Origin of the sequence: Achromobacter sp. HZ01, from assembly GCF_003267925.1 — a bacterium.
GTDB classification, from domain to species: domain Bacteria; phylum Pseudomonadota; class Gammaproteobacteria; order Burkholderiales; family Burkholderiaceae_B; genus Achromobacter; species Achromobacter pulmonis_A.
In genome coordinates this window covers 56,208-111,837 of the sequence record NZ_LWKV01000005.1, presented here as the reverse complement: position 1 = coordinate 111,837, position 55,630 = coordinate 56,208, and the positions used below count along the sequence as shown (strand labels likewise).

At 67.0% G+C, this 55,630-nt stretch carries 56 protein-coding genes and 1 tRNA gene (2 of these 57 only partly in view); 19 read left to right on the top strand and 38 right to left on the bottom strand.

Features of this window, described 5'->3' with window-relative positions:
• The 4 genes from A6B37_RS23225 to tldD all read right to left on the bottom strand — a co-directional run.
• Positions 1–388: the 5' end (the start) of an FAD-linked oxidase C-terminal domain-containing protein gene (locus A6B37_RS23225; protein ID WP_102774730.1), read on the bottom strand. The gene continues 1,112 nt to the left of window position 1, outside the view; 388 of the gene's 1,500 nt are visible here — the first part of the coding sequence; the start codon lies at positions 386–388; its stop codon lies beyond the left edge, outside the window.
• Between the two features lie 120 nt (positions 389–508).
• Positions 509–1,924 (bottom strand): FAD-linked oxidase C-terminal domain-containing protein, encoded by a 1,416-nt coding sequence (locus A6B37_RS23220; RefSeq protein WP_102774731.1) that lies wholly within the window; start codon positions 1,922–1,924, stop codon positions 509–511.
• Between the two features lie 103 nt (positions 1,925–2,027).
• A complete protein-coding gene (gene aroG, locus A6B37_RS23215; protein ID WP_102774732.1) occupies positions 2,028–3,101 on the bottom strand; it encodes a 3-deoxy-7-phosphoheptulonate synthase AroG in 1,074 nt (357 codons plus the stop codon).
• 294 nt (positions 3,102–3,395) lie between these two features.
• The gene (gene tldD, locus A6B37_RS23210) at positions 3,396–4,856 is read right to left on the bottom strand and encodes a metalloprotease TldD (RefSeq protein WP_102774733.1); all 1,461 of its coding nucleotides are present in this window, start codon (positions 4,854–4,856) and stop codon (positions 3,396–3,398) included.
• Between the two features lie 577 nt (positions 4,857–5,433).
• Here tldD and A6B37_RS23205 point away from each other — a divergent pair.
• Complete coding sequence (locus A6B37_RS23205) at positions 5,434–5,814, top strand: H-NS histone family protein (RefSeq protein ID WP_102774734.1); 381 nt, start codon at positions 5,434–5,436, stop codon at positions 5,812–5,814.
• A 75-nt stretch (positions 5,815–5,889) separates the two neighbouring features.
• Here the strand turns inward: A6B37_RS23205 and A6B37_RS23200 are convergent, their stop codons facing one another.
• On the bottom strand, positions 5,890–6,531 hold the full coding sequence (locus A6B37_RS23200; RefSeq protein WP_111827027.1) for a DUF4136 domain-containing protein: 642 nt from the start codon (positions 6,529–6,531) through the stop codon (positions 5,890–5,892).
• Positions 6,532–6,678: 147 nt separating this feature from the next.
• Here A6B37_RS23200 and pepN point away from each other — a divergent pair, with 147 nt between their 5' ends.
• Together pepN and A6B37_RS23190 are read left to right on the top strand one after the other, a co-directional pair.
• Positions 6,679–9,384 (top strand): aminopeptidase N, encoded by a 2,706-nt coding sequence (gene pepN, locus A6B37_RS23195; RefSeq protein ID WP_111827026.1) that lies wholly within the window; start codon positions 6,679–6,681, stop codon positions 9,382–9,384.
• Positions 9,385–9,394: 10 nt separating this feature from the next.
• Positions 9,395–10,414 carry a class 1 fructose-bisphosphatase gene (locus A6B37_RS23190; protein WP_102774737.1) on the top strand — a complete coding sequence of 340 codons (1,020 nt, stop codon included), beginning with the start codon at positions 9,395–9,397 and terminating at the stop codon, positions 10,412–10,414.
• A 74-nt stretch (positions 10,415–10,488) separates the two neighbouring features.
• On the opposite strand, the gene A6B37_RS23185 is transcribed toward A6B37_RS23190, so the two are convergent.
• From A6B37_RS23185 to alaC, 4 genes are all read right to left on the bottom strand, one after another.
• Positions 10,489–10,710, bottom strand: coding sequence for a YgdI/YgdR family lipoprotein (locus A6B37_RS23185; protein ID WP_102774738.1), 222 nt, complete (start codon positions 10,708–10,710; stop codon positions 10,489–10,491).
• A gap of 214 nt (positions 10,711–10,924) precedes the next feature.
• Complete coding sequence (thrC, locus tag A6B37_RS23180; RefSeq protein WP_102774739.1) at positions 10,925–12,334, bottom strand: threonine synthase; 1,410 nt, start codon at positions 12,332–12,334, stop codon at positions 10,925–10,927.
• Positions 12,331–13,635 (bottom strand): homoserine dehydrogenase, encoded by a 1,305-nt coding sequence (locus A6B37_RS23175; protein ID WP_102774740.1) that lies wholly within the window; start codon positions 13,633–13,635, stop codon positions 12,331–12,333. Before A6B37_RS23175 ends, thrC begins: the two co-directional genes overlap by 4 nt.
• A 162-nt stretch (positions 13,636–13,797) precedes the next feature.
• Positions 13,798–14,982: an alanine transaminase gene (gene alaC, locus A6B37_RS23170; protein ID WP_102774946.1), complete on the bottom strand. Its 1,185-nt coding sequence runs from the start codon at positions 14,980–14,982 to the stop codon at positions 13,798–13,800.
• A gap of 283 nt (positions 14,983–15,265) precedes the next feature.
• Here alaC and A6B37_RS23165 point away from each other — a divergent pair, with 283 nt between their 5' ends.
• The 3 genes from A6B37_RS23165 to A6B37_RS23155 are packed head-to-tail and all read left to right on the top strand — an operon-like array spanning position 15,266 to position 17,952.
• The gene (locus A6B37_RS23165) at positions 15,266–15,730 is read left to right on the top strand and encodes an Mth938-like domain-containing protein (protein WP_102774741.1); all 465 of its coding nucleotides are present in this window, start codon (positions 15,266–15,268) and stop codon (positions 15,728–15,730) included.
• Positions 15,730–16,194, top strand: a complete 465-nt coding sequence (locus A6B37_RS23160; protein WP_102774742.1) for a peroxiredoxin — start codon at positions 15,730–15,732, stop codon at positions 16,192–16,194. The genes A6B37_RS23165 and A6B37_RS23160 overlap by 1 nt, the downstream gene beginning before the upstream one ends.
• A gap of 60 nt (positions 16,195–16,254) precedes the next feature.
• Positions 16,255–17,952, top strand: a complete 1,698-nt coding sequence (locus A6B37_RS23155) for a PhoH family protein (protein ID WP_111827025.1) — start codon at positions 16,255–16,257, stop codon at positions 17,950–17,952.
• An 80-nt stretch (positions 17,953–18,032) separates the two neighbouring features.
• On the opposite strand, the gene A6B37_RS23150 is transcribed toward A6B37_RS23155, so the two are convergent.
• From A6B37_RS23150 to metE, 14 genes are all read right to left on the bottom strand, one after another.
• The gene (locus tag A6B37_RS23150) at positions 18,033–18,164 is read right to left on the bottom strand and encodes an entericidin A/B family lipoprotein (RefSeq protein ID WP_006388428.1); all 132 of its coding nucleotides are present in this window, start codon (positions 18,162–18,164) and stop codon (positions 18,033–18,035) included.
• A 41-nt stretch (positions 18,165–18,205) separates the two neighbouring features.
• Positions 18,206–18,901, bottom strand: coding sequence for a fumarylacetoacetate hydrolase family protein (locus tag A6B37_RS23145; RefSeq protein WP_102774744.1), 696 nt, complete (start codon positions 18,899–18,901; stop codon positions 18,206–18,208).
• 78 nt (positions 18,902–18,979) lie between these two features.
• Entirely contained in the window at positions 18,980–19,510 is a 531-nt protein-coding gene (gene ppa, locus A6B37_RS23140) for an inorganic diphosphatase (RefSeq protein WP_102774745.1), read from the bottom strand.
• A gap of 32 nt (positions 19,511–19,542) precedes the next feature.
• Complete coding sequence (locus A6B37_RS23135) at positions 19,543–21,165, bottom strand: heme biosynthesis HemY N-terminal domain-containing protein (protein WP_111827024.1); 1,623 nt, start codon at positions 21,163–21,165, stop codon at positions 19,543–19,545.
• Between the two features lie 8 nt (positions 21,166–21,173).
• Positions 21,174–22,364, bottom strand: coding sequence for a uroporphyrinogen-III C-methyltransferase (locus tag A6B37_RS23130; protein WP_102774947.1), 1,191 nt, complete (start codon positions 22,362–22,364; stop codon positions 21,174–21,176).
• A gap of 37 nt (positions 22,365–22,401) precedes the next feature.
• Positions 22,402–23,202, bottom strand: coding sequence for a uroporphyrinogen-III synthase (locus tag A6B37_RS23125; RefSeq protein WP_111827081.1), 801 nt, complete (start codon positions 23,200–23,202; stop codon positions 22,402–22,404).
• Positions 23,203–23,207: 5 nt separating this feature from the next.
• Entirely contained in the window at positions 23,208–24,155 is a 948-nt protein-coding gene (gene hemC / locus A6B37_RS23120; protein WP_102774747.1) for a hydroxymethylbilane synthase, read from the bottom strand.
• Positions 24,156–24,164: 9 nt separating this feature from the next.
• Positions 24,165–24,287 (bottom strand): hypothetical protein, encoded by a 123-nt coding sequence (locus A6B37_RS26315; RefSeq protein ID WP_258231509.1) that lies wholly within the window; start codon positions 24,285–24,287, stop codon positions 24,165–24,167.
• Positions 24,274–24,993, bottom strand: coding sequence for a TerC family protein (locus A6B37_RS23115; RefSeq protein WP_102774748.1), 720 nt, complete (start codon positions 24,991–24,993; stop codon positions 24,274–24,276). Before A6B37_RS23115 ends, A6B37_RS26315 begins: the two co-directional genes overlap by 14 nt.
• A gap of 111 nt (positions 24,994–25,104) precedes the next feature.
• On the bottom strand, positions 25,105–25,803 hold the full coding sequence (locus A6B37_RS23110; RefSeq protein ID WP_102774749.1) for a TerC family protein: 699 nt from the start codon (positions 25,801–25,803) through the stop codon (positions 25,105–25,107).
• A 250-nt stretch (positions 25,804–26,053) separates the two neighbouring features.
• On the bottom strand, positions 26,054–26,935 hold the full coding sequence (sucD, locus tag A6B37_RS23105; protein WP_111827023.1) for a succinate--CoA ligase subunit alpha: 882 nt from the start codon (positions 26,933–26,935) through the stop codon (positions 26,054–26,056).
• A gap of 100 nt (positions 26,936–27,035) precedes the next feature.
• A complete protein-coding gene (gene sucC, locus A6B37_RS23100) occupies positions 27,036–28,196 on the bottom strand; it encodes an ADP-forming succinate--CoA ligase subunit beta (RefSeq protein ID WP_102774751.1) in 1,161 nt (386 codons plus the stop codon).
• A 10-nt stretch (positions 28,197–28,206) separates the two neighbouring features.
• A complete protein-coding gene (locus A6B37_RS23095) occupies positions 28,207–28,809 on the bottom strand; it encodes a DUF2889 domain-containing protein (protein ID WP_102774752.1) in 603 nt (200 codons plus the stop codon).
• A gap of 161 nt (positions 28,810–28,970) precedes the next feature.
• Positions 28,971–31,268 carry a 5-methyltetrahydropteroyltriglutamate--homocysteine S-methyltransferase gene (gene metE / locus A6B37_RS23090; RefSeq protein ID WP_111827022.1) on the bottom strand — a complete coding sequence of 766 codons (2,298 nt, stop codon included), beginning with the start codon at positions 31,266–31,268 and terminating at the stop codon, positions 28,971–28,973.
• Positions 31,269–31,408: 140 nt separating this feature from the next.
• Here metE and A6B37_RS23085 point away from each other — a divergent pair, with 140 nt between their 5' ends.
• A complete protein-coding gene (locus A6B37_RS23085; RefSeq protein WP_111827021.1) occupies positions 31,409–32,326 on the top strand; it encodes a LysR family transcriptional regulator in 918 nt (305 codons plus the stop codon).
• A 9-nt stretch (positions 32,327–32,335) separates the two neighbouring features.
• Here A6B37_RS23085 and recX read toward each other — a convergent pair whose 3' ends face one another.
• Both recX and recA read right to left on the bottom strand, forming a co-directional pair.
• Entirely contained in the window at positions 32,336–32,953 is a 618-nt protein-coding gene (gene recX / locus A6B37_RS23080; protein WP_168202304.1) for a recombination regulator RecX, read from the bottom strand.
• 81 nt (positions 32,954–33,034) lie between these two features.
• On the bottom strand, positions 33,035–34,096 hold the full coding sequence (gene recA / locus A6B37_RS23075; protein ID WP_102774756.1) for a recombinase RecA: 1,062 nt from the start codon (positions 34,094–34,096) through the stop codon (positions 33,035–33,037).
• Between the two features lie 256 nt (positions 34,097–34,352).
• Here recA and A6B37_RS23070 point away from each other — a divergent pair, with 256 nt between their 5' ends.
• The 3 genes from A6B37_RS23070 (at position 34,353) to A6B37_RS23060 (ending at position 38,393) form a co-directional block, all read left to right on the top strand.
• Positions 34,353–35,042, top strand: coding sequence for a response regulator transcription factor (locus A6B37_RS23070; protein WP_006393745.1), 690 nt, complete (start codon positions 34,353–34,355; stop codon positions 35,040–35,042).
• Positions 35,043–35,157: 115 nt separating this feature from the next.
• On the top strand, positions 35,158–36,534 hold the full coding sequence (locus A6B37_RS23065) for a sensor histidine kinase (protein WP_111827080.1): 1,377 nt from the start codon (positions 35,158–35,160) through the stop codon (positions 36,532–36,534).
• 182 nt (positions 36,535–36,716) lie between these two features.
• On the top strand, positions 36,717–38,393 hold the full coding sequence (locus tag A6B37_RS23060; RefSeq protein WP_102774757.1) for an MFS transporter: 1,677 nt from the start codon (positions 36,717–36,719) through the stop codon (positions 38,391–38,393).
• A 381-nt stretch (positions 38,394–38,774) separates the two neighbouring features.
• Here the strand turns inward: A6B37_RS23060 and A6B37_RS23055 are convergent, their stop codons facing one another.
• The gene (locus A6B37_RS23055; protein WP_102774758.1) at positions 38,775–38,984 is read right to left on the bottom strand and encodes a hypothetical protein; all 210 of its coding nucleotides are present in this window, start codon (positions 38,982–38,984) and stop codon (positions 38,775–38,777) included.
• Positions 38,985–39,134: 150 nt separating this feature from the next.
• On the opposite strand from A6B37_RS23055, the gene A6B37_RS23050 reads away from it, so the two are divergent.
• Entirely contained in the window at positions 39,135–40,034 is a 900-nt protein-coding gene (locus A6B37_RS23050; RefSeq protein WP_102774759.1) for a recombination-associated protein RdgC, read from the top strand.
• An 82-nt stretch (positions 40,035–40,116) separates the two neighbouring features.
• Here A6B37_RS23050 and A6B37_RS23045 read toward each other — a convergent pair whose 3' ends face one another.
• The 5 genes from A6B37_RS23045 to A6B37_RS23025 form a co-directional block, all read right to left on the bottom strand.
• Positions 40,117–41,541: a diguanylate cyclase gene (locus A6B37_RS23045; protein ID WP_102774760.1), complete on the bottom strand. Its 1,425-nt coding sequence runs from the start codon at positions 41,539–41,541 to the stop codon at positions 40,117–40,119.
• Positions 41,542–41,685: 144 nt separating this feature from the next.
• On the bottom strand, positions 41,686–42,978 hold the full coding sequence (locus A6B37_RS23040; protein WP_111827019.1) for an aspartate carbamoyltransferase: 1,293 nt from the start codon (positions 42,976–42,978) through the stop codon (positions 41,686–41,688).
• Positions 42,979–43,085: 107 nt separating this feature from the next.
• Positions 43,086–43,499, bottom strand: a complete 414-nt coding sequence (locus tag A6B37_RS23035; protein WP_102774762.1) for a hypothetical protein — start codon at positions 43,497–43,499, stop codon at positions 43,086–43,088.
• 6 nt (positions 43,500–43,505) lie between these two features.
• Positions 43,506–43,928, bottom strand: a complete 423-nt coding sequence (locus tag A6B37_RS23030; RefSeq protein WP_102774763.1) for a hypothetical protein — start codon at positions 43,926–43,928, stop codon at positions 43,506–43,508.
• A gap of 154 nt (positions 43,929–44,082) precedes the next feature.
• The gene (locus A6B37_RS23025) at positions 44,083–44,214 is read right to left on the bottom strand and encodes an entericidin A/B family lipoprotein (protein WP_042792633.1); all 132 of its coding nucleotides are present in this window, start codon (positions 44,212–44,214) and stop codon (positions 44,083–44,085) included.
• 143 nt (positions 44,215–44,357) lie between these two features.
• Here A6B37_RS23025 and A6B37_RS23020 point away from each other — a divergent pair, with 143 nt between their 5' ends.
• Both A6B37_RS23020 and A6B37_RS23015 read left to right on the top strand, forming a co-directional pair.
• Positions 44,358–44,714 (top strand): hypothetical protein, encoded by a 357-nt coding sequence (locus tag A6B37_RS23020; protein ID WP_102774764.1) that lies wholly within the window; start codon positions 44,358–44,360, stop codon positions 44,712–44,714.
• Between the two features lie 64 nt (positions 44,715–44,778).
• On the top strand, positions 44,779–45,183 hold the full coding sequence (locus tag A6B37_RS23015) for a hypothetical protein (RefSeq protein WP_102774765.1): 405 nt from the start codon (positions 44,779–44,781) through the stop codon (positions 45,181–45,183).
• Between the two features lie 3 nt (positions 45,184–45,186).
• Here A6B37_RS23015 and A6B37_RS23010 read toward each other — a convergent pair whose 3' ends face one another.
• The 3 genes from A6B37_RS23010 to A6B37_RS23000 all read right to left on the bottom strand — a co-directional run bounded on the left by A6B37_RS23010 (position 45,187) and on the right by A6B37_RS23000 (position 48,093).
• A complete protein-coding gene (locus A6B37_RS23010; RefSeq protein WP_111827018.1) occupies positions 45,187–46,479 on the bottom strand; it encodes a TIGR03862 family flavoprotein in 1,293 nt (430 codons plus the stop codon).
• Between the two features lie 260 nt (positions 46,480–46,739).
• Positions 46,740–47,084 carry a hypothetical protein gene (locus A6B37_RS23005; protein WP_102774767.1) on the bottom strand — a complete coding sequence of 115 codons (345 nt, stop codon included), beginning with the start codon at positions 47,082–47,084 and terminating at the stop codon, positions 46,740–46,742.
• 136 nt (positions 47,085–47,220) lie between these two features.
• Complete coding sequence (locus A6B37_RS23000) at positions 47,221–48,093, bottom strand: SMP-30/gluconolactonase/LRE family protein (protein WP_111827017.1); 873 nt, start codon at positions 48,091–48,093, stop codon at positions 47,221–47,223.
• 182 nt (positions 48,094–48,275) lie between these two features.
• Here A6B37_RS23000 and A6B37_RS22995 point away from each other — a divergent pair, with 182 nt between their 5' ends.
• From A6B37_RS22995 to araH, 3 genes are read left to right on the top strand one after another with little or no spacing between them, the layout of a single operon-like run.
• On the top strand, positions 48,276–49,259 hold the full coding sequence (locus A6B37_RS22995) for an arabinose ABC transporter substrate-binding protein (protein ID WP_246842554.1): 984 nt from the start codon (positions 48,276–48,278) through the stop codon (positions 49,257–49,259).
• Positions 49,260–49,309: 50 nt separating this feature from the next.
• A complete protein-coding gene (araG, locus tag A6B37_RS22990) occupies positions 49,310–50,836 on the top strand; it encodes an L-arabinose ABC transporter ATP-binding protein AraG (protein ID WP_111827015.1) in 1,527 nt (508 codons plus the stop codon).
• Positions 50,833–51,771 (top strand): L-arabinose ABC transporter permease AraH, encoded by a 939-nt coding sequence (gene araH, locus A6B37_RS22985; protein WP_111827014.1) that lies wholly within the window; start codon positions 50,833–50,835, stop codon positions 51,769–51,771. The genes araG and araH overlap by 4 nt, the downstream gene beginning before the upstream one ends.
• A gap of 58 nt (positions 51,772–51,829) precedes the next feature.
• Here the strand turns inward: araH and A6B37_RS22980 are convergent.
• Positions 51,830–51,906, bottom strand: a tRNA-Met gene (locus A6B37_RS22980).
• A gap of 20 nt (positions 51,907–51,926) precedes the next feature.
• Positions 51,927–52,307: a hypothetical protein gene (locus A6B37_RS22975; RefSeq protein ID WP_111827013.1), complete on the bottom strand. Its 381-nt coding sequence runs from the start codon at positions 52,305–52,307 to the stop codon at positions 51,927–51,929.
• Between the two features lie 169 nt (positions 52,308–52,476).
• Between A6B37_RS22975 and A6B37_RS22970 the strand changes: the two genes are divergently transcribed.
• Together A6B37_RS22970 and A6B37_RS22965 are read left to right on the top strand one after the other, a co-directional pair.
• Complete coding sequence (locus A6B37_RS22970) at positions 52,477–53,919, top strand: PLP-dependent aminotransferase family protein (RefSeq protein WP_102774773.1); 1,443 nt, start codon at positions 52,477–52,479, stop codon at positions 53,917–53,919.
• A complete protein-coding gene (locus A6B37_RS22965) occupies positions 53,916–54,482 on the top strand; it encodes a DedA family protein (RefSeq protein ID WP_102774774.1) in 567 nt (188 codons plus the stop codon). Before A6B37_RS22970 ends, A6B37_RS22965 begins: the two co-directional genes overlap by 4 nt.
• A 13-nt stretch (positions 54,483–54,495) precedes the next feature.
• Here A6B37_RS22965 and A6B37_RS22960 read toward each other — a convergent pair whose 3' ends face one another.
• Positions 54,496–54,768 carry a hypothetical protein gene (locus A6B37_RS22960; RefSeq protein WP_246842550.1) on the bottom strand — a complete coding sequence of 91 codons (273 nt, stop codon included), beginning with the start codon at positions 54,766–54,768 and terminating at the stop codon, positions 54,496–54,498.
• A 177-nt stretch (positions 54,769–54,945) separates the two neighbouring features.
• Positions 54,946–55,191: a hypothetical protein gene (locus A6B37_RS22955; protein ID WP_102774775.1), complete on the bottom strand. Its 246-nt coding sequence runs from the start codon at positions 55,189–55,191 to the stop codon at positions 54,946–54,948.
• Positions 55,192–55,348: 157 nt separating this feature from the next.
• Here A6B37_RS22955 and A6B37_RS22950 point away from each other — a divergent pair, with 157 nt between their 5' ends.
• Positions 55,349–55,630 carry the 5' end (the start) of a hypothetical protein gene (locus A6B37_RS22950; RefSeq protein WP_102774776.1) on the top strand. It continues 321 nt past the right edge of the window, so the window shows 282 of its 603 coding nt (coding positions 1–282); the start codon lies at positions 55,349–55,351; the stop codon falls past the right edge of the window.

Below are 55,630 nucleotides of genomic sequence, written 5' to 3'. Positions count from 1 at the left end.
TGCGCACGCCGGGCTGGACCACGGCGGTCGCGCTGGCCAGGTCGATGTGCTTGATGCGGTTGAACTTGGACAGCCCCAGCAGCACGCCGCGGCTGTGCGGCATGGCGCCGCCGGACAGGCCGGTGCCGGCGCCGCGCGCCACCAGCGGCGCGTTCAGGCGCTTGCAGATGCGCATGACCGCCTGCACCTGCTCCTCGGTTTCGGGCAGGGCCACGACCGCCGGCAGCGCGCGATAAAGGGATAGGCCGTCGCACTCGTAAGGGCGGGTGTCCTCTTCGCGGAACAACACGCAGTGCGCGGGCAACGCCGCCGACAGGGCCTCGATGAGCTGCTGCAAAGAGTAAGGCGCCTGCACTTGTGCCAGGCCGGTTTCGACCAATGAATTCATGAGCGCAACAATAGCGCGAGCGCCGGCCATAAGCAGGCCGGGATTTACCCGCATCCGGCGGTCTTCCGCGGGCTCAGAAGTAACCAGCCGTAAAGGCGCGACCGCCGGAACTGCGTTTCCTCAGCCCTGCCAGGAAACGATTTTGCCCGGGTTCAGGATGTTGTTCGGGTCGAACGCATGCTTGAGGCTGCGCATCAGCGCCAGCGCGTCTTCGCCATGCTCCTCGGCCATGAACTGCATCTTGTGCAGGCCCACGCCATGCTCGCCGGTGCAGGTGCCGTCGGCGGCGATCGCGCGGCGCACCAGGTTGTGGTTGATGGCCTCGGACTCCTGCCATTCTTCGGCGCTGTCGGCGTCCAGCAGCATCAGCACGTGGAAGTTGCCGTCGCCGACGTGGCCCACGATGGTGTACGGGAAGCTGGCGCGGTCCAGTTCCTCGACGGTGTCGCGCACGCAATCGGCCAGGCGCGAAATCGGCACGCAGACGTCGGTGGTGCTGGCGCGGCAGCCGGGACGCAGCTGCAGGCCGGCGAAATAGGCGTTGTGGCGCGCGGTCCAGAGGCGGCTGCGGTCTTCGGGACGCTCGGCCCATTCGAAGTCCATGCCGCCGTGCTCGGCGGTGATGGCCTGCACGGTCTCGGCCTGCTCCTGCACGCCGGCCGGACTGCCGTGGAACTCGAACACCAGCAGCGGGGTTTCGCGCAGGCTCAGCTTGCTGTGCAGGTTGACGGCGCGCACGCTGGCCGCGTCCATGAATTCGACGCGGGCGACCGGCACGCCCATCTGGATGATCTCGATCACGCTCTGCACGGCGGCGTCCAGCGTGGGGAAGTTGCAGACCGCGGCGGACACCGCCTCGGGCTGCGGATACAGGCGCACCGTGACTTCGGTGATGATGCCCAGCGTGCCTTCGCTGCCGACGAAGATGCGCGTCAGGTCGTAGCCGGCCGAGGACTTGCGGGCGCGCCCGGCCGTGCGCACGATGCGCCCGTCGGCCGTCACCACGGTCAGCGACATGACGTTCTCGCGCATGGTGCCGTAGCGCACGGCGTTGGTGCCGGAGGCGCGCGTGGCGGCCATGCCGCCCAGGCTGGCGTCGGCGCCGGGGTCGATCGGGAAGAACAGGCCGGTGTCGCGGATCTCTTCGTTGAGCTGCTTGCGCAGCACGCCGGCCTGCACCGTGGCGGTCAGGTCTTCGGCGTTGACCGCCAGCACCTTGTTCATCTGCGACAGGTCGAGGCAGACGCCGCCCTGGATCGCCAGGATGTGGCCTTCCAGCGAGGAGCCGGCGCCATACGGAATCAGCGGCACGCGGTGCTCGTTGCACAGCCTGGCGACCTCGGCCACTTCCTCGGTGGTGTGCGCGAACACCACCGCATCCGGCGGCATGGCCGCATAAGGGGATTCGTCGCGGCCGTGGTGCTCGCGCACCGCGGCGGACTCGGAGAAGCGATCGCCGAAGCGCGCGCGCAGGGCGTCCAGACAGGCGGCCGGCACCGGACGGCGCAATGTTTCAGCGGGCAGGGAAGCGTTCATGGTCAGCGTGGATTCGGGTTCGATAATCCGAATATTCTACGCCGCCGCGCGTGCTGCGCCGCACACCGCCGCTGGCGGGCGGCGCGCGGCGCGGGTTGCGTATTTACTTGCCCGAGGTCAGCGCGACGCGGCGGCGTTCACGCACGGCATGGGCCAGGCGTTCGAGCACCGCGACCGAGGCGTCCCAGTCGATGCAGCCGTCGGTGATGCTCTGGCCGTAGACCAGCGGCGTGCCCGGCACCATGTCCTGGCGTCCGCCCAGCAGATGGCTTTCCACCATCACGCCCACCAGGCGCGCATCGCCCGCTTCCATCTGGCGCGCCACGTCTTCGATGACGAGCGGCTGGTTCTCGGGCTTCTTGCTGCTGTTGGCGTGGCTGGCGTCGACCATCACGCGCTGCGCCAGGCCGGCCTTGGCCATGTCCGCGCAGGCCGCGTCCACGCTTTGCGCGTCGTAGTTCGGCGTCTTGCCGCCGCGCAGGATGACGTGGCAGTCCTCGTTGCCGGCGGTCGACACGATGGCCGAATGCCCGCCCTTGGTCACCGACAGGAAGTGATGCGGCTGCGACGCGGCCTTGATGGCGTCGACCGCGATCTTCACATTGCCGTCCGTGCCGTTCTTGAATCCCACCGGACACGACAGTCCGGAAGCCAGTTCGCGGTGCACCTGGCTTTCCGTCGTGCGCGCCCCGATCGCCCCCCAGGAGACCAGATCCGCGATGTACTGCGGCGTAATCATGTCCAGGAACTCGCAGCCCGCCGGCAGCCCCAGGCTGTTGATGTCCAGCAGCAGTTCGCGCGCCACGCGCACGCCCTTGTTGATGTCGAAGCTGCCGTCCAGGTCGGGATCGTTGATCAGGCCCTTCCAGCCCACCGTCGTGCGCGGCTTCTCGAAATACACCCGCATCACGATTTCCAGGTCGGCGCTCAGGCGGTCGCGGACCGGTTTCAGGCGTTTCGCATACTCGATGGCCGCGCGCGTATCGTGAATCGAGCAGGGACCGATCACGACGATCATGCGGTCGTCCATGCCGTGCAGGATGCGGTGCATCGCCTGGCGGGCGGCGAACACGGTGTCCGACGCCTCCTTGGTGCAGGCGAACTCACGCATGACGTGCGCGGGCGGGTTCAGCTCTTTGATTTCTCGAATGCGAAGGTCATCGGTATTGTGTGACACGGTACTGCTCCTGGGTTGCCCGCCGCGGGGAAGGTTCCCGAGGCTCCCGGAGACTCCTCCGGGGGTTCCTCAACCGGCGGCGCAAAAAAAGCCGCCAGTTCGCTGGCGGCTTTTTTGGGGGGATTCTTTCCAAACTTCAGATTGAGCGCGTCCCTTCCTCCGCCAGCGGCTTCAGAAAACCATAAAAGTAAAAGTAAAAAGCGGGGGACGCGAATTTCATGGGGAATGACTCTAGCACAGATTTTTTCGTGCGTCACGCGGGTTTTCGCCGGATGCTTGCACCCGTCCGCACCGTCAAGCGGTGCCGCCTACGGTCAAACCCTCCATGCGCACCGTCGGCATGCCGACGCCGACCGGCACGCTCTGGCCGTCCTTGCCGCAGGTGCCCACGCCGGAATCCAGCTGCAGGTCGTTGCCGATCATGGTGACGCGGTTCATGGCGTCCGGGCCGTTGCCGATGAGGGTGGCGCCCTTGACCGGGTAGGTCACCTTGCCGTTTTCGATCATGTAGGCCTCGGAGGCCGAGAACACGAACTTGCCGTTGGTGATGTCGACCTGGCCGCCGCCGAAATTGACCGCGTACAGGCCGCGCTTGACCGAGGAGATGATTTCCTCGGCCGGCTTGTCGCCGGCCAGCATGTAGGTGTTGGTCATGCGCGGCATCGGCAGGTGGGCGAAGGATTCGCGGCGGCCGTTGCCGGTGGCGGCGGTTTTCATGAGGCGCGCGTTGAGCGTGTCCTGCATGTAGCCGCGCAGAATGCCGTCTTCGATCAGCACGTTGCGCTGGGTGGCGTTGCCCTCGTCGTCGATGTTGAGCGAGCCGCGGCGGTCCGGAATCGTGCCGTCGTCGACCACCGTCACGCCCTTGGAAGCCACGCGCTCGCCGATGCGGCCCGAGAACACGCTGGAGCCCTTGCGGTTGAAGTCGCCTTCCAGGCCGTGGCCGACCGCCTCGTGCAGCAGGATGCCGGGCCAGCCCGAACCCAGCACCACGGTCATTTCGCCGGCCGGCGCCGGTCGCGCCTCGAGGTTGACCAGGGCTTCGTGCACGGCGCGCTCGACGTAGCCCTGCAGCATGTCGTCGGTGAAATAAGCCAGGCCCAGGCGCCCGCCGCCGCCGGCATGGCCCATTTCGCGGCGGCCGTTGCGCTCGGCGATCACGGTCAGGGACAGGCGCACCAGCGGGCGCACGTCGGCGGCCAGGCGGCCGTCGCTGCCGGCCACCAGCACCACGTCGTATTCGGCGCCCAGGCCGGCCATGACCTGGATCACGTGCGGGTCGCGCGCACGCGCCATGCGCTCGACGCGTTCGAGCAGGGCGACTTTCTCGGGCGCGCTGAGCGAGGCGACGGGGTCGATGTCGGAATACAGGCTGCGGCCGGTTTCGGCTTCGACCTGGGCCGCCACTTTCACCTTGCCCGCGCCGCGCCGCGCGATGCCGCGCACGGCCTGCGCCGACGACAGCAGCGCTTCGGGCGAGAGCGAATCGGAATAGGCGAAAGCGGTTTTCTCGCCGCTCACGGCGCGCACGCCGACGCCCTGGCTGATCGAGAAACTGCCGGTCTTGACGATGCCCTCTTCCAGGCTCCAGCCTTCGCTGCGCGTGTATTGGAAATACAGGTCGGCGTAGTCGACCTTGTGGGTGAAGATTTCACCCAGCGCGCGCGCCATATCGGCCTCGGTCAGCCCCCAGGGGTCGAGCAGCAGCGATTTGGCGGTGGCGAGGGAAGCAATGGCGGGATCGATGATTTTCATGGGACTCTGTTCAGGGACGGCGGCGTGGAGACGCGCGCCTGCAATGGCGCTCAAGACCGTATCGTACCGCCGACTCGGCCCCGGCGTCGCGGCCGCCGCAAGGCAAGGATTATCCGCTCATCCCATATGGGGGCGGGACATTAACTATCAAGTTAAGCAAATTTGTGGGTTTGGATGGATTACGCCAGCTCATCGTACAACTTGACATGAAAATGAAATCGCCGTGCGCGACGCCATTATGCCCGGCGCGCGCCCCAGCGGATTCACCCTCGCCCGCGATTAAACGGTAACTATCATGACAAGTCATCTGACTACTTGTGCAAATATGTGGCGTCATTCAGTGTCCACGTAGTGGAACTCCATATGTTTCAAGTTGTCCCATATCTGCGAATATTCATTCCCGCCGGCGTCCGCCGCGGCGATATGGATAAGTTTAAAGATCGCCCGACCCTTTTGATACAAAGTAATTAGTCCTAAAACAAGGAAATCAGGACGTAATTTATGTATTATGCGAGGCACAACAATTACACATAACTTCGCCGGCGATTAAAAGCAGTTCCATAATCAGGAATAAACCATGGCCCGAGAAACCTACGCAGCACTGCAAGCAAAGATCGAAAAAGAGATCAACAAGCTCCAGAAGAAGGCTGAAATCCTCCAAACCAAACGTCGCAAGCCCGTGATCAACTCGATCATCACCTCGATGCGCGAGTACGACATCACGCCCGAGGAGATCATTGCAGCCTATGGCGCCGCCAAGCCCGGCCGCGCCGCCGGCGGCCGCCGCAAGGCTGGCGCCGCTGCGCGCCCCGCCACCGCCGCCAAGCGCGCCGTCGCGCCCAAGTACCGCCATCCGCAAACCGGCGAAACCTGGAGCGGCCGCGGCAAGGCGCCGCGCTGGCTGGCCGCCGAAGAAGCCGCCGGCGCCACCCGCGATAGTTTTCTTATCAAAGAATAAAACCTATCCGGCAGTAAGAAATAAAATCGGCGCACCATTATGGTGCGCCGATTTTATTTATGCTCGGAGCGCGACTCATTGCGTGGGAAATTTGATCTCGCGCTCGGCGCCATTATTTCCAGGGAAATTATCAAATATTGCACGCACCAGATACGGCATGGTGCGCGTGAAATCGTCGCGCTCGCTCAATATGTATGCGGTCGAACGGTATACCTCGGCGCCGCCGCGCTGGGTATCGTAGATCTGCAGCGTGAGCGAATTGCGCTGGACCACCATCGGCACGTCCACCCAGTCGGGGCCCCAGAAGCCCGGGCCCCAGGGGCCGGGGCCGTAGAAACCGCCGTAGCCGCCATAGCCGTAGCCGCCGTAGAAATACGGGTCATACGCACGCCGCACCATTACCTGGGTCTGCGTGGTTCCGTAACGGAACGAGACATCGAAACGGCTCTTGGCGCCGTGCTGCGCCTCGACCAGGCCGGTTGCGCCGATGCCGGCGCGCACCATGTCCTGGTACGACTGATATTCGAGATTATTGTTTTGCGAGGCATCGGCCGGCACGAAGCGGTAGGTCTGCCCTTCCACGCCCGCGGGCCATTGTTGAAATGACGTCACCCGCGCCGATACCGTGGGAGCGGCGCAGCCCGTCAACGCAAGCGCCCCCGCCACGGCGAGCACGCCGGCCCAGCGGCCCGCATTGAACATGGATGACTTGGACATTCTGCTACTCCTTCCGCACGGCGGCGCCATTTACTGCGGTTTGACCGGACCGCACCTGAAAAGTTTACGGTAATCCATAAGGTTCAGGCGGCCCGGCGGGTCCAGCCACTACAATAGGGCCCTCGTTCATAACAGGACTGAAATCCCATGCGCACCGACACGCCCGTAACCGTTTATCGCAAGGATTACCAGCCCTACCCCTACGATATTCCCGAAGTCGCGCTCGCCTTCGACCTTGCGCCCGACGCGACCGAAGTGCGCTGCGCCATGCAGGTGCGCCGCAAGCCCGACGCCGGCGCCGACGCGGCGCTGGTCCTCGACGGCGAAGAGCTGGAACTCGTCTCGGTAGCGGTGGATGGCGCGGCGTTGCCGGCCGAACGCTACCGCCTTTCCGAGCGCCGCCTCGAACTGCTGGGGCTGCCTGCCAGCGCCACGGTGGAAATCGTCAGCCGCTGCAAGCCTTCGGCCAATTCCACGCTGATGGGCCTGTACGTGTCCGGCGGCAATTTCTTCACGCAGTGCGAGGCCGAGGGATTCCGCCGCATCACCTGGTTCGCCGACCGGCCCGACGTGATGTCGCGCTACCGCGTCACCCTGCGCGCCCTGCCCGATTATCCGGTGCTGCTGTCCAACGGCAACCTGGTCGCCTCGCGCCAGCTGCCCGACGGGCGCAACGAAGTCGAATGGGAAGACCCGTTCCCCAAGCCCTGCTATCTGTTCGCCCTGGTGGCCGGCAAGCTCACGCATCGCGAAACCACGGTCAAGACCGCCAGCGGCCGCGACGTGCTGCTGCAGGTCTACAGCGATCCCGGCTCCGAGACCAAGACCGAATGGGCGCTGGACTCGCTGGTGCGCGCGCTGCGCTGGGACGAAAACCGTTTCGGCCTGGAGCTGGACCTGGACCGCTTCATGGTCGTGGCCGTCCATGATTTCAATATGGGCGCGATGGAAAACAAGGGCTTGAACATTTTCAACGCCGCCTACGTGCTGGCCGACGCCGACACCGCCACCGACGCCAATTACGAAGGCATCGAATCCGTCATCGGCCATGAATACTTCCACAACTGGACCGGCAACCGCGTGACCTGCCGCGACTGGTTCCAGCTGAGCCTGAAAGAAGGCCTGACCGTCTTCCGCGACCAGGAATTCAGCGCCGACATGATGGCCGACGGCATGGAGGCCGCGGCCGCCGCCAGCGCCCGCGCCGTCAAGCGCATCGACGACGTGGTGGCGCTGCGCGCCGCGCAGTTCCCGGAAGACGCCGGGCCCATGGCCCACCCGATCCGCCCGGAAAGCTACCAGGAGATCGGCAATTTCTACACCGCCACCGTGTACGAGAAAGGCGCCGAGGTCATCCGCATGCAGCACACGCTGCTGGGCGAGGCGGGCTTTCGCGCCGGCATGGACGAATACTTCCGCCGCTACGACGGCCAGGCCGTGACCTGCGACGACTTCGTCGCCGCGATGGAGTCCGTGTACGTGCGCCAGCACCCGGGGCGCGACCTGTCCGTATTCCGCCGCTGGTATCGCCAGGCCGGCACGCCGCGCGTGACGGTCAAGCTCGACCACGACGCCGCCGCGCGCCGCTGCACCGTGACGCTGACCCAGGCCTGCCCGCCGGTGGGCGTCGAGAAGAAAGCCGGCGCCGACTACGTCAAGGCGCCCTTCCACATTCCGTTCGCCATCGGCCTGCTGGACCGCCAGGGCCGCGCCCTGCCGCTGCGCCACGAAGGCAAGACCACCGAAACCGCCCTGCTGGAACTGACCGAGCAAAGCCAGCAATGGGTCTTCGAAGACATCGCCGAACGTCCGGTGCCGTCGCTGCTGCGCGACTTCTCGGCCCCGGTGATCGTGGAATACGGCTGGACCAACGACGAGCTGGCCCTGCTGTCGGCGCATGACGGCAATCCGTTCGCGCGCTGGGAAGCGGGCCAGGAGTTCGCCACGCGCCAGATCCTGGCCCTGGCCGAGGCCCGCCAGGCCGGCCGCACGCTGCAGGCCGACCCGGCCTTCGTCGACACCTGGCGCGCGCTGCTGACCGATCCGGCGCTCGACGCCGCCTACCGCGCCCGCGCCCTGGCGCTGCCCTCGGAAAAGACGCTGGCCGAACGCATGCGCCAGGTGGACCCGCCGGCCCTGGCCGTGGCCCGCGACTTCCTGCGCGCCGAACTGGGCCGCCAGCTGGCCGCCGAATTCCGGCAGGCCTTCGAGGCCAACCAGACGCCGGGCGAGTACAGCCCGGCCCCGGTTCCGGCCGGGCGGCGCGCGCTGAAGAATCTGGCGCTCAGCCACCTCATGGCCGCCGGCGAGACCGACGCCCAGCGCCTGGCCGAACAGCTCTATGGCCAGGCCGGCAACATGACCGACAGCATGGCCGCGCTGTCGGCCCTGATCAATTTCGGCCAGGGCGAGTTTCCGCAGCAGGCGCTGGCCGCCTTCTACGACAAATGGCGCGACAACCCGCTGGTGGTGGACAAATGGTTCGCGCTGCAGGCCAGCGCGCGTTCGACTACCGTGCAGACGGCGCGCGAGCTGATGCAGCATCCCGCGTTCACGCTGCGCAACCCGAACCGCGCCCGCGCGCTGATTTTCCAGTTCTGCCTGAACAACGCCCGCGGCATGCACCATCCGGACGGTTCGGGCTACGCGTTCTGGGCCGAGCAGGTGCTGGCGCTGGACGCGCTCAACCCGGAGATCGCCGCCCGGCTGGCCCGCGCGCTGGACAACTGGTCGCGCTTCGTGCCCGCCCTGCGCGCGCCCATGCAGGCCGCGCTGCAGCGCGTGCGGGCGCATGAGGGCCTGTCCCGCAACGTGCAGGAAATCGTATCGAAGGCGTTAGAATTCGCCGCATAGGGAGATTCTTTTGAAACGTAAAACACTGACCCAATACCTGGTGGAGCAGCAACGCTCCGCCCAAGCCCTGGCGCCGGAAGTGCGGCTGCTCATCGAAGTCGTGGCGCGCGCCTGCAAGGCCATCAGCCATGCCGTCAGCAAGGGCGCGCTCGGCGGCGTGCTCGGCAGCCTGGAAAGCGAGAACGTCCAGGGCGAAGTGCAGAAGAAGCTGGACGTGCTGTCCAACGAAATCCTGCTCGAAGCCAATGAATGGGGCGGCCACCTCGCGGCCATGGCCTCGGAGGAAATGGAAACCATCCATCTGATCCCGAACCGCTATCCCAAGGGCGAATACCTGTTGCTGTTCGATCCGCTGGACGGCTCGTCGAACATCGACGTCAACGTTTCCATCGGCACCATCTTCTCGGTGCTGCACGCGCCCCACAACGTCTCCGGCGCGCCGGTGTGCGAGCAGGATTTCCTGCAGCCCGGCAACAAGCAGGTCGTGGCGGGCTACGCGGTGTACGGTCCCCAGACCATGCTGGTGCTGACCATCGGCAACGGCGTGGTGGGCTTTACGCTGGACCGCGAAATGGGCTCGTGGGTGCTGACCCACGAGGACATCCGCGTGCCCGAGGACACCAAGGAATTCGCCATCAACATGTCCAACATGCGCCACTGGGCTCCCCCGGTCAAGCGCTACATCGACGACTGTCTGGCCGGTTCCACCGGCCCGCTGGGCAAGGACTACAACATGCGCTGGATCGCCTCGATGGTGGCCGACGTGCATCGCATCCTGACCCGCGGCGGCATCTTCATGTACCCCTGGGACGCGCGCGAGCCGGGCAAGGCCGGCAAGCTGCGCCTGATGTACGAAGCCAACCCGATGAGCTTCCTGGTCGAACAGGCCGGCGGCGCGGCGATCAACGGCGTGCAGCGCATCATGGACATCCAGCCCGAAAAGCTGCACCAGCGCGTCAGCGTGATCCTGGGTTCGAAGAACGAAGTCGAGCGCGTGGGCCGCTACCACGCCGAGGACGCGGCGGGCTGATTCCTGCCCCCCCATGACAAAGCCCCGGCCTGTCACCAGGCCGGGGCTTTGTCTTTACCGCGGACGGCGGAAGATCACTTCACCTGTTCGATCGACTTCACGTCGTCCTTGTTGATCTGGACCTTCTTGCCGTCCTTGTCGTATTCGTACATGCCGGTATCTTTGTCGTAGCTGGGCTCGTCGGGGGTCACGGTCGAGCTGCCGTCCCGCTGCTGAATGACCGAGGGAGACGAGCATCCGGCCAATACTCCAAATCCGCTCACAGCCAGGGCCAGCGTCATGGTCTTCAGATTCATGGGCGTGTTCTCCGAGTATGAATGTGGATTTACTGTATCTGACGCCCCGGCCGCATACGTGACGGGTTGTGGTCCAAATGCATGAGAAAGTAATCCACCCGGCCCCGATTTCATTTCCCGCTGCGCCCTGGGCGATCGCCGCCGCGCAAACGAAAAACCCCTCGCCGGCCGGGCCAGCGAGGGGTTGCACACTCACACAAGCGGCAAGCGGCCTTTACACCTTGGCGTGGGCCTCGATATAGCGGCGCACCTCGGCCGGGTCGCAGTCCATGACGGCCACGCGCTGCGGCAGCGATTCCAGGTCGGCCAGATTGCCCGGCGGCGTGGCCGGGCGGCCCAGCGCCGCTTCGATGGTTTCCGAGAACTTCGCCGGCAGCGCGGTTTCCAGCACGAGCATGGGCACGCCCGGCTCGACGAAGTCGCGCGCGACCTTGACGCCGTCGGCCGTGTGCGGATCGACCAGCACGCCGGTGGCGTCGTAGACCGAGCGGATCGTGGCCAGCCGGTCCTCGTGGGTGCTGGCGCCCGACACGAAGCCGTAGCGCGACTCGAACTGCGGCAGCAGGTCGGAGAGGTCGAACGAGCCGTCGCGCGCCAGCGCCTGCCACAAGGCCTGGACGCGGCCGGCGTCGCGGCCGACCAGGTCGAACACGAAGCGCTCGAAATTCGAGGCGCGCGAGATGTCCATCGAGGGGCTGGACGTGGCGTAGGTCTGTTCCGCGGGCCGCGGGCGGTACACGCCGGTGCGGAAGAACTCCTCCAGCACGTTGTTCTCGTTGGTAGCCAGCACCAGGCGGCGAATCGGCAGGCCCATGCCGCGCGCGATGTGGCCCGACAGGATGTTGCCGAAGTTGCCCGAGGGCACGGCGAACGAGACCTGCTGGCCGGGCTTATCAGAAGCGCGCAGCCAGCCGTGGAAGTAGTACACCACCTGGGCCGCGATGCGCGCCCAGTTGATGGAATTGACCGCGCCCAGGCGGTACTTGGTCTTGAACGCCAGGTCGCCGGCCAGCGACTTGACGATGTCCTGGGCCTCGTCGAACACGCCGCGCACCGCGATGTTATGGATGTTCTCGTCCTGCAGCGAATACATCTGCGCGCGCTGGAAGGCGCTCATGCGGCCGTGCGGCGACAGCATGAACACCGCCACGCCGCGCTTGCCGCGCAGCGCGTACTCGGCCGCCGAGCCGGTGTCGCCCGAGGTGGCGCCCACGATGTTCAGCGTGGTGCCGCGCTTGTCCAGCACGTATTCGAACACCTGGCCCAGGAACTGCATGGCCATGTCCTTGAAGGCCAGCGTCGGCCCTTCGGACAGGCCCAGCAGCGACAGGCCGCCGTCGAGCGGGCGCAGCGGGACGATGTCTTCGCTGTTGAAGATCTCCTGCGTGTACGCGGCGCGGGTCAGGCGGCGCAGATCGTCGGCGGGAATGTCGGTGGCGAAGCGCGACAGCACTTCATACGCCAGGTCCGCGTACGACAGGCCGCGCCAGGATTCCAGCGTCTCGGCCGAAACCTGGGGCAGCTGCTCGGGCACCGCCAGGCCGCCGTCGGGCGCCAGGCCTTCGAGCAGGATGTCGGAGAATTCCAGCGGCTTCATGCCGCCGCGGGTGGAGATGTATTTCATACGAGGTGTTCCACGCGCAGGCGCGTAACTTTGGAGCGCACGAACGGCAGCGCCTCGATGCGTTCGATCGCCTGGTTGACATTGCCTTCGACCGCTTCGTGCGTCAGGAAAATGATATCCGCGCCGCCGATGTGCGAGGGCTGCTGGATCATCGACCCGATCGAAATGGAGCGGTCGGCCAGGATGCGCGCGATGTCGGCCAGCACGCCGGGCTGGTCGTCCACGCGCAGGCGCAGGTAGTACGAAGTGCTGACCTGCTCGATGGGCAGGATCGGCGTGTCCGACATGGCGTCCGGCTGGAACGCCAGGTGCGGCACGCGGTTGCCGGGGTCGGCGGTGTGCAGGCGGGTCACGTCGACCAGGTCGGCCACGACCGCCGAGGCGGTGGGCTCTTCGCCCGCGCCCTGGCCGTAGTACAGCGTGGGGCCGACGGCGTCGCCCTTGACCAGCACGGCGTTCATGGCGCCCTCGACGTTGGCCAGCAGGCGCTCGGACGGCACCAGCGCCGGATGCACGCGCAGCTCGATGCCGTCGGGGCGGCGCTTGGTCACGCCCAGCAGCTTGATGCGGTAGCCCAGGCGCTCGGCATGCTCGATGTCCTCGGCGGCCAGCTGCGAGATGCCTTCGATGTAGGCGCGGTCGAACTGCACCGGCACGCCGAAGGCCAGCGAGGCCAGCAGCGTCAGCTTGTGCGCGGCGTCCACGCCTTCCACGTCGAAAGTGGGATCGGCCTCGGCGTAGCCCAGGCGCTGCGCCTCGGCCAGCACGTCGGCGAACGGCAGGCCGCGCGAGCGCATTTCCGACAGGATGAAATTGGTGGTGCCGTTGATGATGCCGGCCACCCACTGGATGCGGTTGGCGGTCAGGCCCTCGCGGATCGCCTTGATGATGGGAATGCCGCCGGCCACGGCGGCTTCGAACGTCACCATCACGCCGCGCTCGTGCGCCGCGGCGAAGATCTCGTTGCCATGCTTGGCCAGCAACGCCTTGTTGGCCGTCACCACGTGCTTGCCGTTGGCGATGGCTTCGAGCACCAGCTCGCGCGCCAGCGTGTCGCCGCCGATGAGTTCGACCACGATGTCGATTTCCGGATCGCGCACCAGCGCGTGCACGTCGGTATCGACCAGCAGCGCGTCGCCCACGCGCGTGCGCGCCTTGGCCACGTCGCGCACGGCGGCGCGCGTCACTTCGATCCGCCGGCCCGCGCGGCGCGCGATTTCTTCAGCGTTGCGCGACAGCACGGACCACGTGCCGCCGCCCACCACGCCCAGGCCCAGCAGGCCGACTTTCATCGGATTCATCGCCGCGCCCTCAGCAGGCGGACGTTGAGGGGAATTCATCTTCAGTTCTCCATAATGCGGAACGGGTGCCCCCCCGAAATCGGGATGCCGCGGATCCGGCTCCGCCGGTCCGCAGGCATGCCCCCTAGAGGGGGAAGCGCCGCAGGCGCTTCGGGGGTGGGCCTACAGCCCTCCGTCCTTGCGGAACATATCCTTGATGCCGCGCACCGCCTGGCGGGTGCGCTGCTCGTTTTCGATCAGGGCGAAGCGCACGTATTCGTCGCCGTACTCGCCGAAGCCGATCCCGGGGGACACGGCCACTTTCGCGTCCGACAGGACGCGCTTGGCGAATTCCAAAGAGCCCATCGCCCTGTAGGGTTCGGGGATTTGCGCCCAGATGTACATGGACGCCTTCGGAATCTCCACATTCCAACCTGCTTCATGCAGGCCGCGCGCGAGCACGTCGCGGCGGCTCTGGTACTGCGCCACGATCTCGTTCACGCAATCCTGCGGACCGTCCAGCGCGGCGATGGAAGCCACCTGGATCGGCGTGAACGTACCGTAGTCGTGATAACTCTTGATGCGCGCCAGCGCATTGACCAGCTCGCGGTTGCCGACCATGTAGCCGATGCGCCAGCCGGCCATGTTGTAGCTCTTGCTCATCGTGAAGAACTCGACGGCGACGTCGCGCGCGCCGGGCACTTGCATGATGGACGGCGCCACGTAGCCGTCGAAGGTGATGTCGGCGTAGGCCAGGTCGTGCACGACCAGGATGTCGTGCTCCTTGGCCAGCGCGACCACGCGTTCGAAGAACGACAGGTCCACGCATTGCGCGGTCGGGTTGCTGGGAAAGCCCAGCACCATCATCTTGGGCTTCGGGATCGATTCGCGCACGGCGCGTTCCAGTTCCTCGAAGAAGTCCACGCCCGGCGTCATGCGCACGGAACGGATGTTGGCGCCGGCGATGACCGCGCCGTAGATGTGGATCGGGTAGCTGGGATTGGGCACCAGCACGGTGTCGCCGCGGTCCAGCGTGGCCAGCATCAGGTGGGCCAGGCCTTCCTTGGAGCCGATGGTGACGATGGCCTCGGAATCCGGATCGAACTCGACCGCGTAGCGGCGCTGGTACCAGTCACAGATGGCCTTGCGCAGGCGCGGGATGCCCTTGGACACCGAATAGCCGTGCGTGGTCGGGCGCGTGGTGGCCTCGACCATCTTGTCGACGATGTGCTTGGGGGTCGCGCCGTCCGGGTTGCCCATCGACATGTCGATGATGTCTTCGCCGCGCCTACGCGCCGCCATCTTGAGCTCGCCGGTAATGTTGAAAACGTACGGGGGCAGACGCTCGATGCGGGAGAACTTCCTCATGATGGGAATCCTTAGGGGCGGAAAAAGGGCAAAAAAACCAGGGCGCGGTCGCGCGTGGGGGAAAAGGGCCAGAATGCCGCGCCGCCCATGGAATTTGCAGCGCAGCAAAACCCTGTAATCTAGCGCAAGGAAGCGTAGGCGGCAAATTGGAAAAAAACGGGGCCGGCCCGAGGCGAAACCCTTGCCGGCGTACGGCGCGCAAGCGCGGCGGGGGCCGTGCGCTTTCTACAACATGGTTGAATGCGCATGCGCTATTATCAGGCACATAAAGCTGGAGTTTTTATTGAAGCTGCATACCGATCCTGCGACGGCCGCTCTGAACACCGTCACCGCCTACGGTGATGGCTATATCGAGGTCAACCAGGTACGTTTTTCCTCGTCGGTCGCGTTCGGCCCCGAGGGCGAAGTGTCCCAATGGCCCGTCGAGTCCCCGGCCGACATCACCTCCACCCTCTTGTTCCAGGCGGCTGGCCTGTCCCAGCCCGTGCGCGACCCCATGGCGTTCCTGGACGAGCCCGAAGCCCAGTCCGCGCCCGGACGCCCCGCCAACGCGCCCGAAGTCCTGCTGGTGGGCACCGGCGCCCGACAGCAGTTCCTGCGCCCCGACGTGCTGCGCCCGCTGCTGGCGATGGGCATCGGGGTCGAGACCATGGACACCCACGCCGCCTCGCGCACCTACAACATCCTGATGGCGGAGGGCCGGCGCGTCGTCGTGGCCCTCATCCCTCCCAACGGAGAATCCCAGTAATGACGCCGACCATAGGCAAGCCCGCCCCGCTGTTCACCGCTGAAAGCACCATCGGTCCCATCAGCCTCGAACAATGCCAGGGCCGCGCCGTGATCCTGTATTTCTATCCCAAGGACAATACGCCCGGCTGCACCACCGAAAGCCAGGACTTCCGCGACCTGCACGCCGAGTTCCTGTCGGCCAGCGCCGTGGTCATCGGCATCTCGCGCGATTCGCTGAAGTCGCACGAGAACTTCAAGAACAAATACGAACTTCCTTTCCCGCTCATCTCCGACGCCGACGAAACCGTCTGCAACCTGTACGGCGTCATCAAGCAGAAGAACATGTATGGCAAGCAGGTGCGCGGCATCGAGCGCAGCACCTTCTTGATCGATGCCTATGGCGTGCTGGTGCAGGAGTGGCGCGGGGTGAAGGTCCCGGGCCACGCCAAGGAAGTCCTGCAGGCCGCCAAGAGCATCGGCTAGCCGCAAGCACAGATAGATCCGTCAGGCGCTATTGCCGGCCCACACAGGAGAGTGACACATATGCCGCTTCCGAAGTTGCCCACCCGCCCCGCAGCCATCCTGACCTTCCCCTCGGGCGAGCCCGCCCGGGCGCAGGCCCGCAGCACCAAGACCGCCGCTGCGCGGTCCAACGCCCAGCCAGCCCTCGAAGACACCGACGACGAGGCCCTGGCCGTCCAACCGCAACTCGAAGGCATGGCTGCCCCCGCCCGCAAGGCGCAGGCTCCCGCGCCCGCTCGCCAGACGCCTCCTCCGGCGGCGCCTGCCGTGCGCGCGCAGCGCCAGGCCAAGCCCGCGGCCACGCCCGCCAAGCGCGCCAAGCCGCGCGCCCAGAACGAGCCGCGCAAGCTGTTCGTGCTGGACACGAACGTGCTGCTGCACGATCCCAGCTCGCTGTTCCGCTTCGAAGAGCACGACATCTTCCTGCCGATGATGACGCTCGAAGAGCTGGACCACCAGAAGAAAGGCATGTCGGAAGTGGCGCGCAACGCGCGCCAGGTCAGCCGTTCGCTGGACGCGCTGGTGCAGGACGCCACCCAGCTCGACGAGGGCCTGGAGCTGGCCAAGCTGGGCAACAAGGACGCCACCGGGCGCCTGATGTTCCAGACCACCGCGATCCACAGCACCCTGCCCTCGGACCTGCCCATGGGCAAGGCCGACAACCAGATCCTGGGCGTGGTCCGCGCGCTGCAGGAAAAGTACCCGCAGCGCGAAGTCGTGCTGGTGTCCAAGGACATCAACATGCGCCTGAAGGCGCGCGCGCTGGGCATGGACGCCGAGGACTACTTCAACGACCACGTCCTGGAAGACTCGGACCTGATGTATTCGGGCGTCATGCAGCTGCCCGAGGACTTCTGGAACAAGCACGGCAAGGACGTGGAATCGTGGCAGCAGGGCGGCACCACCTTCTACCGCATCCACGGGCCGCTGTGTTCGCAGTTCGTGGTCAACCAGTTCGTCTACTTCGAAGGCCAGATGCCGCTGTACGCGCAGGTGCGCGAGGTCAGCGGCAAGATGGCGGTGCTGGCCACGCTGCGCGACTACACCCATGGCAAGAACAACGTCTGGGGCATTACCGCGCGCAACCGCGAACAGAACTTCGCCATGAACCTGCTGATGAATCCCGAATGCGACTTCGTGTCGCTGCTGGGCCAGGCGGGCACCGGCAAGACCCTGCTTGCGCTGGCGGCCGGCATCACGCAGGTGCTGGAGACCAAGCGCTACACCGAAATCATCATGACCCGCGTCACGGTGCCGGTCGGTGAAGACATCGGTTTCCTGCCCGGCACCGAGGAAGAAAAGATGCTGCCCTGGATGGGCGCGCTGGAAGACAACCTCGACGTGCTCAACATGGGCGACGGCGAAGGCAACGGCGACTGGGGCCGCGCGGCCACCATGGACCTGATCCGCTCGCGCATCAAGGTCAAGTCGCTGAACTTCATGCGCGGGCGCACCTTCCTGAACAAGTACCTCATCATCGACGAGGCGCAGAACCTCACGCCCAAGCAGATGAAGACGCTGGTCACGCGCGCGGGTCCGGGCACCAAGGTGATCTGCCTGGGCAACATCGCCCAGATCGACACGCCCTACCTGACCGAGGGCAGCTCGGGCCTGACCTTCGTGGTCGACCGCTTCAAGGGCTGGCCCCACTCCGGCCACGTCACCCTGCAACGCGGCGAGCGTTCGCGCCTGGCCGATTATGCGGGGGATGTGCTGTAAAACGGCGCAATCCCTCTCCCGCCGACAAAAAAAGCGCCTGGCTTGCGATAAGCCAGGCGCTTTTTTCCTGCTTCCGCCGATTACTTGTCGGCGGCGTTGGTGATGGCGTTGCCGGCCCTGGACATGTCCTTGCCCATGCCCGCGACGGTGTTGCAACCGGCGAGGACAAAGCCGAACACGACAAAGGCAGTCAGCACGATCTTGCTGCGCATGCTGGCGCTCCTATGGTGGTGAAACGGTTTCGGACCGTAATTTAGACGATTTCGACGCGCAGTTCGCCCAGGCCTTCGACGCCACCGGTGATGACGTCGCCTTGCAGCACGGCGCCCACGCCCTCGGGCGTGCCGGTGAAGATCAGGTCGCCGGGCTGCAGCTCGAACAGGCCGGACAGGTACGAGATGCTTTCAGGGATGTTCCACAGCATCTGCGAGATGTCGCTGGACTGCTTGCGCTGGCCGTTGACGTCCAGCCAGATGGCGCCCTTGTCCAGGGTGCCCACGACGCTGCGCGGATGGATGGGGCCCAGCGGCGCGGACAGGTCGAACGCCTTGCCCACTTCCCAGGGACGCCCCTGCTTCTTCATTTCGCCTTGCAGGTCGCGGCGGGTCATGTCCAGGCCCAGCGCGTAGCCCCACACGCATTCGTTGGCCTGCTCGACCGGAATGTCGCGCCCGCCCTTGCCCAGCACCACGACGAGTTCCATCTCGTAGTGCAGGTTGGAGGTCTTGGGCGGGTACGGCATCTTGGCGGTTTCGCCGTCGGCCACGCTCAGCACCGCGTCGGCGGGCTTGCAGAAGAAGAACGGATCTTCACGGCCGGTGAAGCCCATTTCCTTGGCGTGTTCGGCGTAGTTGCGGCCGACGCAATAGACGCGGCGCACCGGAAACAACGCGGCGCTGCCGGCAACGGGAACCGCGACAGGCGGCTGGGGGGGCAATACGTAGTCCATGTCCAATCAACCTATGATGAATACGTGGCCGGAAACCGGCGCAGGCGCGGGCCGCCGCGGCGGCGGCCCGGAAACCGGTCAGCCCTTGGCGTAGCGCTCGGCGCTGCGGACGATTTCCTCGTGCGCGGCGTCCAGGCCCTTCCAGCCCTTGACCTTGACCCACTTGCCCTTCTCCAGGTCTTTGTAGTGCTCGAAGAAGTGCTGGATGCGGGCGATGTCCTCGGCCGGCAGGTCTTCGTAGGTCTTGATGTTGCGGTACGGGGGGTACAGCTTTTCGATCGGCACGGCCAGCAGCTTGGCGTCGCCGCCCGACTCGTCGTCCATTTCCAGCACGCCGATGGCGCGGCAGCGCACGACGGCGCCGATCTGGATCGGGAACGGCGTCAGCACCAGCACGTCGGCGGGGTCGCCGTCTTCGGACAGGGTCTGCGGGATGTAGCCATAGTTGCACGGGTAGTGCATGGCGGTCAGCATGAAGCGGTCAACGAAAATCGCGCCCGAGTCCTTGTCGACCTCGTACTTGACCGGGTCGGCGTTCATGGGGATTTCGATGATGACGTTGAAGTCTTCCGGCAGCTTCTTGCCGGGGGAGACGCGATCGAGGCTCATGGTTCAACCTTGTTGTGTGTCTGAAGGAATATTCAAACCGAGCCGTCGTCCTTGAACGGCGGCTTGGTCGCCGGCACGCTGGCGGGGGCCGGCGCGGGCTTGGGTTTGGGCGCGGCAGGCGTGGCCGGCGCGTAGGTGGGCACGGGCTCGTCGAAAGCGGCCGCCGGGATCGGGGCGCTGTCGAAGTACTCGTCGATGTCGGAGGTGTTGCCGCCTGCCAGCGGCGCATCTTCCGGCGCGAGCGCGCGCTCGCGCTGTTCCTTGTTGACGCGGGCGTCGGGGTCCAGCACGTAGTCGGAGGCGGAGGCCGCCACCGCCGGCGGCAGCGCGGGATAGTCGCCGCCGATGTCGGCGTCGCCGTCGGCATCGGACAGGCCCACCGCATAGCCGCCTTCGGCGTCCACGCGGTACGGGTCCGAGCCGGTGTCCGCGGCCGGCAGCGCGGCGTCCGAGGCCAGCACCGGCAGCGCCATGCTGGCGGCGGTCGCCAGGCGCCAGTGGCGCACGGCGTCGGCGGGACGGTCGAGGCGGTCGTACAGGCTGCCCAGCAGCGCGTGGGTCTGCGCGTCGCTGCGGCGGCTGATGGCGCGCAGCAGATAGCGTTCGGCCTGGCCCCACAGCTGGCCGTTCAGGCACAGCATACCCAGCGCCGTGAGCAGGTCGGGATCGGTGGGACGCTGCTGCAGCCAGGTTTCGGCGCGCGCCAGGCGGCGCGACACCTGTTCGGCCTCGCAGCGGGCGTAGGCCGCCACCAGGGCGGGATTGAACTTCACGGCGATGGCGGCTTCGAGCACGCGGGCCGCCTCGTTGGCCTCGCCGGCGGCCTCGAAGCCCGCCGCGCCGGCCAGCGCGATTTCGGGCAGCAGGCGCTCTTCGGCCTTCAGGTCCTTCCAGATGGCGCGCCAGCTCTCGGTGCCCGCGGCGGCGCGCAGGCGCGCCGAGCCGGAGGCGTCGATCAGGTGGTCGGCCTCGGGGCGGGCCATGGCGTTGCGGCGCACCAGGCCGCGGGCCAGCGAGAAGACCTCTTCGTCGTGATGCAGCGCGGCGTGGGCGCGCAGCAGCAGGCGCATCGTGTGCAGGTGGCGCGCGCCGCCGTCGGCCAGCGGCTCGAGCACGGCCAGCGCGCGCTCGGCGCGGCCCTGGTCGAGCAGCATGTCGGCCGAGACCGTGGCGGTGGCCTCGATCAGGCCCGGCTCGGCGCCGGCCTGTTCCTGCGCGGTCGCCAGCAGGCGGTCGCGCCGGTCGAACTCGCCCAGGCCATGCGCGGCGCGGGCGGCCGACAGGGCGGCGAGCACGCGGCGGGTGCGGACCTTGGTCTGGTCCAGCAGCTTGGTGAGGTCTTTTTCGGCGGTGGTGTAGCGGCCTTCGAGCAGGCCGATCCAGCCGCGCTCCAGCAATTCGTGGTCGCGCGCCTGCGCGCGCTTGCCGCGCCAGGCCCGCACGCGGTCGGGGATGGCCAGCAGCCAGGCCAGCAGGCGCAGGCCCACGTACAGCACGATGAAGGCCGCCACGATCAGCAGCACGGCCAGCGTCAGCGACATCTCGATGCGCCACGGCCAGATCAGCAACAGCACGTTGCCGGAATGCGAGCGCAGCACCACCGCCAGGGCGACGGCGACTACGGCCAGCAGCAGGGTCCAGAACCAGGTACGCATAGGCCGCCTCAGTCCTGCTCGCCGGTCTTGAAGCCGGCCGCGCGCAGCGCGGCCACGGCGGCCTGGCTGTCGGCCACGTCGGGCAGGCGCACGGCGATGTCGGTCTGGGCCAGTTCGCGGGCCAGCGCCTGGGCGGCGACGGTGTCGGGCGAACGGGAGTCGAAGTACTTGGCCAGCGTGGTGCCGACGTTGTCGAGTTCGCTCTTCCAGACCGAGGGCTGGCGCATCAGCATGGCGAGCTGGGCGGTCAGCAGGCGCTGGCGCAGCGAGCCGCGTACGAGGTCGGCCTGTTCGGGCGACAGCAGCAGGGCCGCGGGCTCGTCGACGCGCTGGATCGTGATCAGGCCGCCGAGTTCATGCGCCAGCGCGGAACCGGCGCGGCCGGGCCAGGAGGCCATCTCGGCGCGCCAGCGCTGCCACCAGGGCGCGTCGGCCGGCAGGCCGGCCTGCGGGTCTACCGAGGGCGCCGCCACGGCCGGGCGGGCCTCGCCGGCGGGCGCGACGCCCGGGGCGGCGGCGTCGGGCACCAGCAGCGGCGCCTTGCCGATCAGCGCCACCAGGCGCTCGATGCGGGCCGACTGGGCGGGAATATCCACGGTGGACACGGCGCGCAGCCGGTCCAGGTCGCCGTTGATGGATTGCTGCAGCGTGGAGAAGCGCGGACGGTCGGCGCGCGCCAGGCGCGACTGCGCGGTCTCGAGCGCGACAATGGCGTTGGAGACGTTGCCGGCCAGGCGCAGCTGCTGGTTGGCGATGGTCAGCAGGCGCTCGATGTCGTTGGCCAGCAGTTCGTCGCTGGCGCTGTCGTTGAAGTTCTGCCAGGCCAGCTGCAGCGCGTTGTACTGGCTTTGCGTTTCGCGCACGGTGGCTTCGAGCTCGGCCACGCGGCCGGCCTGGGCCTGCGCCAGGGCCAGGGCCTCGCGGGTGTCCTTGCGGGCCTGGGCCGCGTCGGCGGCCAGGGTGTCGAGCCGCGATGCGACCTCGCGCCCGGCGGAGACGAACTGCGTGCGCTGCTTCCACAGGGCATAGCCCAGGCCGGCAGCCAGCAGGATGACGATGACCAGGGCAGTGACCAGGGAGCCACTGCCGCGTTTGGCCGGACGGGCCTTGACGGGATCGGCCGGGGCCGATGCGGGCGCGCTTGCGCCCGGGGCGGCCGTCGGAACGACCGGATCGGTAGCGGGAGTCTTGTCTGTCATGACGCGATTGTATTCGGTGTCGGTCCGAAGCAACGAATCAAGCAGCAACAAAGGCCTGGAATATCGACTCGTCGTTGGGCAAGCAGATTTTTACCATTGACCGGTCCGCGGCGTCTTGCGCGGCCGGCGGCACGCGCCGCGCCAGCGAGGGATGCGTCAGCACGAAACCGCAACGCTCCCACCAGGGCGCCAGGCCGGCCTCGTCCAGGCGCGCGCGCACCGCGTCGGCGCCCTCCCCGCTGGTGATCAGCCAGGTGGCCCGCAGGCCCTGCGCGGCCCATTGCCGCAGCTGGGAGAGCCGATCGGCGTCCCAGCAGGCCGGGCGGCGCAGGTAGGCCGCAAAGCGCGTCACGGCCGCGCCGTGCGCCTGCAGCCTGTCGGCCAGCCAGTCCCTGCCCTGCGTGCCACGCACGAGCAGCACGCGCCGAGGCAGCGCGGGCAGCCCCTGCAGGACTTCCCAGAGGGCCTCGGAATCATGGCTGGGCGCGTTTTCGGATGGATGCAAAACTGTTGTATTCGCGCCAAAAGCGGGCGACCCGCGCAGCGCCCGGGCGCTGGCCGGACCGACCGTGGCGGCGATCACGCCAGCCGGCCAGGCCGACGCGCCGTCGGCTTCGAACCACTGCTCCAGGTACAGCCGGGCGGCGTTGCCGCTGACGAACACAACCATGTCGTAGTCCGACGGGCGCGGCAGCGCGCCGGGCTCGGCCGGCAGCGCCTCGATTTCCAGCGCGGGCAGGATGCAGGGTGTCCAGCCCGCGGCGCGCAGGCGCTCGGCGAGCGTCTCGTTGCGGCCCGCGGGCCGCGTCAGCACGGCGATGCGCGGGGCGCTCGTCATGGCCATCAGTCCGGCCGGGCGTCGTCTTGCAGCAGTTCGCGCAGAATGTCCTGCGCGCCCGCGTCGAGCAGTTCCTGCGCCGCCGCCTCGCCGATGGACTGCGCATCGGCCACCGGGCCGCTGCGCACGGCGCGGACCATGCGCGTGCCGTCGGGCGAGGCCACCAGCGCGCGCAGCGACAGGGTGCCCGCCTCGATCTCGGCGTAGGCCGCCAGCGGCACCTGACAGGAGCCGCCCAGCTTGCGCGATACGGCGCGCTCGGCCACCACGCAGGCGGTGGTGTCGGCGCTGGCCAGCGGGGCCAGCCAGGCGCGCATGTCGTCGCGGTCGTCGCGGATTTCGATGCCCAGCGCGCCCTGCCCGGCCGCCGGCAGGCTGTCGGCCGGTTCGAGCAGGCCGCGGATGCGCGAGGCCAGGCCCAGGCGCTCCAGCCCGGCGGCGGCCAGCACGATGGCGTCGTACTCGCCGCGGTCGAGCTTGCCCAGGCGCGTGTCGAGGTTGCCGCGCAGCGGCTTGACCGTCAGCGCCGGATGGCGCGCGCGGATCTGCGATTCGCGCCGCAGGCTGGAGGTGCCCACCACCGCGCCCGCAGGCAGGTCGGCCAGCGAGGCGTAGCGGTTGGAGACGAAGGCGTCGCGCGGATCGGCGCGATCGAGGACGGCGCAGAGCTCGAACGGGGCCTGCAGATCCACCGGCACGTCCTTCAGGGAGTGGACGGCGAGATCGGCGCGCCCGTCGAGCAGCGCGTTTTCGAGCTCCTTGACGAACAGGCCCTTGCCGCCCACCTTGGACAGGGTGCGGTCGAGGATCTGGTCGCCTCGGGTCGTCAGGGTGAGAAGTTCAACCGCGCACGCCGGGTACAGCGTGCGCAGCCGGTCGCGCACATGCTCGGCCTGCCACAGGGCAAGCCGGCTGGCGCGGGTCGCGATGACCAGGCGTTGCGGTAGAGACACGAGGCGTCATCAAACGAAGTTGGAGACGACGACCGTCGCAATGACACCGAGTATGGCCAGCACGAACAGGCCTTGAAGCAGGCTCAGGCCCGATTCGGATTGCTGGGGATCGGTGGATCTACGCAGACTCATGTGCTGATTCCTTGGAGGCGTTTTTGCGGCTTGCCAGCCACCGTCCAATGACAACAACGAGCAAGGCGCCAATGATTTCTGCGCCGATTTTAACCGCAGCCGGCTGAACGCCGAATTGACGCTCGACAACAACGTCGGTGACCAGCATGCCGCCCGCGATCCAGCCCAGCAGCGCGGCGCCGAAGGTGACGACCAGCGGATAGCGGTCGATCAGCTTGAGCACCAGGGTGCTGCCCCAGATGATGATGGGCACGCTGACGATCAGGCCGAAGGCGACCAGGCCGATCTGGTGGTCGGCGTGGGCGTTCTGGGCCGCGCCGGCGATGGCGATCACGTTGTCCAGGCTCATCACGAAGTCAGCGATGATGATGGTCTTGATGGCGGCGGCGATGGAGGTGCCGCCCTTCACGTTGCCGTGCGCATCCTCTTCGGGGATCAGGAGCTTGATGCCGATCCACAGCAGCAGGATGCCGCCGACGACCTTCAGGAACGGAATCGACAGGAGCGTCAGGGCAAAGGCGATCAGCACGACGCGCAACAGGATGGCGCCGGCGGTGCCCCACAGAATGCCTTGCATGCGCTGCTTGGGCGCGAGGTTGCGGCAGGCAAGCGCGATCACGACCGCATTGTCGCCGCCGAGCAGGATATCGATGAGGATGATCTGGAATACCGCTGCCCAACTCAGCGTCTGGAAAAACTCAAGCACTATGAACCCCCGGAGAGCATTATGAAAAGAATGGCCGGTCCCGAGCCGGCCAGCCCGCCGCGCCAGGCGCGGCGGGGTTATTCAGTACAACAAACTATTATAATTCAGCTTTCAGTCAGCTTTCTGGCGCATCAGCAAAACTTTGCCGATCGCCAATACCAGCAGCGCGCCCAGCGCGCCGGTCATCAGCGCGAAGTTGTGCTGCGTCATGCCCAGCGCCGCGTCGATGCGCGCCACCGGTTCCTGCAGCGCCGGGTCGCCCACCAGCAGTTCGCCGGCGATGAAGCCCAACAGCGCCGCGCCCACCCAGACGATAACCGGGAAGCGCTCGATGACCTTGAGCAGCAGCGTGCTGCCGAAAATGACCAGCGGAATACTAATGGCCAGGCCCACGACCAGCAAGGTCGTATCGCCCATCGCGGCGGCGGCCACGGCCACCACGTTGTCCAGGCTCATGACCAGGTCGGCGATCATGATGGTGCGGATGGCGGTCAGCAGATTGCCGTGATTCTTGCCCGCGCCGTCTTCCTCGCCTTCCGGCAGCAGCAGCGTGACGCCGATATAGACCAGGAGCAGCGCGCCGATGAGCTTGAGCCAGGGCAGCAGCAGCAGCTTGGCCGCGACCAGCGTCAGCACGATACGCATGATGATCGCAGCGGCCGAGCCGATCACGATCGCTTTCTTTTGTTGGGTCGGCGGTAGCGAGCGCGCCGCCAGCGCAATGACCACGGCGTTGTCGCCGGATAGCAGTATGTTGACCCAAATGATCTGGAGCAATGCGATCCAGAATGCCGCTGAACTGAGTTCCATGCCTCTCTTTCCTAGGTGTGATCCCCCTAGGACGAACCAAATGAATGGGTGAATTTAAAGTTGAAACGTACTGACCGCCTGGTAGCGAGCTCGACGGCATTCTTGCTTGGTACGCGCTGGATTTTCTTTCATTATAGTTTCGTTCAGCTTTCCGTATGGTTGCCCGGCCGTGACGTGGACACGGGATTTCCCTAAGACCACGAAAAAAAAAGCGCCCCGAGGGGCGCTTTTTTGTGCGCAGCCGAAAGGCTTACAGCACCGACTTGAGCAGCTTGCCCATTTCGGAGGGGTTGCGCGTGGTGCGGATGCCGCAAGCTTCCATGACTTCCAGCTTGGCGTCGGCGGTGTCGGCACCGCCGGAGATCAGCGCGCCGGCGTGGCCCATGCGCTTTCCGGGAGGGGCGGTGACGCCGGCGATGAAGCCGACCACCGGCTTCTTCATGTTGTCCTTGGCCCACTGCGCGGCGTTGACTTCGTCCGGACCGCCGATTTCGCCGATCATGATGACGGCGTCGGTGTCGGGATCGTCATTGAACATCTTCAGCACGTCGACGTGCTTCAGGCCGTTGATCGGGTCGCCGCCGATGCCGACGGCGCTGGATTGACCCAGGCCCAGCTCGGTGACTTGCGCCACGGCTTCGTACGTCAGGGTGCCCGAGCGGCTGACGATGCCGATGCGGCCCTTGCGGTGGATGTGGCCCGGCATGATGCCGATCTTGATTTCGTCGGGGGTGATCAGGCCGGGGCAGTTCGGGCCCAGCAGCAGGGTCTTGCTGCCCTTGGCCTTCATGCGGTTCTTGACGTCCAGCATGTCGCGGACGGGAATGCCTTCGGTGATGCAGATGACCAGGTCCAGCTCGGCTTCGACGGCTTCCCAGATGGCCGCGGCGGCGCCAGCCGGCGGCACGTAGATGACGGAGACGGTCGCGCCGGTGTCAGCCTTGGCTTCCTTGACCGAAGCGAAGATGGGCACGCCTTCGAAGTCCTCGCCGGCCTTCTTGGGGTTCACGCCGGCCACGAAGGCGGCTTTGCCGTTGGCGTACTCACGGCACATGCGGGTGTGGAACTGGCCCGTCTTGCCCGTGATGCCCTGGGTGATGACCTTGGTGTCCTTGTTGATCAGAATCGACATTTGTGAATCCTTGGATTTTCTTTGTACCGCCGGGCCGCCCCAAGGTGCAGGACGCCCCCTTGGGGGGCAGCAAGCCGAAGGGCGCGGCGTGGGGGCATATTTACTTGACGGCGGCTACGACGCGGGTGGCGGCTTCAGCCATCGTGTCGGCGCTGATGATCGGCAGACCGGAGTCGGCCAGCATCTTCTTGCCGAGTTCTTCGTTGGTTCCCTTCATGCGGACGACCAGCGGAACGTTCAGGTTGACAGCCTTACATGCGGCGATCACGCCTTCGGCGATGACGTCGCAGCGCATGATGCCGCCGAAGATGTTGACCAGGATGGCCTTCACGCCCTTGTTCTTGAGCATGATCTTGAAGGCTTCGGTGACCTTCTCGGCGGTGGCGCCGCCGCCCACGTCCAGGAAGTTGGCCGGCTCGCCGCCGAACAGCTTGATGGTGTCCATGGTGGCCATGGCCAGGCCGGCGCCGTTGACCAGGCAGCCGATGTTGCCGTCGAGCTGGATGTAGGCCAGGTCGAACTTGCTGGCTTCGATTTCAGCGGGATCTTCTTCGTCCAGGTCGCGGTAGGCGACGATTTCCGGGTGGCGGAACAGGGCGTTGGAGTCGAAGTTGAACTTGGCGTCCAGGGCGATGATGTTGCCCTTGCTGTCGCGGTTCAGGGGGTTGATCTCGACCAGCGAGGCGTCGGTGTCCATGTAGCACTGGTACAGCTTCTGGAACACGTCCACGGCCTGGGCGGTGGAGTCGGCGGGCAGGCCGATCGCGTTGGCGATCTTGGTGGCCTGTTCGGCCGACAGGCCGGTCAGCGGATCGATGTATTCGGTGATGATCTTCTCGGGGGTGGAGTGGGCCACTTCCTCGATGTCCATGCCGCCTTCGCTGGAGGCGATGAAGGCGACCTTCTGGGTGGCGCGGTCGGTGACCAGCGACACGTAGTATTCCTTCTGGATGTCCGCGCCTTCTTCGATGTACAGGCGGCGGACCTTCTGGCCTTCCGGACCGGTCTGGTGCGTGACCAGCTGCATGCCCAGGATTTCGGAGGCCAGCTTGCGCACGTCCTCGATCGAGCGGGCCAGCTTCACGCCGCCGCCCTTGCCGCGGCCGCCCGCGTGAATTTGCGCCTTGACGACCCACACCGGTCCACCCAGCTTTTCAGCGGCAGCCACGGCCTCGTCGACGGAAAGAGCGGGGATCCCGCGCGGCACCGGGACGCCAAATTGCTTCAGCAGTTCCTTGCCTTGATACTCGTGGATTTTCATGTGTTACCTGTCAGGACGTATGAGTAAGAGAGGGTGAATCGGTAGCCGAATCGGCCGATGCCTCAGCGCTACCCCCGGTGTACCACTTGGGATAGTGCTCAGCCACGACCGGGCCGCCGGTGCTGAGCGCATGGCAGCCGTCCAGTTGGAATGGACGCCGGTTCGGGTTGTTTTCCTGCCGCCGGCGGTTGGCCATGGTCTGGACCGCCGCGGTGGGAAGCACCTGCGACAGCTCGGTCATGTGAGTACAGCCCTCCACGTGCCCGAACCGCTCCTTGACCTGTCGGCGAAACCCCTTGAGCAGGTTCATGCCGACCAGATCAGTGTAAGCCGGTTCGATGGCCATGCAATGCGCGCCGTAAGGCGCGGCGTCATAGACGGCCTGCGCGGCCACGATCTCGAAATTCGCGTCGATGGTGATGCGCAGGTGCATGTGGTGGATGGGCTGCCCGGCCTTGAACATCTCGCCGTCGCGCTTGGGGAAATCGTACGCCTTGACGTCGATCAGTTCGGCTTCCAGATCCCACAGACCGTCGTCGCGCGCGTACGACTGCACGCGTATGGAACGCGTGTGCAGGGGCTGGCGAGGGTAATCCGGCGGTGGCAAGGGCATGCTGGGGCCTGCGAGGCAAAAATGGCCTGCGCATGGTGCGCGGCAACAAAACCTTGAAAGTATAGCGCAGGCGGCTATGACTCCCCCAGAAACCAGCCGCCCGGCAGGGTTGCCCCCGCCGGGCGGTCCGACGCTCCCGAAAATAGGGGACGCTGGTGCGGTCAGGCCGCCTGGCGCAGCGCGCGCGCGGCCTGCACCATGCCGATGAGCGCGGCCTCGGTTTCGGGCCAGGCGCGCGTCTTCAGGCCGCAGTCCGGATTGACCCACAGGCGTTCCTTGGGCAGGCGCGCCGCGGCCTTCTCCATCAGGCCGACCATCCAGTCCACCTCGGGCACGTTGGGCGAATGGATGTCGTACACGCCTGGGCCGATGTCGTTCGGATAGCGGAAGTCCTCGAAGGCCTTGAGCAGCTCCATGTTGGAGCGCGAGGTCTCGATGGTGATGACGTCGGCGTCCATCGCCGCGATGGATTCGATGATGTCGTTGAACTCCGAATAGCACATGTGGGTGTGGATCTGGGTTTCGTCGCGCACGCCGGCGGTGGACAGGCGGAAGCAGTCCACCGCCCAGTCCAGGTAGGCCTGCCAGTCGGCGCGGCGCAGCGGCAGGCCTTCACGGATGGCGGGCTCGTCGATCTGGATCACGCTGATGCCGGCGGCCTCCAGGTCGACCACTTCGTCGCGCAGCGCCAGCGCCAGCTGGCGGCAGGTCTGCTCGCGCGGCTGGTCGTCGCGCACGAAGGACCATTGCAGGATGGTGACCGGGCCGGTCAGCATGCCCTTGACCGGCTTGTCGGTCAGCGACTGCGCGTACGACGACCAGCCCACGGTCATGGGCGCCGGGCGGGCCACGTCGCCGAAGATGATGGGCGGCTTGACGCAGCGCGAGCCGTAGCTTTGGACCCAGCCGTTCCTGGTGAACGCGAAGCCGGCCAGCAGTTCGCCGAAGTATTCCACCATGTCGTTGCGCTCGGGCTCGCCGTGCACCAGCACGTCCAGGCCCACTTTTTCCTGGAAGCGGATGACTTCCTCGATCTCCTTGCGGATGGCGTTCTCGTAGGCCGAGTCGGTCAGCGCGCCGGCCTTCCAGTCGCGCCGCAGGGCGCGGATTTCGGCGGTCTGCGGGAACGAGCCGATGGTCGTGGTCGGATAGGCCGGCAGGCCCAGTTGTTCCTGCTGGCGGGCGATGCGGCCGGCGAACGGCGCGCGCTCGCGCGACACCTCGGCGGCGGCGGCCATGCGCCGGGCGACCGCCGGGTTGTGGATGCGGGCCGAGGAGCGCCGCGCGGCCAGCGCGGCGCGCTGGCTGGCCAGGGCTTCCTGCACGGCCGCGACTTCGCCGCCGTCCAGCGCGCGGCCCAGCAGGCTCAGCTCGTCCAGTTTCTGGGCGGCGAAGGACAGCCAGCTCTTGAGTTCGGCGTCCAGTTCGGTTTCGTGCGCCAGGTCCACCGGCACGTGCAGCAGCGAGCACGACGGCGCCAGCCACAGGCGTTCGCCCAGCTGTTGCCTGACCGGCGCCAGCGCGGCGATGGCGGCGTCCAGGTCGGTGCGCCAGATGTTGCGGCCGTTGATGACGCCGGCCGACAGCACCTGGTCGCCGCGCAGGCCGGCGGCCACTTGCGCCAGCTGTTCGGGCGCGCGCACCAGGTCCACGTGCAGGCCGGCCACGGGCAGGCCCAGCGCGGTGGCGAGATTGTCTTTCAGGCCGTCGAAATAGGTGGCGGCGAGCAGCTTGACCGGGCTGGCCGACAGCGCCGCGTAGGCCGCGCCGAAAGCGTCGCGCCAGGCTTGCGGCAGGTCCAGCGCCAGGATGGGCTCGTCGATCTGCACCCATTGCACGCCCAGCCGGGCGAAGCGCGCCAGCACATCTTGGTAGACGGGCAGCAGCGCGGTCAGCAGCTGCAGCTTGCGCTCGTCGGCCGCGCCTTCGGCGTAGGCGTCGCCCTTGCCCAGGTACAGCCAGGTCAGCGGGCCCGGGATCACCGGCTTGACGGCATGGCCCAGCGCCTGAGCTTCCTGGATCTGCTCGAACAGCGATTCGCGGGCGATGCGGAAGGTCTGGCCGGGGACCAGTTCCGGCACGATGTAGTGGTAGTTGGTGTCGAACCACTTGGTCATTTCGCAGGCGGCGGCGGGCTTGCCCGACGGCGCGCGTCCGCGGCCCATGCGGAACAGCGTGTCCAGCGAAACCGGTTCACCGTCCTTCTGGCCGAAGCGCGCGGGCACGGCGCCCAGCAGCGCGGTCCATTCCAGGATCTGGTCGTACCAGGCGAAATCGCCCACGGGCAGGAAGGCCAGGCCGCTGTCGGCCTGCAGCTGCCAGTGGCGGGCGCGCAGCTCGCGGCCGGTCTGTTCGAGTTCGGCGGCGCTTTGCTTGCCCGCCCAATAGGCCTCGACGGCGCGTTTGAGTTCGCGCTGGGCGCCGATGCGGGGGAACCCCAGATTATGAATGATAGTCATGGCAATACCGTCGGATAACAAATTTTGTTCAAGTGACGGTTATTCTGAGGCCAAACCAATATGAGTCAAAATCAATCTCTACATTCATAACATGAGGAAATCTCATAGAATACGCGCTTGTTCCATTTGCCTGTATTCCCATGCTCGAAATCCGCCACCTGGAAACGCTGACGGCCATCCGCGAAGGCGGCAGCCTGCAAGAGGCCGCCGAACGCCTGCACCTGACCCAATCGGCCCTGTCGCACCAGTTGCGCGACCTCGAAACCCGGCTGGGCACGCCGCTGTTGAACCGCCGCACCCGGCCGGCCCGGCTGACCACGGCCGGGCTGCGGGTGCTGGCGCTGGCCGACGAGGTGCTGCCCCGCATCCGCGCCACCGAGCGCGAGCTGCAGCGGCTGGCGGCCGGCCGCAGCGGGCGGCTGCACCTGGCCATCGACTGCCATTCCTGCTTTCAGTGGCTGATGCCGGCGCTGGACGCGTTCCGCGTGCAGTGGCCGGACGTGGCGCTGGACCTGTCGGCCGCGTTTTCGTTCGCGCCGCTGCCCGCGCTGGTGCGCGGCGACCTCGACCTGGTCATCACCTCGGACCCGCAGCCGCTGGAAGCCGTGCAATACCTGCCGCTGTTCAAGTACGAGCTGGTGCTGGCGGTCTCGGACTCCAATCCGTTGTCGGGCAGCAAGTTCGTGCTGCCCGAGCAGCTGGCCGACCAGACCCTCATCACCTATCCGGTGGACCGGCAACGCCTGGACGTCTTCACGGCCTTTCTCGACCCGGCCGACGTGGAGCCCGCGGCCGTGCGCAAGGCGGAGCTGACGCCCATCATCGCGCAGCTGGTGGCCAGCAACCGCGGCGTGGCCGCCCTGCCCAACTGGGCGCTGACCGAATACATGAACCAGGGGTGGCTGCGCCTGTGCCGGCTGGGGCCGCAAGGCGTATGGCGCACGCTCTACGCCACGGTGCGCAGCGAGGACACGGACGCGTCGTACATCGATGAATTCCTGACCATCACGCGCGACGTGTGCTTCAGGACGCTGTCCGGGATCAAGTCGGCGAAATAGCCGGCCGGCTCAGTCCTCGTCGCCTTCGCCGAGGATGCGGCGGATCACGTCGTGCGCGAAGCCGCGGCTGGCCAGGAAACGCGCCTGCTTGGCGTAGGCCGCGCGGTCTTGCGGCCGGGCCTGGAAACGCTTTTTCCAGACTTCCAGCGCGCGCTCGTATTCGGTGGCGCGCAGCTGGTCGCGCAGTTCGGCGACCTGGTTGTCGTCCACCCCATGCTGGCGCAGTTCCTGGACGATGCGCGCCGTGCCCTGGCGCGCCGCGCGCCGGTGGACCAGGCCCTGCGCAAAGCGTTCGTTGGACAGCCAGCCTTCTTTTTCGAGGGAATCGAGCACGGCCTCGACCTCGGCCGGGTCCTCGGCATGGGCGGCCAGCTTGCGGGCCAGTTCGCCGCGCGCGTGCTCGCGCCGCGACAGATAGCCCACGGCGCGCATCTTCAGCGACGGCCCCTTGCGGGCGGCCGGCTTGGCGTCGTCTTCGGCATCCTGCGCCTGCTCCCGCCGGGCGTCCGAAGTCCGGCGCAGGCCCTCGTGCCTGGCGACGGTTTCGAATTCGTCATCGAGCCTGGCGCGTAGGCGGTCGGCTGAGGTGGGCGGCGGTTTCCAGCTCATGCGTTTCCTGCTTGCCATGAATGACGGCAGGCCCGTGCTGGCGCCTGCCGCGAGTCTGTGGGCCGGATCGGCGGCGGGCAGGACCCGCCGGCCGACGGCTTACTCGGCCGTGTCTTCGGCCGTGGGCACGAATTCGGCCGCGCGGCTCACGATGCCCTGGTTCTCGCGCACGCGGTTCTCGATCTCGATGGCCAGTTCCTTGTGCTCTTTCAGGTATTCGCGGACGTTGTCCTTGCCCTGGCCGATGCGGTTGCCGTTGTAGCTGTACCAGGCGCCGGACTTGTCCACCACGTTGGCGGCCACGCCCAGGTCGATGATTTCGCCCTCGCGCGAGATGCCCGCGCCGTACATGATGTCGAACTCGGCCTGCTTGAACGGCGGCGCGACCTTGTTCTTGACGACCTTGACGCGGGTTTCGTTGCCGACGACTTCGTCGCCCTTCTTGATCGAGCCGATGCGGCGGATGTCCAGGCGCACCGAGGAGTAGAACTTGAGCGCGTTGCCGCCGGTGGTGGTTTCGGGGTTGCCGAACATCACGCCGATCTTCATGCGGATCTGGTTGATGAAGATGACCATGCAGTTGGTCTTCTTGATGGTGGCGGTCAGCTTGCGCAGCGCCTGGCTCATCAAGCGCGCCTGCAGGCCAGGCAGCGAATCGCCCATTTCGCCTTCGATTTCGGCCTTGGGCACCAGGGCCGCCACCGAGTCGACGACGATGAGGTCGACCGAACCCGAGCGCACCAGCGCGTCGGTGATTTCCAGCGCCTGTTCGCCGGTGTCCGGCTGCGAGATCAGCAGGTCGGACAGGTTCACGCCCAGCTTGGCGGCGTACTGCACGTCGAGCGCGTGTTCGGCGTCGACGAAGGCGCAGGTGCCGCCGAGCTTCTGCATTTCAGCCACGACCTGCAGCGTCAGCGTGGTCTTGCCGGAGGATTCCGGACCGTAGATCTCGACCACGCGCCCGCGCGGCAGGCCGCCGACGCCCAGCGCGATGTCCAGCCCGAGCGAGCCCGTGGAAACCACCTGGATGTCGTGCGATACCTCGTTGTCGCCGTAGCGCATGATCGAGCCCTTGCCGAACTGCTTTTCGATCTGCGAAAGCGCGGCGGCAAGCGCCTTGGCCTTTTCCGAAGCGGCGGCCTTGGTGGTTTTGTCGTCCATGTAAAGTCCTGTCTGTAGTCCCGTCTGTGACGTGGTCTGTAACGTATGTTGTAGCGGGGTGATGCTGGTTCGGCGGGATTGCGGGTTTTGCCGCGGAGCTAGATTATGGCATCGGATTGTACTGTACAAAAAAACAGTGTGCCACTGTTTTGCACGTATACCCTGAGTGGCAAGCCGCAAGCCATATGCCAGAATCCCAGGCGAGCCCGGTGTTTCGTCCCCGCAGCGCCGGACCGTGTTTCTTCTACTGTAGCCCATGCGTATCCTGATCGCCGAAGACGACAGCATCCTGGCCGACGGCCTGTCCCGCTCGCTGCGCCACAATGGCTACGCCGTGGATGCCGTGCGCGACGGGCTGGCGGCCGATTCGGCGCTGGCGGCCCAGGCTTTCGACCTGCTCATCCTGGATCTCGGCCTGCCGCAGCTGGCCGGGCTGGAAGTGCTGCGCCGGCTGCGCGCCCGCAACTCCGCCCTGCCCGTGCTCATCCTGACCGCCGCCGACAGCATCGAGCAGCGCGTCAAGGGCCTGGACCTGGGCGCCGACGACTACATGGCCAAGCCCTTCGCGCTGTCCGAGCTCGAGGCCCGCGTGCGCGCGCTGACCCGCCGCGGCGCCGGCGGCGGCGCCACGCTGCTCAAGCACGGCCGGCTGGTGTTCGACCAGACCGGCCGCGTGGCCATGGTGGACGACCAGACGCTGGACCTGTCGGCGCGCGAAGTCAGCCTGCTCGAAATCCTGCTGACCCGCAGCGGCCGCATGGTCAGCAAGACCCAGCTCGTCGACCATCTCTGCGAATGGGGCGAAGAAGTCAGCACCAACGCCATCGAGGTCTATGTGCACCGCCTGCGCAAGAAGCTCGAGCCCAGCGGCGTGAAGATCGTGACCGTGCGCGGGCTGGGCTATTGTCTTGAGCGGGACCAGGGTGCGGCCTACCTCGCAAGCTGATCCCGCGCATCCGGAAGCGCTCAATCAGGAAGCACTGGATGTCATGCAGGCCGGGTCCAAGGGCCCGAGCTTCGCGCCGCCCCAGCGCTCGCTGCTGGGCGAGATCCTGGACTGGATGCTGGCGCCGCTCTTCCTGCTGTGGCCGATGAGCGTGGCGATCACCTACGTGGTGGCGCAGAACATCGCCAACGTGCCCTACGACCGCGCGCTGGCCAACAATCTCTACGTGCTGACCCGGCAGGTCCATGCGCAGGACGGGCGCGCCGTGCTGCGCATGTCGGACGCCGCGCGCGAAGTGCTGCACGCCGACGAGACCGAAAGCGTGTTCTGGCTGGCCCTGGGCAGCCGCGGCGAATACCTGGGCGGCGACCGCGCCCTGCCCCTGCCGTCCAGCGTGGGCCAGCCCCAGCCCGGCCAGGTGCAATACGAGGACGCCACCCTGCGCGGCTTCGGCATCCGGCTGGCGTTCACCTGGGTGGACCTGCATCTGCCGAATACGCAGCCGGCGCTGCTGATCGCCGCCGAGACCGTCGAAAAGCGCACCCAGCTGGCCAACGACATCATCAAGGGCGTGATCATTCCGCAGTTCGTGGTGCTGCCGGTGGCGGTGCTGCTGGTGTGGTTCGGGCTGTCGCGCGGCGTGGCCCCGCTGAACGCGCTGCAGCAGCGGCTGCGCGCGCGCCGGCCGGACGATCTTTCCCCCATCGACGAGCGCGCCGCGCCGTCCGAGATCGCGCCCCTGGTGGCGGCCATGAACGACCTGCTGGACCGGCTCTCGTCCAACGTGCAGGCGCAGCGCCGCTTCGTCGCCGACGCCGCGCACCAGTTGAAGACGCCGCTGGCCGGCCTGCGCACGCAGGCGGAACTGGCCCTGCGCGACGCCAGCCCGGAAGAAATGCAGTCCAGCCTGCGCCAGCTGGTGACCGGTTCGGAACGCGCCACCCGCCTGGTGAACCAGTTGCTGCTGCTGGCCCGCGCCGAGAATCCCAGCGCCATCGGCATGGCGCGCACCGACCTCAACGCCATCGCCTACGAGCAGGCCATGCACTGGGTGCCGCAGGCGCTGTCGCTCAGCACCGACCTGGGTTTCGAAGGCGCCGACGCGCCGGTCGAAATCAACGGCAATCCCCTGCTGCTGGCCGAGCTGCTCAACAACCTGGTGGACAACGCGCTGCGCTACACGCCGCGCGGCGGCCACATCACGGTGCGGGTGCGGTCGCTGCGCGGCCATGCCGTACTGGAGGTGGAGGACTCCGGCCCCGGCATCCCGCCCGAGGAACGCGAGCGCGTGTTCGACCGCTTCTACCGCGTGCTGGGCACCCTGTCCGACGGCAGCGGCCTGGGCCTGGCCATCGTGCGCGAGATCGCGCAGAAGCACCAGGCCAGCGTCGAGATCCATGACCATCCGACGGCGCATTCCTCCCTGCCCGGCATGCGCGTGCGCGTGATTTTCCCGTCCTATGACGACTCGCCGGAGCCGCTGGACAGCTAGGAATATCCCTAGCGCCCCCCACGGCAGAATCATTTTGTTTCAATTTTAAGATCCAAGTAAGGGTTCCGTCAGAACCCCGTCAGCCTCGCCCCCCAATGTTGCACATAGCTCTCGATGTCGGTGCCGCCGGCGGAGGGCAATGCACGGCGGACCACCGCCGGCAACAAAAACGAGGAGACATCATGAGCACAACAACCATGGCAGGCCGCGGCCCTTCCGCGGGTCCGCGCCCAATGACCAAGGACGAGCGCCGCGTCATCTTTGCGTCGTCGCTGGGCACGGTTTTCGAGTGGTACGACTTCTACCTGTACGGCTCGCTGGCGGCCATCATCGCGCAGCACTTCTTCTCCGGCGTGAACCCCACCGCGGGCTTCATCTTCGCGCTGCTGGCCTTCGCGGCGGGTTTCGCCGTGCGGCCTTTCGGCGCGCTGGTGTTCGGCCGCCTGGGCGACCTGGTCGGACGTAAGTACACCTTCCTGGTCACCATCGTGATCATGGGCCTGTCGACCTTCCTGGTCGGCGTGCTGCCCAGCTACGCCAGCATCGGCATCGCCGCCCCGGCCATCCTGATCGGCCTGCGCCTGCTGCAAGGCCTGGCGCTGGGCGGCGAGTACGGCGGCGCGGCGACCTATGTCGCCGAACACGCGCCGCACGGCCGCCGCGGTTTCTACACCTCGTGGATCCAGACCACCGCGACGCTGGGCCTGTTCCTGTCGCTGCTGGTCATCCTGGGCATCCGCACGTTCATGGGCGAAGACGATTTCAAGGCCTGGGGCTGGCGCATTCCGTTCCTGATCTCGGTGATCCTGCTGGGCATCTCGGTGTGGATCCGCCTGCAGCTCAACGAATCGCCGACCTTCAAGCGCATGAAGGAAGAAGGCAAGGGCTCAAAGGCGCCGATCGCCGAATCGTTCGGCCAATGGAAGAACCTGAAGGTCGTGATCCTGGCGCTGCTGGGCCTGACCGCCGGCCAGGCCGTGGTCTGGTACACCGGCCAGTTCTACGCCCTGTTCTTCCTGACGCAGACCCTGAAGATCGACGCCAACACGGCCAACATCATGATCGCGATCGCGCTGCTGATCGCCACGCCGTTCTTCGTGATCTTCGGCGCGCTGTCGGACAGGATCGGCCGCAAGCCCATCATCATGGCCGGCTGCCTGATCGCCGCCGTCACCTACTTCCCGATCTTCCAGGGCCTGACCCACTTCGCCAACCCCGCGCTGGAAAAGGCCCAGGCCTCGGCCCCGGTCACCGTGATCGCCGATCCGGCCACGTGCTCGTTCCAGTTCAACCCGGTGGGCACTTCGTCCTTCACCAGCTCGTGCGACGTGGTCAAGTCGTTCATGGCCCGCAACTCCGTGAACTACGAGAACCAGTCCGCGCCGGCCGGCTCGGTCGCCAAGGTCAAGATCGGCAATGACGAGTTTGCCTCGTTCGACGGCAAGTCCCTGCCGCCGGCCGAATTCAAGGCCAAGGTCGCCGAACTCGACAAGGCGCTGACCACCGCGATCCGCGACCACGGCTATCCGGCCAAGGCCGATCCCGCCCAGACCAACAAGGTCATGGTCGTGGTGCTGCTGACCATCCTGGTGATCTACGTGACCATGGTGTACGGCCCGATCGCCGCGATGCTGGTGGAGATGTTCCCGACCCGCATCCGCTACACCTCGATGAGCCTGCCCTACCACATCGGCAACGGCTGGTTCGGCGGCTTCCTGCCCCCGGTGGCCTTCGCGGTGGTCGCGGCGACCGGCAACATCTATGACGGCCTGTGGTACCCGATCATCATCGCCGTCATGACACTGGTCATCGGCACCCTGTTCATCCGCGAAACCAAGGATAACGACATCAACGCCTGAACCTTCCATCCCCCGCCGGACGGGACTGCTGCGCCCGCCCGGCCTTTAGAAGCTCCTCCTTAACAGGGAGCTTTTTTTTTGGCCGCAGATTCAGGACCATGTCAGACCCGCGCCATTAGACTGGGCGCTCAGATTACGGTCTTGCGCAAGATCGACCGACGATTGATCCCCCTGTCGGGCGATTGCAGGGCCAGTGTTCTGACACCGATGCCGCGTTCCCCGCGAGCCTTTTATGACGCGGCATCGTGTGCTCCCGTACCGGCCCGGCCTTTATTGAGCCGGGCCGCTTTTTTTTGTTCCGGGCGTACGCAAGCGACAATGGCGGCCCGCAAGGGGCCGCCATTTCGAGGCCGGCATGCCGGCCGCCCGCGCCTGCCGGAATCAGCGGCGCATGCCCACGCCGAGCGCCACCACGCCCGCCACGATGGCGGCGATGCCGGCCCAGGCGGGAATCGGCACCGACTTCTCGGTCTCGGCCGTGGCCTTGACCGATCCGATCTGCAGCACGGTCTCTTCGGATTTGTAATTGAAGCCCTTGTAAGCCAGGGCGGCGATGCCCAGGGCGATCAGGATGACGCCAACGATCTTCATTTGTTATCTCCAGTGCGACGTTGCTGCCGCGGACATTAGCGCATAGCCCGGCGGCTGTCAGTGACAGAAGGTGTCGCATCGCGCTTCCGTATTGCAGCGCTTCGGCAAAGCCTGCGCGTCGTATAGAATCACCCCTTTTGGCCGACGCTCATGTGGTTCAAGAATCTCAAGATTTATCGCCTCTCCTCGCCGTGGACGCTGATCGGCGAGCCGCTTGAAGAAACGCTGGCGCGGCACGCCTACCAGAGCGGCAACAACCTGGAAATGCAAAGCCTGGGCTGGGTGCCTCCGCGTGAAAACGGCGGCCTGGCCCACGTGGTCAACGGTCAGATCCTGCTCAGCCTGCGCGCCGAAAAGAAGCTGCTGCCCGGCACCGTGGTCAACCAGGTCGCCAAGGCCCGCGCCCAGGAAATCGAAGAGCAGCAAGGCTACAAGCCGGGCCGCAAGCAGATGAAGGAAATCAAGGAGCGCGTCACCGACGAGCTTCTGCCGCGCGCCTTCAGCGTGTACCGCGACACCCGCGTGTGGATCGACACGCAGAACCATTGGCTGGTGATCGACGCCGCGGCCTCGGCCAAGGCCGACGAAGTCATCGGCCTGCTCGCCAAGACCGTCGATCCGTTCCCGCTGGAGAACCTGTACGTGGCCCAGTCGCCCGCCTCGGCCATGACCGGCTGGCTGGCCGAAGACGAAGCCCCCGTCAATTTCTCCATCGACCAGGACACCGAACTGCGCTCCTCGGGCGAAAGCGGCGCGGCCATCCGCTACGTCAAGCACTCCATCGACGCCGACGACGTGCGCCGCCACATCCAGTCCGGCAAGCAGTGCACCCGCCTGGCCATGACCTGGGCCGACCGCATCTCCTTCGTGCTGACCGAAGGCCTGGACATCAAGCGCGTCGCGCCGCTGGACGTGCTGAAGGAAGGCAACGAAGGCATGGCCGCCAACGACGACGAGAAGTTCGATTCCGACATGATGCTGATGACGGGCGAACTGGCCAAGATGATGGCCGAGCTGGTCGACGCGCTGGGCGGCGAAAAGAAGGTCTGAGGGCCGCGGTTGGCGCTGCCTGATGGGTTCCGCGCGCTTGACGTTTGAGATCTAGCTCAAGAATTCTCGCGCTACACCCGTCCTACGCAGCCTCGCTGCGGTCCCGCCCGGCCTGCTTGGCCCGGTACAGCGCCTTGTCGGCGCGATCGATCAGATACGCGTAATCGGGGTGGCCATCGAACGTGGCCACGCCGATGCTGGCCGTGATCCGCAGCGGGCCGGCCTCGGCCACGCTGAATTCCTGGCGGCGGACCTCCGCGCCCAGTTTCTGCGCCGTGGCCAGCGCGGCTTCGCGCCCCGCGTCCACCAGCACGATGAGGAATTCCTCGCCGCCATAGCGGAACACGAAGTCGCTGGAGCGGCACGACTGGTGCAGCACCTGGGCGAACTGGCGCAGCACCTGGTCGCCCCCGGCGTGGCCGTGCTGGTCGTTGATGGCCTTGAAATGGTCGATGTCCAAAAGCAGCACCGAGAACTCGGTGCGCTGGCGCTGCGCGATCGAGATTTCGCGGCTGACCACCGAAGGCAGGAAACGCCGGTTCAGCACGTTGGTCAGCGGGTCGCTGCCGCTCTCGATCTCGGCCACCATGTCGAACAGGCCGTTGAGCAGATGCTTGATGCGCGCCACCAGCTCCTGCAGTTCACGCACGTGGTCCGTCATCGACGCGGCCGCGCCGTCCATCAGCCGCGGCAGCACGTCGCGATCCAGTTGCGCGACGGCCTCGGTGATCTGCTGCAGGGCCGGCGCGCTTTCGAACATCGCCGCGCCCTTGTGCTGCAGCCACAGCCCGAATTCGGAGGCGGCCAGGCGCGGCAGCGCCTGGCCCGGCGCGCGATAGTGCAGGCCGATCAGCACGGCCTGGCTCCATTCCAGCAGCGCGGCGCGCTGGCGCTCGCGTTCGGTGGAAATGTTCTGCCCCAGCGCGAACAGCCGGTAGGCTTCGTCGTTGCGCGCGCCGCGGCTGACGTCGCGCATGAACGCGCGGCTCATCTGCTCGACCGCCAGGTCGAACAGATTGCATACGTATTGCGTGGCCACGGAGGCCGCCAGGCCGTCCAGGTCGCTGGCGCGCAGGCGCTGCGCAATCTCGTTCTTGAGGATGCGCGCGCCCACCATCACCAGGTGCATGGGAATGTGGACGCGGGCGTGCACCTCGCCCACCTTCTTCTGCGTGGCCATCAGGGCGCCGATGTCGCCCTGCCCGCGCACGCACAGCAGGCCCTTGAGCCAGTGCGTCATGCCGCTGTGCAGGCGCGTGGCCACGATGTCATGGGACAGGCGCGGGCCGGCTTCGGCGTCGGCCAGCAGCACGGAATAGAAGGTATCGACCAGTTGCGGCAGGCTGTCGCCCACCACCGCGGCGACCTGGCCACGGGTATAGGCGTCGACCGACTGGTAGACCGCCACCCAGGCCGCTTCGTGCGACGCGCTGAGGTAGCAGGCCTGGGCAGGCATGGCCTCGGATCGATCCGGAGAAGACGGAATGCCGAAGCTGCTGATAGACATGAATAATCCCCCCGAGGGCTAAGGCGTGCCCCGGGAGCAGAATGCGACACGCGGCAGACAAAAACCAGCGCGGATTATGCTTCAAATCGCGGCGGCCCGGCCGACTGCCCGACCGCGCCGCAGGACTATTTCACCGGACGGGGATCAATCCAGGCCGTGGAAAGCCGAATCGTCCGGCCCGACATGCGAGGGATGGCGCCACGTCACGTCGCGCATCGAGTGCTGCACCAGGCCTTCCACGCCCAGCAGCACCGCGAAGATCGCCATGCGGATGGGAATGCCGTTGTCGGTCTGGCGGAAGATCGCCAGGCGCGGATCGTGGTTGAGGTCCACGCTCAGGTCGTTGGCGCCCGGGCGGCTGTCGCGCGGCAGCGGGTGCATGACGATGGTCTCGGGGCTGCAATAGGCGTCGATGATGGCGCGGTTGATCTGGAAGTCGGGCGTGTAGCCTTCGTTCTCTTCGTTGGCGAAGCGCTCTTTCTGCACGCGCGTCGCGTAGATCACGTCGGCGCCGGCCAGGCCTTCGGCCAGCGAGCTCTTCTGCTCGATCATGTTGCCGTTGCGGCTGGCCTGCTCGATGATGTAGGCCGGCATTTCCAGGCCCTTGGGCGAGACCAGCGAAAACTTCACGTTCTTGTACAGCGCCATCAGCTTGATCAGCGAATGCACGGTGCGGCCGTACTTCAGGTCGCCGACCATCGCGATGTGGGCGCCGTCGAGCAGCTTGCCCAGGCGCGAGAACTCGGTGAGGATCGTGTACAGATCGAGCAGGGCCTGGCTGGGGTGTTCGCCCGGGCCGTCGCCGCCGTTGACCACCGGAATGTTGGTGGCGCGCGCGAACTCGGCGACCGAGCCCTGCTCCGGATGGCGGATGACCATCGCGTCGACGTAGCCGCTCATGACGCGGCTGGTGTCGTAAATGGATTCGCCCTTGGCCATGGACGAGAAGGTGAAGCCGGTGGTGTCGCACACCGAGCCGCCCAGGCGGCAGAACGCCGAACCGAAGCTGACGCGGGTGCGCGTGCTGGCCTCGAAGAACAGGTTGCCCAGCACGGCGCCCTCGAGCACGCGCGAGACTTTCTGGCGACGCGCGATGGGCTGCATCATGTCGGCCACGCGGAACAGGTCCTCGACCGATTCGCGGGTGAACTGGTCCACCGACAGCAGCTGGTGCTTGCCTTCCACCGCGATACGGTCACGCAGAGGCCCTTCTTGTACGCTTTGCGTATATTTTTCCAGCAAGACCCCGTTCTGCACGATTTCCGTGACAAAGCGCTGCACCACTTCCGGCATGGCGCGGAATTCCTGCGAGCCCTCGGGCAGCAGCCAGGTATCCAGGGCGCGGCGCTTGACGCCGATGCGGGTGGCGAAAACGTCGCGCGTGAGGTTCAGGCGCCGCATGGCGTCACGCAGGAAGGCTTGCTGGGAAATGGTCATGACGGGCCCCGAGACAGAGGATTTATATACGCAACGCGCATATTATTCTCAACACAAACTCAAGTCCAACACTTTTGCGCACACGGGTAAACCCCGAGGCAGTCGGCTCAGCGCGGGCTCAGCGCCGCCGTCATCTGCGGAGGGTCCACCACCGCCTGCGCGGCCGCCACCCAGCACGCGGCGCAGAAGGCCAGCGCGCTGAGCAGGTAGCAGAACATGGCCAGAAGCTGCGCGGGCAGATGAGCCCGCGTCAGATGTCCGGTGTAGCCTTGGCGCAACAGGCTGACCTGCGCGAGGTAGGCGAACAACAGGCCCAGGCAACTGGCCAGCAGGCCGCCGAGCAGCAGTTCCAGCGGCAGCTGCAGGTCGGGCGCGGCGACCTCGCCGCCCACGATGCCCAGCAGAAAGGCCGTCACCACCAGCGCCGCCCCGCCGTTGAGCCAGCCCAGGAAGCGGAACGCCCCCGCCAGCAGGGAGAACGACATGGCGCTTGCGCGGATCTGCTGGGAACGGGCGTCCATGGTCGCTCAGCGTTGGCGGCAGACGGGCGTCGCGCTCTGGATCGAGGCCTTGGCGGCGGCAAGCTCCGCCTGGTCCCAGCGGTCCTCGCCCAGCACGGTGACGGTCACCTTGGAGGTGGAAGGCGTGTCGGTCTCGGCGGTGATCAGCTCCAGCACCTTGGCAGGCTCCGTCACCTTATAGAGCTGCACCTCGTCCGGCGCGCCCTTTTCGCCCTTCACGCTGCGCCAGGCATAGGCGACGTTGTAGGCGTGCTGCACCTGGACGTGGCAGACGCGCACGTATTCGCCGGCGCGGCGAAACGCCGCCTCGTAGTTGGTATTGACGACGAAGGTCTCCTTCAATACGGCATCGGACTCGTAGACCCCCCTGCTTGCGCAGCCGGCCAACAAGGCCGCGACCGCCACTCCCACCCACACAGACTTGCGCATGACACTTCCCGCTCAGAGATAGATTCGGATTGCAAGATTATGCCCCAGCCATTCCCGCTTCCAGGGCCCGCCCGGCGGCGAAAAAAAACCGCGCGTGAAATGCTGGGCATTTCACGCACGGCCTCTGGCCAAAGCGCGGCTGACGCTGGCGGCGCTACTTGGTAGCGGCGCCTTCGATCTTTTCGCCGCCGCGCTGGATGTCCTTGCCAGCGCCCGCGACCGTGTTGCAGCCCGCCGATAGCGCGGCGATCGAAAGCAGCATGACGAGAAAGACTTTGTTTTTCATGAACATCTCCTGTCGGGCTTGGAAGGCGAAATCAGCATACCGCAAAGTCCCCAATTTGCGCATCACCTTGTGGACGGGCCGCTTTGCGCGGGCGCAACGCCGCGCCTGTCGCGAAATTGCCGGCAATGGATTAGCATTCGCAAATGATCAAGAAACATGTATCGCAGCGTCCCGGTTCCTCCCCGCAAGGCTGGGGCTGGGAACAGCCCGAATGCCGTGGACAGGCGGCTTTGGCGCTGTTCATCGACGATCTGCACCGGATCCTGCAGGCTCACGCCGCCGGCAAGCTCGCTTCCAGCGGCACGCTGGACGACGCCCAGCGCGACGTGGACGAACTGCTGGTCCGGTACAACGAAATCGGCGCGGCGCCGGATATTTTTCTCGGACAGACTGTCGAACTCAAGGAAGGCGTGGACCGCAACGGGGTATCCCATACGGTACCTATTTTTTCGGCACGCCTGAAACAATCATTGGTATCCATGCTGGGACAGGCGGGATGAACGCCCGCACGCCGGTCCAGGCAGGCTCAGAATCAAAACAGCCGTAGCAGGCAGGAGACGCAGAATGAACACGGACAATGTCGTAGAGTTTCTCCGGCTGCTGTCGCTGGATGTGACGCTGGGCGCCGCCGCCCAGCACGCCGCCAGCCAGGCCGACGCCCCCCAGGCGCTGGCCCGCCTGGCCACCGCGCATGGCCTGCCGTGCAGCGCGGAAGACTGGTCCTGTTTTGCTCGCAACTGCCTGGGCGTTCCGCAACACGACGATGCCGAATCCGAGAGCGACGACGCCGCCATCTGGCAACTGGTGCAGGACCCTGCCCAGGGCAGCCGCATTCAGACCCAGTCCGTCACCCGGGTGATCGGCATCATCACGCAGCCCGAGGGCGGCCCGCCCGTGGTGGGCCATGTGGTCGGCGACCTCGCGCCGCGCGCGCCGGCCGGCATGGCGTCCTCCCCCTCCCGGTCCTGATCCTCAGCCGGCCGCGGGCCGGGTTTCCTCCAGATACGCCACGACGCCGTCCGCCGCGACGGCGCCGCTGGCCATGCACGCCGTCAGCAGATAGCCGCCGGTGGGCGCTTCCCAATCCAGCATCTCGCCCGCGCAGAACACCCCGGGCGCCGCCCGCAGCATCAGCGCGGGCGTCAGCGCCTCGAACGCCACGCCGCCGGCGGTGCTGATGGCCTCGTCGATGGGACGGGCGCGCGCCAGCCGCAGCGGCAAGGCCTTGATGCGCAGGGCGAGCCGGGCCGGATCGCGGAAGTCCTCGGCCGCCGCGCATTCGCGCAGCAGGCCCGCCTTGACGCCCTTGAGCCCGAGCCGGCTCTGCAGGTGGCTGGACATGGACCGCGCGCCGCGCGGATGCGTCACCGCGGCCGTCACTTTTTCCTGCGGCCAGTCGGGCAGCAGGTCGAGGATGGCGCGGGCCTCGCCCCCGGCCTCGATACGGTCCCGCAGGGGCGCCGACAAGGCGTAGACCAGGCTGCCTTCGATGCCGGTCTCGGAAATGACGAATTCGCCCTGCCGGAACGGGCCGCGGCCGGTCGCCGTCTCGCAGGCCATGGCCACGGATTTGACGGGCTGGCCGGCGTTGCGCTCGCGGAAGTGATCCGACCACGCCACGTCGAAGCCGCAGTTGGCCGGCCGCAGCGGCGCGGTCTGCACGCCGTGGGCCTGCAGCCCCGCCATCCACGCGCCGTCCGATCCCAGCCTGGCCCAGCTGCCGCCGCCCAGCGCCAGCACCACGGCGTCGGCGGCATAGGCCTGCTCGCCGGCGGGCGTATCGAAGCGCAGCGCGCCGGCCGACGGCGACGCGCCGGGCGGCCAGCCCAGCCAGCGGTGCCGCATGTGCAGCCGCACCCCGCTGGCGCGCAGCCGCGCGAGCCAGGCCCGCAGCAGCGGCGCCGCTTTCATTTCCTCTGGAAAAACACGGCCCGACGAGCCCACGAAAGTTTGGATGCCGAGCCCGTGGGCCCAGTCGCGCAGGCCGTCGGCGTCCAGCGCCGCCAGCCACGGCGCCACCTGTTGCGCGCGCGCGCCGTAGCGGGCCAGGAACGCGCCGGCCGGCTCGCTATGGGTCAGGTTCAGGCCGCCGCGCCCGGCCATCAGGAACTTGCGCCCGACCGAAGGCATCGCGTCGAACACGTCCACCTGCACCGCGTGCGCGCTCAAGCGTTCGGCGGCCATCAGGCCCGCCGGACCGCCGCCGATGACGGCGACGCGCCGGGCGGCCGGCGCCGCCGGATCGTCCGTGTGCGGCGCGCTCATGGCGCAAGCGCCTTCAGGCCGGCGAAACGGACGGGCATGGCACGGTGCATGGGAGAGAAACCGGAAGAGAATGCGGCGCGCGCCGCGGGCCAGGATTGTCGCACAGCCCTGCCCGGACGCAATAAACGCCCCTCAGGGCGTTTATTGAGCGCAAGCGCCAAGTCGTTGTAATGGCAGGGAAAAGCCGACATGCACAAGGGCTATCCCAAGGCTTGTCCACAATCATTGTGGGCAACTTCGCCGCCCTGCCCTGCCAAGAGCTAGTTGCGGACGGCCGCCAGCATCGGTCCCGGCCAGGGTTCGGCGTCGAGCTGGAAGCGCAGCTCCTGGTACTCGCCGTCCACCGAGACCGACGGCAGCAGCCCGGCGTCCAGCGCCTGGCCCAGCGCACGCCGGCACAGGGTTTCGGGATCGTCCGGCAGCGACTGGAACACGCCGTCCGGGATGCGCAGCCGCAGCAGCGCCTGGGGATCGCCGCTTTCGGCCGGACGGCCGATATGGATATGGGCGGGATAGCCGTGGGGGCACCAGATTCCCACGTGGTACTTGCCTTCGGCGCCGGTGTCGGCGACGTAGCCGGGATGATCGTATTTCGCGGTTCCCATGGACCCTCCTCGAATGCGGCAACCTAGCACGCGTGACCCATCGTAGCGCAGGGCCGCCCCGGTGTGCGGCCCCGGCGCATCCGGGAAAGCCCGGGCCGGCGCAAACCTTGACGCCGGACAAGTCCGCGGGCCGGACCTACAGCGCCACCCTGGGATCGAATCTGCCGGCGAAGCCGAGGTCCACGCAGAAGGTCGCGCCCGCCTCGGGCGAGGCCCGCAGCTGCGCATCGTCCAGCCCGGCGCGGGCGCTGGTGACCAGCATCCTGCGCGCGTCGGCGCCGATGAAGGCGGGGCAGCTGACCTGGGCCGCGCCCAGCTCGATGCTGCCCACCGGCCGGCCGTCGGGCGCGAAGCCGGCGACCCGGCCGGCGCCCCACAGAGCGATCCAGATGGCGCCGGCGGCGTCGGTCACGGCGCCGTCTGGGCCGCCGTCCAGCCCGCTCAGAAACGGTTCCGGCGCGCCCTGCGGCAGGCCGGTGGCGGGATCGGTCGCGACCCGGAAGACGACGCCGCGCGCGGTGTCGGCGAAATAGGCGATGCGCCCGTCCGGCGCAAAGCAGATGGCGTTGGGGATCGTCACCCCGTCGCGCAGCCGTTGCACCCGCCCCCGGTAGTAGTGGTAGATGCTGCCGGCGCCGGGTTCCGCCTGCCAGCCCATGGTACTGATCCAGAAGGCCCCGCAGGGGTGCACGCGCGCGTCGTTCGAGCGGGTGGCGGGGTTGTCGGCCTCCAGCGGCAGATGCAGGTCCAGCGCGCCGGAAACCGGATCGCGCAGGTACAGCCCGTTCTCGGCCAGCAGCAGCTGGCGGGCGCCGTCCTCGGTGATGGCCATGGCGCTGGCCGCCAGCGGCAGCCCGGCCACCTGCGTGGCGCCGCCGCAGCCCCGGCCGGCGTCAGCGCGCGTATACAGCCTGCGGCCCACGATGTCGAACCACCAGGCCAGCCCGCTGGCCGGGTCGTAGCCCGGCCCTTCGCCCAGTTCCAGGCGGTAGTCGTCCAGTACGGTCATTGCGCCTCCTGCCTGCTCCTATTTCGGACCGATTGCTTTGACACTGCAAGCCCTGCTGCCTCTAATGAATCGCAGTCTGTTCATCATGTCTATTGCCTTGATTTATATGATGAATCCACCCGGTTTTCATACAGGACGGCCCGCGAGCAGTCCAGCACGGAAGGAGAAAAATCATGCGTTTCCTGAAGCAGGCGCTGCTGGTCGCCGCGCTGGCGCTCGTCCCCCTGGCGGGAGTCGGCGCGGCCCAGGCCGGCAACGTGAAGATCGGATTCATCGTCAAGCAGCCCGAGGAACCGTGGTTCCAGGACGAATGGAAATTCGCCGACCAGGCGGCCGCCGAAAAAGGCTTCGAACTGGTCAAGATCGGCGCCGCCGACGGCGAGAAGCTCATGGCCGCGATCGACAACCTCGGCGCGCAGGGCGTGCAGGGCTTCATCGTCTGCACCCCGGACGTGAATCTGGGCCCGGGCCTGGTCGCCAAGGCGCGGGCCAACGAGATGAAGATGATGACGGTCGATGACCGGCTGGTCGACGCCGCGGGCGCGCCGCTCGCATCGGTGCCGCACATGGGTATCTCGGCGACCCGGATCGGCGAGACCGTCGGCCACGCGATCATGGCCGAGATCAAGCGGCGCGGCTGGAACATCGCCCAGGCCGGCGCCATCCGCGTGTCCTACGACCAGCTGCCCACCGCCACCGACCGCGTCGAGGGCGCCATCTCGATCCTGAAGGCCGGCGGCTTCCCCCAGGCGTCCATCTTCGATGCGCCGCAGGCCAAGACCGACACCGAAGCGGCGCTCAACGCCGCCACCACGGTGCTCAACGCCCATCCCGGCATCAAGCGCTGGGTCGCCTTCGGCCTGAACGACGAGGCCGCGCTGGGCGCCGTGCGCGCCACCGAAAGCGTGGGCATCCCGCCGGAAAACGTCATCGCCGTGGGCATCGGCGGCGCGGAATCGGCGATCAACGAATTCAAAAAGCCCAAGCCCACCGGCTTCGCCGGCACGGTCATCATCTCGCCGCGGCGCCACGGCTACGAAACGGCGCTGAACATGTACGAATGGATCGCCAGCGGCGCCGCCCCCGAGCCGCTGATCCTGACCTCGGGCACGCTGGCGGCCCGCAACGATTACCAGCAGGTCCGCAAGAACCTGGGGATCGAATGATCCTGCCGGCCGGGGCGGTGAGCCGGCATCGCCCGCATCCGGGAGCAGCCATGGCCTATCTCGAATTCACCGGCGTCAGCAAAAGCTATCCGGGCGTCACGGCGCTGTCGGACGTGAGCTTCGGCGTCGAAAAAGGCGCGGTGCACGGCCTGATGGGCGAGAACGGGGCCGGCAAGTCCACGCTCATCAAGATCCTGTCGGGCGATCTGCAGGCTGACGCGGGCGGCATCGCCATCGACGGGAAAGCGCAGCAATACGCCTCGACCGGCGACGCCTTCGACAACGGCGTGATCGTCATCCACCAGGAGCTGCAGCTGGTTCCCGAACTGACCGTGGCCGAGAACCTCATGCTGGGACGGTTTCCGGCAAGGGCTGGCGTGATCTCGCGGCGGCGCATGATCGACACGGTCGCGGCCCGGCTCGATTCCGCCGGCATCGACATCGATCCGCGCCGCCGGATCAAGCAGCTGTCCATCGGCGAGCGCCAGATGGTCGAGATCGCCAAGGCGGTCATGCTGGACGCCCGCGTGATCGCGCTGGACGAACCCACTTCCTCGCTGTCCTCGCGCGAAAGCGAGGTGCTGTTCGCGATGATCGAGAGCCTGCGCGCGCAGGGCAAGGTGATTCTCTATGTCTCGCACCGGATGGACGAGATCTTCCGGCTGTGCAGCAGCATGACCGTGCTGCGCGACGGCCGGCTCGCCGCCCACCATCCCGACATGGAAGGGCTGACGCGCGAGCGGATCGTGGCCGAAATGGTGGGACGCGAGATCAGCGACATCTGGGGCTACCGGCCGCGCGCGCAGGGCGCAGTCCGGCTGCGGGTGCAGGGCCTGTCGGGCGAGCGGCTCAAGGCGCCGGCCAGCTTCGAGGTGCGCGCCGGCGAAATCCTCGGCTTCTTCGGCCTGATCGGCGCCGGCCGCTCCGAACTCATGCGCCTGATCTACGGCGCCGATGCGCGCCACGGCGGCACCATCGCGCTGGACGGGACGCCGGTCGAGGCCGATACGCCGCACGGCATGATCCGCGCCGGCCTGGCGCTGTGCACCGAGGACCGCAAGCATGACGGCATCATTCAGGGCCGTTCGATCGCCGAGAACATCAACATCTCGTCGCGGCGGCACAGCGCGCGCCTCGGCGTGCTCGACCGCGCCAGGGAGATCGCGGCCGCCGAAACCCATATCCGCAAGCTGCGCGTGCGCACGCCTTCGCGCCACCAGGACATCGTCAACCTGTCGGGCGGCAACCAGCAAAAGGTCATCCTGGGGCGCTGGCTGTCGGAACAGGGCATCCGCGTGCTCATCATCGACGAACCCACGCGCGGCATAGACGTGGGCGCCAAATCCGAAATCTACGAACTGCTCTACCAACTGGCCGAGGATGGCATGGCGATCGTCGTCGTCTCGTCGGAACTGCCCGAGGTGATGGGCATCTGCGACCGGCTGATGGTGATGTGCGAAGGCCGCATCGACGCCGAGCTGACGCGCGGCGATTTCCTCGAGCGCCGGATTCTTGCCGCGGCCCTGCCCGACTGGGCCGGGCCGCCGCTTCCTACTCGTGGCGAACTCCCCCGATGAAAAAACTGCTGTTGGGCGAACAGGGCTTGCTGGTCATCTTCGTATTGGCTTTCGTCCTGGTGGCGATTTTCGTGCCGAACTTCCTGACCGGGCGCAACATGCTCGGGTTGTTGCAATCGGTGGTGACGGTGGGCATCGTCGCCTGCACCATGATGCTGTGCCTGGCGGCTCGGGACTTCGACCTGTCGGTGGGCTCCATCGTGGCGTTCACCGGCATGGTCGCGGTAATGGTCTCGAACGGCAGCGGCTCCATCCTGCTGGGCGCGGCGGCCGCGCTGGCCTGCGGCGCCATCGTCGGCTGGCTCAACGGCCTGGTGATCGCGAAGTTCCACATCAATGCGCTCATCACGACGCTGGCGACCATGCAGATCGTGCGCGGCCTGGCGCTGATCGCTTCGGAAGGCCGGGCGGTGGGCATCAACGACCCGGCCTTCTTCAACATCGCGCTGTCCAGGTTCCTGACCATCCCGACCCCGATCTGGGTGATGGCGGCGCTGTTCGCGATCTTCGGCTTCGTACTGAATCGCAGCGTGTTCGGCAAGAACGTGCTCGCCATCGGCGGCAACCCGGAAGCGTCGCGGCTGGCCGGCGTCAGGGTCGATCGCAGCCGCATCTGCATCTTCGCGCTGCAGGGGCTGGTCTGCGCCATCGCCGGCATCCTGCTGGCGTCGCGCATCACCTCGGGGCAGCCCAACGCCGCCGTGGGGCTGGAGCTGGCGGTGATTTCGGCCTGCGTGCTGGGCGGCGTCTCGCTGGCCGGCGGCCGGGCGACGATGACCGGGGTGATCGTGGGGGTGATGATCATGGGCATCGCCGAAAACGCGATGAACCTGCTGAACATCCCGGCCTTCTACCAGTACATCGTGCGCGGCGTGATATTGCTGCTGGCGGTGTTCCTGGACAATCTGCGCTCGCGCGCGCTGGGGCGGCGCTGAAGCGGGCGCAAAAACAAAAAAGCCGCGGCTCTTTCGAGTGCGGCTTTTTTGTTGAAACTGGTTGCGGGGGCAGGATTTGAACCTACGACCTTCGGGTTATGAGCCCGACGAGCTGCCAGACTGCTCCACCCCGCGTCTGATGTGTGAATCATACATCATTTTGAAATCTTGTGCAGCGCACCCAGCGAATTTTTTTGCTTTTGCGCCATCCGCGACCCCAAAAACGCGCACGCCAGCCGCCATAGCCGGGCCGCCAGGCCGGGGCGATCCAGGCAGATCACTTCGGCCGCATCGATGGCGGTGATGCGCGCCACGCCGCCATAGGCCAGGCCGTGGCCCTCGCCGGCGTGAAGCCTGGCCGACATGGCCAGAGGCAGGCCGTCCGGGGCCTGCGGGCCGGTGACCGGCTCGTCCACGCGCACGCTGCCGCTTACGCAGACCACGGTGGCGCAGGCGCGCAGCACCACCTGGCGGCTCGCGCCGGCGGCCAGCGACCAGCGGCTGGCCTGGATATCCGCAACGGAATTCGGGGTCATGGGCATCTCCTGTGACACCATGACAGGCTACGCGCCCGCTGCTATGCGCAACAGCCACACATCCCGGGTTTCTGTATCGAAGCAGATCCTCGATTTTGCCGCTGTTATGGTGTACTTTTGGCGAATCTGTGCCTACCTACCATCCGACCTCGGGGAGCATGATCGGCGCATGGACCCGCAACCGCTCTATCTACGCCTGGCCGACCACTACCGGCGCGCCATCCAGACCGGCGTACTCGCCCCGGCGCAGCGCATGCCCTCGGTGCGCACGCTGGTGCGCACCCATCACGTCAGCCTTTCCACCGCGTTGCAGGCCTGCCGCCAGCTGGAGGACGACGGCCTGATCGAGGCCCGGCCGCGTTCCGGCTATTTCGTGCTGAAGCCGCGCCGCGCGAGCATGCCGCCGGTGGACGAGCCGGATATCCGCCAGACGCTGGGAACCGCGCAATACGTGGGCATCCACGACCGCGTCTCGGACTTCGTGGCCAAGTGCGAGGCCCACCCGGTCAGCGCCAATTTCGCGCTGGCCGCGGCGGTGCCCGAGGCCTATCCCATGGAAGCCTTGAAGCAGGCCATGATGCGCGCGCTGCGCCAGTCGCCGCGCGCGCTGGTCGATCCGGTCCCGCCGCAGGGACATCCGGCGCTGCGCGCGGTGCTGGCGCGGCGGGCGCTGGCCAATGGCATCAATGCGACGCCCGACGACGTCATCGTCACGCATGGCTGCATCGAGGCCCTGAACCTGGCGCTGCGCGCCGTGGCCAGGCCGGGCGACACCATCGCGGTCGAATCGCCGGCCTACTTCGGCCTGCTGCAGGTGCTGGAGAGCCTGGGCATGCGGGCGCTGGAGATCCCCACCAGCCCGCAGCACGGCCTGTCCATCGAGGCGCTGGACCTGGCCTTCCAGACGCACGGCAACATCCGCGCGGTGGTGGTGGTGCCGAATTTCCAGAACCCGCTGGGCTGCGTCATGCCCGAGGCCGAGAAAGCCCGGCTGGTGGCGCTGTGCGAGCGCCAGCAGGTGCCGCTGATCGAGGACGACACCTACGGCGCGCTGACCGACGACGACACGCCGCTGCCGGCGGCCAAGTCCTGGGACGCGACCGGCAACGTCATCTATTGCTCGTCCATGCACAAGACGCTGGCGCCGGGCATGCGCCTGGGCTGGCTGATCGGCGGGCGCTGGAAGGCCCGCATCGCCATGCTCAAGTTCGCGCAGAGCCGCCCCAACGAGCCGCTGGCGCAGATGGCCGCGGCCGAGTTCATGGGCTCGCGCGCCTACGACCGCCACCTGTCCAGGCTGCGCCGCCACCTCAAGGCCCAGCGCGACCAGACCGCCGAGACCATCGCCGCGCACTTCCCGGCCGGCACCCGCCTGAGCATGCCGCGCGGCGGCATGCTGCTGTGGGTCGAGATGCCGGACGGGCGCAGCGGCATGGAGGTTTTCGAAAGCGCGCTGCGCCAGGGCATACGGGTCGCGCCGGGCGCCATGTTCTCCAACAGCACGCGCTACGAGCATTTCCTGCGCATCAGTTGCGGGCAGCGCACCACGCCCGAGATCACGCGCGCGCTGCAGACCCTGGCGCGCATCGTGGCCGAGCGGCCGCGCAAATGAACCCGACGCTGCATCAGCTCATCGCCGACTACGGCCTGTGGGCGGTGCTGGCCGGCACCTTTCTGGAAGGCGAGAGCGTGGTGGTGCTGGCGGGCTTTCTGGCGCACCAGCGCCTGCTGCGCCTGCCCGACGTGATGCTGTGCGCGTTCGCCGGCTCGTTCGCCGCCGACCAGCTGCTGTTCTATCTGGGACGGCGCTACCGGGAGCACCGCTACGTGGCGCGGGTCCGCGCGCAGCCAGCCTTCGGCAAGGCGCTGGACCTGGTCGAGCGCTATCCCCACGGCTTCATCCTGACGCTGCGCTTTCTGTATGGCCTGCGCACGGTGGGACCGGTGGCGCTGGGCGTGTCGCAGGTGCCGGCGCTGCGGTTCCTGGTGCTCAACGCGGTGGCCGCCGCGATCTGGGCGCTGTGCTTCAGCGTGCTGGGCTATGCGTTCGGGCAGACCATCGAGTCGATGCTGGGGCGGCTGCACGGCGCCGAGACCAAGCTGGCGGTGGCCCTCGCCATCGGCGCGCTGATCGCGCTGGCCTACCACCTGTACGCCAGGCGGCGGCGCAAGTAGCGCGGCGCGCGGCTCAGAACACCAGTTGGCCGCTGGCGCGCAGCACGTGGCGGCGGCGCGCCTTGCGATACCAGGCGCCCACCAGCGGCAGGCGCGCCAGGCGGCGCAGGATGGGATGGCGCTGGTCGAAGTCGTGCCAGGCCTTGAAGCCATGCCCCATGCGTTCCCAGCTCTCGCGCGCTTCGGGCGAGAGTTTGCCGGGGTCGAACGCCGCCAGTTTTGCCGCTTCCGAGACGCGCTGCGCAATGGCCGCGCTCCGGCGTTCCGATGAATACTGATTCCGCATGGGGGCGCATATTACCCGGCTTGGACGATCGCCGCGTTGCGGCGCCGCCACGCGGCTGGAGCGGCTTTTGACCGCTGCGGGCAAGCCCTTGTAATCAAAGGAATTTGCGCAGCTATGCGCGCGCTATCCCAAGGCTTGTCCACAGAAGTTGTGGGTAACTGCGCCGGTGCGCGGCCCTTACTTGAGGGCGGCGTTGACCATGTCGCGCACGCTCTCGAAGCCGGCCACGTATTGCGGGTTCTCGGAACGGGCCAGCAGGCTGGAATAGTTCTGCTCCAGCTGCGCCTCGATGGCTTCGCGCAGGCCGGGCGAAGCCTTGGCCAGGTGCAGCATCGACATCAGGGTCGCGTTCAGCGCGTCGATGCGGCCGCCCTGGTGCGAGATGGTGTGGACGATAACGGCGATTTGTTCCTGGACATCCATGGGTAAGCCTCCTGGCGAAAAAAGTCGGCGCAAATCCTAGCATGGCCCCTCGCGCCCTGGCGCTAGGCAAGCCAGGCGCGGCACGCTAGCATGAAGCGTAGTCCCAATCGGCGCAGGCCGCGCGTGCGCGGCGCCTGGAGCAAAACGGAGCGCGCTCATGAAGACCATTCAGAACTACGTTCCCCCGCCGGCCCAGTCCCTGCAGCGCCTGCAGGACAGGCTGGGATACAGCGACGCGCGCATGACCGAACTGGCCGGCCTGGATGCGGCCGCGCCCTGGTCCAGCTATGTCGGCGGGCCCGAGCCGCGTGCGCTGGGCCGCCAGCGGCTGTTCTTCGTGGCCGCGCGCCTGGCCCTGGACGAAGCGGCCTGGCAGCGCGTGCTGGATTGCATGGCCGAGCTGGGCGCGGGCTTCGACTACGCCGAACCCGCCGGCGCC

Coding starts and splice junctions, on each gene's coding strand:
- A6B37_RS23130 (WP_102774947.1), bottom strand. CDS start 22,364: ATGACAGACAAGACTCCCGCTACCGATCCGGTCGTTCCGACGGCCGCC.
- A6B37_RS23135 (WP_111827024.1), bottom strand. CDS start 21,165: ATGCGTACCTGGTTCTGGACCCTGCTGCTGGCCGTAGTCGCCGTCGCC.
- A6B37_RS23085 (WP_111827021.1), top strand. CDS start 31,409: ATGCTCGAAATCCGCCACCTGGAAACGCTGACGGCCATCCGCGAAGGC.
- recX (WP_168202304.1), bottom strand. CDS start 32,953: ATGGCAAGCAGGAAACGCATGAGCTGGAAACCGCCGCCCACCTCAGCC.
- A6B37_RS22960 (WP_246842550.1), bottom strand. CDS start 54,768: ATGCGGAATCAGTATTCATCGGAACGCCGGAGCGCGGCCATTGCGCAG.
- A6B37_RS23055 (WP_102774758.1), bottom strand. CDS start 38,984: ATGAAGATCGTTGGCGTCATCCTGATCGCCCTGGGCATCGCCGCCCTG.
- A6B37_RS23110 (WP_102774749.1), bottom strand. CDS start 25,803: ATGGAACTCAGTTCAGCGGCATTCTGGATCGCATTGCTCCAGATCATT.
- A6B37_RS23160 (WP_102774742.1), top strand. CDS start 15,730: ATGACGCCGACCATAGGCAAGCCCGCCCCGCTGTTCACCGCTGAAAGC.
- thrC (WP_102774739.1), bottom strand. CDS start 12,334: ATGAAATACATCTCCACCCGCGGCGGCATGAAGCCGCTGGAATTCTCC.
- A6B37_RS23070 (WP_006393745.1), top strand. CDS start 34,353: ATGCGTATCCTGATCGCCGAAGACGACAGCATCCTGGCCGACGGCCTG.
- recA (WP_102774756.1), bottom strand. CDS start 34,096: ATGGACGACAAAACCACCAAGGCCGCCGCTTCGGAAAAGGCCAAGGCG.
- A6B37_RS23060 (WP_102774757.1), top strand. CDS start 36,717: ATGAGCACAACAACCATGGCAGGCCGCGGCCCTTCCGCGGGTCCGCGC.
- A6B37_RS23000 (WP_111827017.1), bottom strand. CDS start 48,093: ATGACCGTACTGGACGACTACCGCCTGGAACTGGGCGAAGGGCCGGGC.
- A6B37_RS23220 (WP_102774731.1), bottom strand. CDS start 1,924: ATGAACGCTTCCCTGCCCGCTGAAACATTGCGCCGTCCGGTGCCGGCC.
- A6B37_RS23125 (WP_111827081.1), bottom strand. CDS start 23,202: ATGACGAGCGCCCCGCGCATCGCCGTGCTGACGCGGCCCGCGGGCCGC.
- A6B37_RS23150 (WP_006388428.1), bottom strand. CDS start 18,164: ATGCGCAGCAAGATCGTGCTGACTGCCTTTGTCGTGTTCGGCTTTGTC.
- A6B37_RS23065 (WP_111827080.1), top strand. CDS start 35,158: ATGCTGGCGCCGCTCTTCCTGCTGTGGCCGATGAGCGTGGCGATCACC.
- alaC (WP_102774946.1), bottom strand. CDS start 14,982: ATGAGGAAGTTCTCCCGCATCGAGCGTCTGCCCCCGTACGTTTTCAAC.
- A6B37_RS23155 (WP_111827025.1), top strand. CDS start 16,255: ATGCCGCTTCCGAAGTTGCCCACCCGCCCCGCAGCCATCCTGACCTTC.
- A6B37_RS22975 (WP_111827013.1), bottom strand. CDS start 52,307: ATGACCCCGAATTCCGTTGCGGATATCCAGGCCAGCCGCTGGTCGCTG.
- A6B37_RS23040 (WP_111827019.1), bottom strand. CDS start 42,978: ATGACCATTTCCCAGCAAGCCTTCCTGCGTGACGCCATGCGGCGCCTG.
- A6B37_RS23025 (WP_042792633.1), bottom strand. CDS start 44,214: ATGAAAAACAAAGTCTTTCTCGTCATGCTGCTTTCGATCGCCGCGCTA.
- A6B37_RS23045 (WP_102774760.1), bottom strand. CDS start 41,541: ATGTCTATCAGCAGCTTCGGCATTCCGTCTTCTCCGGATCGATCCGAG.
- ppa (WP_102774745.1), bottom strand. CDS start 19,510: ATGAGCCTCGATCGCGTCTCCCCCGGCAAGAAGCTGCCGGAAGACTTC.
- A6B37_RS23015 (WP_102774765.1), top strand. CDS start 44,779: ATGAACACGGACAATGTCGTAGAGTTTCTCCGGCTGCTGTCGCTGGAT.
- A6B37_RS22970 (WP_102774773.1), top strand. CDS start 52,477: ATGGACCCGCAACCGCTCTATCTACGCCTGGCCGACCACTACCGGCGC.
- A6B37_RS22965 (WP_102774774.1), top strand. CDS start 53,916: ATGAACCCGACGCTGCATCAGCTCATCGCCGACTACGGCCTGTGGGCG.
- A6B37_RS23145 (WP_102774744.1), bottom strand. CDS start 18,901: ATGGACTACGTATTGCCCCCCCAGCCGCCTGTCGCGGTTCCCGTTGCC.
- pepN (WP_111827026.1), top strand. CDS start 6,679: ATGCGCACCGACACGCCCGTAACCGTTTATCGCAAGGATTACCAGCCC.
- A6B37_RS23030 (WP_102774763.1), bottom strand. CDS start 43,928: ATGCGCAAGTCTGTGTGGGTGGGAGTGGCGGTCGCGGCCTTGTTGGCC.
- A6B37_RS22955 (WP_102774775.1), bottom strand. CDS start 55,191: ATGGATGTCCAGGAACAAATCGCCGTTATCGTCCACACCATCTCGCAC.
- araH (WP_111827014.1), top strand. CDS start 50,833: ATGAAAAAACTGCTGTTGGGCGAACAGGGCTTGCTGGTCATCTTCGTA.
- A6B37_RS23005 (WP_102774767.1), bottom strand. CDS start 47,084: ATGGGAACCGCGAAATACGATCATCCCGGCTACGTCGCCGACACCGGC.
- A6B37_RS26315 (WP_258231509.1), bottom strand. CDS start 24,287: ATGAGTCTGCGTAGATCCACCGATCCCCAGCAATCCGAATCGGGCCTG.
- tldD (WP_102774733.1), bottom strand. CDS start 4,856: ATGAAAATCATCGATCCCGCCATTGCTTCCCTCGCCACCGCCAAATCG.
- A6B37_RS23010 (WP_111827018.1), bottom strand. CDS start 46,479: ATGAGCGCGCCGCACACGGACGATCCGGCGGCGCCGGCCGCCCGGCGC.
- A6B37_RS23185 (WP_102774738.1), bottom strand. CDS start 10,710: ATGAATCTGAAGACCATGACGCTGGCCCTGGCTGTGAGCGGATTTGGA.
- A6B37_RS23095 (WP_102774752.1), bottom strand. CDS start 28,809: ATGCCCTTGCCACCGCCGGATTACCCTCGCCAGCCCCTGCACACGCGT.
- A6B37_RS23020 (WP_102774764.1), top strand. CDS start 44,358: ATGATCAAGAAACATGTATCGCAGCGTCCCGGTTCCTCCCCGCAAGGC.
- A6B37_RS23200 (WP_111827027.1), bottom strand. CDS start 6,531: ATGTCCAAGTCATCCATGTTCAATGCGGGCCGCTGGGCCGGCGTGCTC.
- A6B37_RS23050 (WP_102774759.1), top strand. CDS start 39,135: ATGTGGTTCAAGAATCTCAAGATTTATCGCCTCTCCTCGCCGTGGACG.
- A6B37_RS23035 (WP_102774762.1), bottom strand. CDS start 43,499: ATGGACGCCCGTTCCCAGCAGATCCGCGCAAGCGCCATGTCGTTCTCC.
- A6B37_RS23205 (WP_102774734.1), top strand. CDS start 5,434: ATGGCCCGAGAAACCTACGCAGCACTGCAAGCAAAGATCGAAAAAGAG.
- A6B37_RS23175 (WP_102774740.1), bottom strand. CDS start 13,635: ATGAATCCGATGAAAGTCGGCCTGCTGGGCCTGGGCGTGGTGGGCGGC.
- sucC (WP_102774751.1), bottom strand. CDS start 28,196: ATGAAAATCCACGAGTATCAAGGCAAGGAACTGCTGAAGCAATTTGGC.
- araG (WP_111827015.1), top strand. CDS start 49,310: ATGGCCTATCTCGAATTCACCGGCGTCAGCAAAAGCTATCCGGGCGTC.
- sucD (WP_111827023.1), bottom strand. CDS start 26,935: ATGTCGATTCTGATCAACAAGGACACCAAGGTCATCACCCAGGGCATC.
- metE (WP_111827022.1), bottom strand. CDS start 31,268: ATGACTATCATTCATAATCTGGGGTTCCCCCGCATCGGCGCCCAGCGC.